The organism is Streptomyces sp. NPDC013187 (assembly GCF_042899705.1).
Classification (GTDB): domain Bacteria; phylum Actinomycetota; class Actinomycetes; order Streptomycetales; family Streptomycetaceae; genus Streptomyces; species Streptomyces hawaiiensis_A.
Genome location: NZ_JBIBAF010000004.1, coordinates 551,875 through 597,948, shown reverse-complemented (window position 1 = coordinate 597,948; position 46,074 = coordinate 551,875). Strand labels below are relative to the sequence as shown.

At 71.2% G+C, this 46,074-nt stretch carries 33 protein-coding genes and 2 pseudogenes (1 of these 35 only partly in view); 22 read left to right on the top strand and 13 right to left on the bottom strand.

Translation table 11 applies throughout. The features are described from left to right. Positions 1 to 252: pseudogene (locus ACFY5B_RS11190) on the top strand (hypothetical protein); the annotation flags it as partial. A gap of 92 nt (positions 253 to 344) precedes the next feature. Here the strand turns inward: ACFY5B_RS11190 and ACFY5B_RS11185 are convergent. Together ACFY5B_RS11185 and ACFY5B_RS11180 are read right to left on the bottom strand one after the other, a co-directional pair. Beyond that, positions 345 to 1,103, bottom strand: coding sequence for a hypothetical protein (locus ACFY5B_RS11185; protein ID WP_389967691.1), 759 nt, complete (start codon positions 1,101 to 1,103; stop codon positions 345 to 347). 436 nt (positions 1,104 to 1,539) lie between these two features. Further along, positions 1,540 to 2,057 (bottom strand): annotated as a pseudogene (locus ACFY5B_RS11180) (transposase). A gap of 199 nt (positions 2,058 to 2,256) precedes the next feature. On the opposite strand from ACFY5B_RS11180, the gene pcaC reads away from it, so the two are divergent. From pcaC to ACFY5B_RS11165, 3 genes are all read left to right on the top strand, one after another. Further along, positions 2,257 to 3,564, top strand: coding sequence for a 4-carboxymuconolactone decarboxylase (gene pcaC, locus ACFY5B_RS11175; protein WP_389967690.1), 1,308 nt, complete (start codon positions 2,257 to 2,259; stop codon positions 3,562 to 3,564). Between the two features lie 34 nt (positions 3,565 to 3,598). After that, on the top strand, positions 3,599 to 4,234 hold the full coding sequence (locus ACFY5B_RS11170; protein WP_389967688.1) for an MBL fold metallo-hydrolase: 636 nt from the start codon (positions 3,599 to 3,601) through the stop codon (positions 4,232 to 4,234). A 66-nt stretch (positions 4,235 to 4,300) separates the two neighbouring features. Further along, the gene (locus ACFY5B_RS11165; RefSeq protein ID WP_389967686.1) at positions 4,301 to 5,080 is read left to right on the top strand and encodes an exodeoxyribonuclease III; all 780 of its coding nucleotides are present in this window, start codon (positions 4,301 to 4,303) and stop codon (positions 5,078 to 5,080) included. Here ACFY5B_RS11165 and ACFY5B_RS11160 read toward each other — a convergent pair. Then, entirely contained in the window at positions 5,077 to 6,843 is a 1,767-nt protein-coding gene (locus ACFY5B_RS11160; protein ID WP_389967684.1) for an SGNH/GDSL hydrolase family protein, read from the bottom strand. The genes ACFY5B_RS11165 and ACFY5B_RS11160 overlap by 4 nt on opposite strands. Positions 6,844 to 7,062: 219 nt before the next feature. Here ACFY5B_RS11160 and ACFY5B_RS11155 point away from each other — a divergent pair, with 219 nt between their 5' ends. Next, complete coding sequence (locus tag ACFY5B_RS11155) at positions 7,063 to 7,470, top strand: DUF6278 family protein (protein ID WP_344466021.1); 408 nt, start codon at positions 7,063 to 7,065, stop codon at positions 7,468 to 7,470. Between the two features lie 140 nt (positions 7,471 to 7,610). After that, positions 7,611 to 8,354, top strand: a complete 744-nt coding sequence (locus ACFY5B_RS11150) for an amino acid ABC transporter ATP-binding protein (RefSeq protein WP_389967682.1) — start codon at positions 7,611 to 7,613, stop codon at positions 8,352 to 8,354. A gap of 222 nt (positions 8,355 to 8,576) precedes the next feature. Here the strand turns inward: ACFY5B_RS11150 and ACFY5B_RS11145 are convergent, their stop codons facing one another. Together ACFY5B_RS11145 and ACFY5B_RS11140 are read right to left on the bottom strand one after the other, a co-directional pair. After that, positions 8,577 to 10,145 carry an alpha/beta fold hydrolase gene (locus tag ACFY5B_RS11145; RefSeq protein WP_389967680.1) on the bottom strand — a complete coding sequence of 523 codons (1,569 nt, stop codon included), beginning with the start codon at positions 10,143 to 10,145 and terminating at the stop codon, positions 8,577 to 8,579. Between the two features lie 116 nt (positions 10,146 to 10,261). After that, positions 10,262 to 11,026, bottom strand: a complete 765-nt coding sequence (locus tag ACFY5B_RS11140; protein WP_389967678.1) for a hypothetical protein — start codon at positions 11,024 to 11,026, stop codon at positions 10,262 to 10,264. 104 nt (positions 11,027 to 11,130) lie between these two features. Between ACFY5B_RS11140 and ggt the strand changes: the two genes are divergently transcribed. Then, on the top strand, positions 11,131 to 12,939 hold the full coding sequence (ggt, locus tag ACFY5B_RS11135; protein WP_389967676.1) for a gamma-glutamyltransferase: 1,809 nt from the start codon (positions 11,131 to 11,133) through the stop codon (positions 12,937 to 12,939). A gap of 48 nt (positions 12,940 to 12,987) precedes the next feature. Here ggt and ACFY5B_RS11130 read toward each other — a convergent pair whose 3' ends face one another. Then, positions 12,988 to 15,522, bottom strand: a complete 2,535-nt coding sequence (locus ACFY5B_RS11130) for an ATP-dependent Clp protease ATP-binding subunit (RefSeq protein WP_389967675.1) — start codon at positions 15,520 to 15,522, stop codon at positions 12,988 to 12,990. A 186-nt stretch (positions 15,523 to 15,708) separates the two neighbouring features. Next, on the bottom strand, positions 15,709 to 16,476 hold the full coding sequence (gene map, locus ACFY5B_RS11125; protein ID WP_389967673.1) for a type I methionyl aminopeptidase: 768 nt from the start codon (positions 16,474 to 16,476) through the stop codon (positions 15,709 to 15,711). A gap of 32 nt (positions 16,477 to 16,508) precedes the next feature. Here map and ACFY5B_RS11120 point away from each other — a divergent pair, with 32 nt between their 5' ends. The 9 genes from ACFY5B_RS11120 (at position 16,509) to ACFY5B_RS11080 (ending at position 27,494) form a co-directional block, all read left to right on the top strand. After that, positions 16,509 to 16,760, top strand: a complete 252-nt coding sequence (locus tag ACFY5B_RS11120) for a helix-turn-helix domain-containing protein (protein WP_389967671.1) — start codon at positions 16,509 to 16,511, stop codon at positions 16,758 to 16,760. 98 nt (positions 16,761 to 16,858) lie between these two features. Next, on the top strand, positions 16,859 to 18,385 hold the full coding sequence (locus ACFY5B_RS11115) for a hypothetical protein (RefSeq protein ID WP_389967669.1): 1,527 nt from the start codon (positions 16,859 to 16,861) through the stop codon (positions 18,383 to 18,385). A gap of 170 nt (positions 18,386 to 18,555) precedes the next feature. Then, positions 18,556 to 19,398 carry a nitrilase-related carbon-nitrogen hydrolase gene (locus ACFY5B_RS11110; RefSeq protein WP_389967667.1) on the top strand — a complete coding sequence of 281 codons (843 nt, stop codon included), beginning with the start codon at positions 18,556 to 18,558 and terminating at the stop codon, positions 19,396 to 19,398. Continuing rightward, a complete protein-coding gene (locus ACFY5B_RS11105; protein ID WP_389967665.1) occupies positions 19,395 to 20,681 on the top strand; it encodes an aspartate aminotransferase family protein in 1,287 nt (428 codons plus the stop codon). Before ACFY5B_RS11110 ends, ACFY5B_RS11105 begins: the two co-directional genes overlap by 4 nt. 25 nt (positions 20,682 to 20,706) lie before the next feature. After that, entirely contained in the window at positions 20,707 to 22,305 is a 1,599-nt protein-coding gene (locus ACFY5B_RS11100; RefSeq protein WP_389967664.1) for a PucR family transcriptional regulator, read from the top strand. A gap of 155 nt (positions 22,306 to 22,460) precedes the next feature. Beyond that, positions 22,461 to 23,303 (top strand): nitrilase-related carbon-nitrogen hydrolase, encoded by an 843-nt coding sequence (locus ACFY5B_RS11095; protein ID WP_389967662.1) that lies wholly within the window; start codon positions 22,461 to 22,463, stop codon positions 23,301 to 23,303. 94 nt (positions 23,304 to 23,397) lie between these two features. Next, positions 23,398 to 24,801, top strand: coding sequence for a dihydropyrimidinase (hydA, locus tag ACFY5B_RS11090; RefSeq protein WP_389967661.1), 1,404 nt, complete (start codon positions 23,398 to 23,400; stop codon positions 24,799 to 24,801). An 11-nt stretch (positions 24,802 to 24,812) separates the two neighbouring features. Further along, a complete protein-coding gene (locus ACFY5B_RS11085; RefSeq protein WP_389967659.1) occupies positions 24,813 to 25,835 on the top strand; it encodes a TIGR03842 family LLM class F420-dependent oxidoreductase in 1,023 nt (340 codons plus the stop codon). 138 nt (positions 25,836 to 25,973) lie between these two features. Then, on the top strand, positions 25,974 to 27,494 hold the full coding sequence (locus ACFY5B_RS11080) for an NCS1 family nucleobase:cation symporter-1 (protein ID WP_389967657.1): 1,521 nt from the start codon (positions 25,974 to 25,976) through the stop codon (positions 27,492 to 27,494). Positions 27,495 to 27,520: 26 nt separating this feature from the next. Here ACFY5B_RS11080 and ACFY5B_RS11075 read toward each other — a convergent pair whose 3' ends face one another. From ACFY5B_RS11075 to ACFY5B_RS11055, 5 genes are all read right to left on the bottom strand, one after another. Further along, complete coding sequence (locus tag ACFY5B_RS11075) at positions 27,521 to 28,189, bottom strand: hypothetical protein (protein WP_389967655.1); 669 nt, start codon at positions 28,187 to 28,189, stop codon at positions 27,521 to 27,523. 219 nt (positions 28,190 to 28,408) lie between these two features. Next, positions 28,409 to 29,299: a LysR family transcriptional regulator gene (locus ACFY5B_RS11070; protein ID WP_389967653.1), complete on the bottom strand. Its 891-nt coding sequence runs from the start codon at positions 29,297 to 29,299 to the stop codon at positions 28,409 to 28,411. A 208-nt stretch (positions 29,300 to 29,507) separates the two neighbouring features. Next, positions 29,508 to 31,244, bottom strand: coding sequence for an FUSC family protein (locus ACFY5B_RS11065; RefSeq protein ID WP_389967651.1), 1,737 nt, complete (start codon positions 31,242 to 31,244; stop codon positions 29,508 to 29,510). 85 nt (positions 31,245 to 31,329) lie between these two features. Next, positions 31,330 to 32,388 (bottom strand): AEC family transporter, encoded by a 1,059-nt coding sequence (locus ACFY5B_RS11060; RefSeq protein WP_389967649.1) that lies wholly within the window; start codon positions 32,386 to 32,388, stop codon positions 31,330 to 31,332. Positions 32,389 to 32,517: 129 nt separating this feature from the next. Then, a complete protein-coding gene (locus tag ACFY5B_RS11055; protein ID WP_389967647.1) occupies positions 32,518 to 34,221 on the bottom strand; it encodes an NAD-dependent malic enzyme in 1,704 nt (567 codons plus the stop codon). A 1,246-nt stretch (positions 34,222 to 35,467) separates the two neighbouring features. On the opposite strand from ACFY5B_RS11055, the gene ACFY5B_RS11050 reads away from it, so the two are divergent. Beyond that, on the top strand, positions 35,468 to 36,004 hold the full coding sequence (locus tag ACFY5B_RS11050; RefSeq protein ID WP_389967645.1) for a hypothetical protein: 537 nt from the start codon (positions 35,468 to 35,470) through the stop codon (positions 36,002 to 36,004). An 82-nt stretch (positions 36,005 to 36,086) separates the two neighbouring features. Further along, positions 36,087 to 40,406: a Tat pathway signal protein gene (locus ACFY5B_RS11045; protein WP_389967643.1), complete on the top strand. Its 4,320-nt coding sequence runs from the start codon at positions 36,087 to 36,089 to the stop codon at positions 40,404 to 40,406. 9 nt (positions 40,407 to 40,415) lie between these two features. Here the strand turns inward: ACFY5B_RS11045 and ACFY5B_RS11040 are convergent, their stop codons facing one another. Further along, the gene (locus tag ACFY5B_RS11040; protein WP_389967641.1) at positions 40,416 to 41,027 is read right to left on the bottom strand and encodes an SMI1/KNR4 family protein; all 612 of its coding nucleotides are present in this window, start codon (positions 41,025 to 41,027) and stop codon (positions 40,416 to 40,418) included. 210 nt (positions 41,028 to 41,237) lie between these two features. Here ACFY5B_RS11040 and ACFY5B_RS11035 point away from each other — a divergent pair, with 210 nt between their 5' ends. The 4 genes from ACFY5B_RS11035 to ACFY5B_RS11020 all read left to right on the top strand — a co-directional run. Then, positions 41,238 to 43,067 (top strand): gamma-glutamyltransferase family protein, encoded by a 1,830-nt coding sequence (locus ACFY5B_RS11035; protein WP_389967639.1) that lies wholly within the window; start codon positions 41,238 to 41,240, stop codon positions 43,065 to 43,067. Positions 43,068 to 43,263: 196 nt separating this feature from the next. Next, a complete protein-coding gene (locus ACFY5B_RS11030; protein WP_389967637.1) occupies positions 43,264 to 44,109 on the top strand; it encodes an inositol monophosphatase family protein in 846 nt (281 codons plus the stop codon). Positions 44,110 to 44,289: 180 nt separating this feature from the next. Beyond that, positions 44,290 to 45,699, top strand: coding sequence for a phytoene desaturase family protein (locus tag ACFY5B_RS11025; protein ID WP_389967635.1), 1,410 nt, complete (start codon positions 44,290 to 44,292; stop codon positions 45,697 to 45,699). Continuing rightward, positions 45,696 to 46,074, top strand: partial view of an O-acetyl-ADP-ribose deacetylase gene (locus ACFY5B_RS11020; protein WP_389967633.1) — the 5' portion only. Its footprint extends 131 nt past the window's final position; 379 of the gene's 510 nt are visible here — the first part of the coding sequence; the start codon lies at positions 45,696 to 45,698; its stop codon lies off the right edge, out of view. Before ACFY5B_RS11025 ends, ACFY5B_RS11020 begins: the two co-directional genes overlap by 4 nt.

Sequence of the window (46,074 nt, the reverse complement as noted above, 5' to 3'; positions counted from 1 at the left end):
TCCTGGCTGAACCTCGTGGAGCGGTGGTTCGCCGAGCTCACGCAGAAGAAGCTCAAACGAGGCGTCCACCGCTCCGTCCAAGCCCTGGAACGGGACATCCGCAGCTGGCTCACCGACTGGAACGAACACCCCAAGCCGTTCGTCTGGACGAAGAGCGCGGACGAGATCCTCGACAAGGTAGCCGCTTACTGCCGACGAATCTCCGACTCAGGTCACGAGCCTGTCCGGTCGATCATGCGGACGGGTCTGTGACGGTGCTTGTGCGGGTAAGCGCCCTGCGGCCATCGCACCGCTCGATGTCCGCTGGGCCGCACAGGAGACACGTATCGATGGGTGTCAGCAGTTCAAGGGGCGAAACCGCCCTGGGGCTCATCGATCCACGGCTCGATCTCTCGACGGGTCGCGTACAGCGTGGTGCCGTAATGGTCATTTGCACTGTAGCCCTCAGGATTGGCCGACCATACGTCGACTCCTGCTTTTCCGCTGGTACGCAAGCACGAACTCCTCGACGGCACTGTAACGGTACGCAGATTGCCTGAAACAACGAAGTCGATTTCCAGATCCCAGGTCACCGTTGATCGGCTCGCTTCAGCGTAAAGATCGACTACCACAGTCTCGTCCGGGGCGATCGTAATGACTTGAGAGGAAAAGTACGCGGCATCCGGATGGTCGCAATCCAGGTCGATGTCGACTTGGATGGGGTCCAATCCGCCGCCGAGGCCAGCGGCTATGAAGGTGCCGTTCAGGACAGCTGATCGTGCCAGAATCCTGGCTCGCATCCCTGTGATCGTGGCAGCCTGGCCTGCACCTTGGATGACGATACGGCGGTGACTTCGACCTACGTCCCCTCCTTGGTTGGCGTACACCCATCGTGTGAGCTGAGCATCCGGAGAGATGGAAGCAGAATCGCTGAAATCGATATTCCGATTGAGTTTCTCAAGCGCCTGAGGCTCCAGTGGCAGCGGTAGCGCCCACCAGGCGCCACCACGCTGTGCGGCCCTAACGACCGGGTATACGACGTGCAGGTCCACTGGGCGACGGCGAAAGAGCTTCCGGATGAGTCCCGGAGCGGCAAGAAAACCCAACAATAGAGCTGCGGCCATTGCTGCTCCCGCCCACCACCAGCGGCCAGGAGACTCCTCGGACGCCCAGTTGGTGAATAAACCCAGCGCAACCGTTCCGCTTGCTGCCACTATCAGCTTCAGACCTGTCCCGCGCAACGTCCCCCCCATGGAATTCGGATGTCACCCTAATAGGTCGCAGTGCCGCTGTGCTGCCAAACGGACGAAGTCCGTCAACCTGGCCAGCTCAAGTCGCGGTCGCAGTGTGGCTGAGGACAGGGCAGGATGACAGCTCCGAGACCTGCCTGGCCGTTAGCTCATCGGTGCGGGACGGCAGTCGTCCCCCGATGAACGCCGTCCACGAACAGCACTGTCCGGCGCGTCCCGCAATTCAGTGCGACTGCGACGTTAGCCAGGGGGCGCGCCAGTTGAGAAGCGCCCCTGAGGAAAACTCAGGGTCGGCACCTAAGACGTCGTTTCAGGTGGTGAGTCGGTGGTAGCTGATGAGGGCTGCGGCGATGCCCCACGAAGGCGAGGAAGTGCTCGGCCTTGCGCTCGTAGCGGCGGTGCGGTCTTCGGCATCCGGCCAGCCAGGAGACCGTTCTCTCGACGACCCAGCGGTGTCGGCCGAGCCGCGTGGACGACTCGATGACCTTGCGGGCGATGCGGTGGCGGATGCGGTGCGCTGACGGAGTCGATCGCGCACCGCGACCAGTCCAGCTCGCCCCGAGCGCCGAGTTCGTCGAGGATCACCCGGTGCAGCTGGGCCCCCACCCGCTCCCCGCGCCACTGGGCGAAGCGCCGGCAGACGGTGGGCCAGGCCGGCCCGAGCACCGGTGGCAGATGCCGCCAGGTGCAGCCCGAGGTGGCCACGAAGATGATCGCCGCCAGGCACTCGCGGTCACCGGCCCTCCGTCTGCCGCCGTCCTGTGGGCGTATGACCTCCGTCGGCGGGACCACCCGCCGAAACACCGTCCACAATTCGTCCGGTACCAACCGCTGCGTGTCGACGTGAGGACCGGGCGGGACCGCGGCCAGCAGGCCACGCTGCGTCAGGGCGCGCGTACACGCTGAGAGGCTCAGACTCGAACGATGAGGACGTCGGCAGTGCCCGACGAGTCGAGCCACGAATGCATCGAGCCGTCGGCTTCCCCCGGCTGTGTGAGATTTTGTGAGACGTGAGAGGGTCTGGGGCGTGAGTGAGACACCGTCGAACACCCTGCAATACCGCTTTGACGGGCCAGAAGAGGCTCCCGTCCTGATCCTGGGTCCCTCACTGGGTACCACATGGCACATGTGGGACCGCCAGATTCCCGAGCTGACCAAGCAGTGGCGCGTCTTCCGGTTCGATCTGCCCGGCCACGGCGGAGCTCCCGCGTACCCGGCGGGCTCCGTGGGTGACATCACCACGCGGCTGCTGGCCACCCTAGAAGGGCTCGGCGTGCAGCGCTTCGGCTACGCGGGCTGCGCGCTCGGCGGGGCCGTCGGCATCGAACTGGCCCTGCGCCACCCCGAGCGCCTCGCCTCGCTCGCACTGATCGCCGCCTCCCCCCGCTTCGGCACGGCCGACGAGTTCCGGCAGCGGGGTGTGATCGTCCGCACGAACGGCCTCGACCCGATCGCCCGCACCGCCCCGGAGCGCTGGTTCACCGGCGGGTTCGCCGCCGCGCAGCCCGCGATCACCGAGTGGGCCGTGCAGATGGTGCGCACCACCGATCCCGGCTGCTACATCGCCTCCTGCGAAGCGCTCGCCTCCTTCGACGTCCGCCCCGAACTCGGGCGGGTCGGCGTTCCGACCCTGGTCCTGGTCGGCTCGGACGACCAGGTCACCGGCCCCGCCGAGGCCCGCACCCTGGTCGCCGGCATTCCGGACGCCCGCCTCGCCGTCGTCCCGGGCGCCTCCCACCTGGTCCCGGTGGAGCAGCCCGGGGCGGTCACCGACCTGCTGGTGCGGCACTTCTCCACCGCCTGGCAGCCCGCCTACGAGACCTCCACCGGCCAGACCGCCCTGCCCCAGGCCGCCCTCAAGCCGGTCCTGTCTCCCGCCCCGCCGCAGCCCCCGCAGACGGGGCCCGTCGCCGAGATCGCCCCGGCCGCCGTACCGCCACAGGTCCAGGGGCGGCCCGACCCGTACGACGCCGGGATCAAGGTCCGCCGCGAGGTGCTGGGCGACGCGCACGTCGACCGGGCTCTCGCCCAGGCCGACGAGTTCTCCGGCGACTTCCAGGAGCTCGTCACCCGGTACGCCTGGGGCGAGATCTGGGACCGCCCCGGCCTCGACCGGCGCACCCGCAGCTGCGTCACCCTGACCGCCCTGGTCGCGGGCGGTCATCTGGACGAGCTGGCCTTCCACACCAGAGCCGCCCTGCGCAACGGCCTCACCCCGGGGGAGATCAAGGAAGTGCTGCTCCAGGCGGCCGTCTACTGCGGCGTCCCGGCCGCGAACAGCGCCTTCAAGGTGGCACAGCAGGTGATCCGCGAGGAGACCACGCCCCAGGAGTGAGCCCGCGGCGGGAGCCCGGAGGCAGGATGGACCCATGAAGCTCACGAAGAAGTCGCACGCCTGCGTCCGGCTGGAGAAGGACGGCCGGACCCTCGTCCTCGACCCCGGCGCCTTCAGCGAGGAGGACGCCGCGCTCGGCGCGGACGCGATCCTCGTCACCCACGAGCACCCCGACCACTTCGACGAGTCCCGGCTGCGGGCCGCGATGGAGCGCAACCCGGCCGCCGAGATATGGACCCTGAAGGCGGTCGCGGGGAAGATCTCGTCCGCCTTCCCCGGCCGGGTCCACACCGTCGGCCACGGCGACACCTTCACCGCCGCCGGTTTCGACGTCCAGGTGCACGGGGAGCTCCACGCGGTGATCCACCCGGACATCCCGCGCATCACCAACGTCGGCTACCTCGTCGACGGCGGCAAGGTCTTCCACCCCGGCGACGCCCTCACCGTCCCCGACCAGCCGGTGGAGACGCTGATGCTCCCCGTCATGGCCCCCTGGAGCAAGATCTCGGAGGTCATCGACTACGTCCGCGAGGTGAAGCCGCAGCGCGCCTACGACATCCACGACGCCCTGCTCACCGACCTGGCCCGCCCGATCTACGACCGCCAGATCGGGCAGCTCGGCGGCTCGGAGCACCTGCGGCTGACACCGGGGGACTCCGCCGAGGTCTGAGGCCCGAGATCTGAGGCTCCAGGGGACCGGGCCGCGTTGTCAGACCCGCCGGGTAGGTTGTGGGGCATGCGCATCGCGACCTGGAACGTGAACTCGATCACCGCCCGCCTGCCGAGGCTCCTGGCCTGGCTGGAGAGCAGCGGTACGGACGTGCTGTGCCTCCAGGAGGCCAAGGTCGCCGAGGAGCAGTTTCCCTCGGAGCAACTGCGCGAGCTGGGTTACGAGTCGGCGGTCCACGCGACCGGCCGGTGGAACGGCGTGGCGGTGCTCTCCCGCGTCGGCATCGAGGACGTCGTCAAGGGCCTGCCCGGCGACCCCGGCTTCGACGGCTCGGTGGAGCCCCGCGCCATCTCGGCGACCTGTGGCCCGCTCCGCGTCTGGTCGGTCTACGTGCCGAACGGCCGTGAGGTGGACCACCCCCACTACGCCTACAAGCTCCAGTGGTTCGAGGCCCTCAAGGCCGCCGTCGCCGGTGACGCCGCGGGCAGCCGCCCCTTCGCGGTGATGGGCGACTACAACGTGGCGCCGACGGACGACGACGTCTTCGACCCCGCCTTCTTCGAAGGCTCCACCCACGTCACCGCCGCCGAGCGCGCCGCCCTGGCCTCCCTGCGCGAGGCCGGCCTGTCCGACGTGGTCCCGCGGCCCCTCAAGTACGACCAGCCGTTCACGTACTGGGACTACCGCCAGCTCTCCTTCCCGAAGAACCGCGGCATGCGCATCGACCTGGTGTACGGCAACGCGCCCTTCGCCAAGGCGGTCGGCGACGCGTACGTGGACCGCGAGGAGCGCAAGGGCAAGGGCGCGTCGGACCACGCGCCCGTGGTCGTGGACCTGGACGTCTAGGGCCGCAGCAGCCGCAGGTCGACCGAGTCCGCCAGGGCCGCCAGCCCCGTATCGCCCGGATGCAGGTGGTCCCCGCTGTCGTACGCCGGGAGCATCCGTGAAGGCCGCTGCGGATCACGCACCACCGCGTCGAAGTCGAGCACGCCGTCGAAGACCCCGCCGTCGCGGATCCACTCGTTCACCGCGACGCGCTCGGTGTCGACGGCGGCCGTGCACCGTGCCTCGCCCTCGCAGGGCAGGATCGTCGCCGCGAGCATCCTCAGCCCCCGGGCGTGCCCCCGCGCCGCGAGTTCGCGCAGCCCCGCCACCAGCTGCTCCGCCGAGGTCCCCCACCGCAGGTCGTTCACGCCCTCGAAGACGACGGCCGTACGCGCCGACGGCTGGGCGAGGACGTCCCGGTCGAAGCGGTGCAGGGCGCTCACACCGGCCGTGTCCGTGGAGACCCCGTCGCCGGGGTACCGGTCGGTGACCACGCGATTGCCCGAGACGCCCAGGTTCAGCACGCCGTAGCGCGGGACGGCGCTCTGCTTCAGGAGCCGGGCGGCCAGGACGTTGGGCCAGCGCCGGTTGGTGTCCGGCGTGGACTTGTCGCCGTCGGTGATCGAGTCGCCGAGCAGCACCACGGACCCGGGCCCGCCGCCCACGTCGACCCCGGCGAGCAGCGGCCAGCGGGAGATCACCGAGGTGTACGCCCCGGCGGAACCGTCCGCCGCGTGATCGCCCGGCTCGCTGACGTAGGAGCGCTGCTGCGCGAGCCCGTGCACGGGCGCCGCGGTCACCGTGCCGGGCAGATGGAAGCTCACCAGCAGGTCGGCGTCCGCCGGGACGGAGAAACCCAGCGGATCGCTGTACGCCTGGCCCCCGGCCGGGATCGAGACGCCCGCCGCACCGCCGAAGGCCAGCGCCACCGGGGTGCCCCGGGAGGCCGCACCCGACTCCCGCACCGCGACCGTGGCGCTCCCGATCCGTACCGGAGCCGACGCGAAGGTGTTGTCGAACCGCACCCGTACCCGGGGCCCGCCGGCCGATGTGTGCACGACCAGTCGCAGTGTCCGGTCCGTCCATGGCCCCACGGCGGCGTAGCCGCCCGTGGCCGTGGTCCAGCCGCCCGTCCAGCCCTGTGTGGCGGTCCGCACCGACACCGCGAAGACATGCAGCCCGGCCGCGCGCGGAAGCCGGACCGAGGTCACCGCGCGCCCCGGCACGAGCGGCACCGTCACGACGTACAGCCGGGCCCGCTCGGCGAGTTGGCCGCCGGGCGTGTTGATGTGCGGCAGGGCCACCGCCTTGCTCGCGAGCGGCCCGGTGCGCCAGTCCGGCGCGGTCAGCCGGTAGCCGGAGCGGGAGCCGTTCGCGTACGTGATCGTCCCCGGGCCGCCCGCCTCCGTGCCGCCGGTGCCCGCCACCAGGAAGGCTAGGGCGTCGCCCCGTCCCGTGACCCGGACGTCCTGCCCGGCGGCGCGCACGTTGTCCGGCTCGCCCGGCTGCCGCTTCGGCCAGGTCAGCCGGGCGCCCTGCACCGTGAGGGCGCGGCCGGGCGTCCAGCCCGCGGCGGTGAGGTCCCGCGCCGACAGGGAGGCGCCGGACCCGTCGAAGTCGGCCTCCGCGGGCCGGCTGTCGTCGCTGACGGCCGCGTTGTCGAACAGCCGCTCCAGCGGCACCGGCGCGGCCCGTCCTCGCTCGACGGCCTGGGCGGACACCGCCGGGACCAGCGACCCGCACAGGGCCAGGACCACCAGGATCCCCCGGACACATCGGCGCACGGCCGACTCCTCCCACTCAGCGACACATGACGCGGCAACACGGACACAGGGACGGAACCGAAGAGACAACGACGGCCGGGACGCACGACGCACGGTGAAGTTAGGGAGACAGGAGTGACCCGTCAACGCGCGTCGCGTGAACTCGGCCTGAACTCGACCCGGATCGGAGGGCCCGCGCGCCTGTGGTGCGTACGGCGGTACGAATGACACGCTGGGAGTATGAACATCCCTTTCCTGGGCCACCGGCGCCAGAAGGTCGGGTTCCCCGATCCGGCGGGCATCGCGGAACTCCTCGCCGAGTGTGAGCTGCTGCGCTCCCAGGCGTCCCGGGCGGGTGTCCGGCTGGACGACACGGCGGCCTCGCTGGAGGCACTGGACCAGCTCCTGCCCCGCTGGCGGGACGACGAGGAGACCCTGACCTGGCTGGGCAACGACGCCGGTCTCTACCTGGGCAGCGTCATCGTGCGCACCGTGCCGGGCGCCGCCTGGGAGATCCGTCCCGACGGTCAGCCCGTCGTACGACTGGACTCCGGCCGCGAGTTCGACGTCGTCGACTCCGGCCACGAATGGGCCGCGTACGGGGTGCCCGAGCTGTCGCAGCTGTACGCGGAGGTCGCCGAATCATGAGCCCCCCGGCCAGAACCTTTGGCCCAAAGTCCGACGTAAATACGGCTAATGATCGAAAAGTGCGTGTCGCCCGCCACGTTCGATCGTGCCTGGATACGTTGCGGCAACCACCACACAGCTGAGAGTGAGTAGGGCTGAGCATGGCCGTCGATCCGCTGATCGAGCTGCGTGACGTCAACAAGCACTTCGGGGAGCTGCATGTCCTGCAGGACATCAACCTCACCGTCGGCCGGGGGGAGGTGGTCGTGGTCATCGGCCCGTCGGGGTCGGGGAAGTCGACCCTGTGCCGGGCGATCAACCGGCTGGAGACCATCGAGTCCGGGCAGATCGTCCTCGACGGGCAGCCGCTGCCGGAGGAGGGCAAGCCCCTGGCCCGGCTGCGCGCCGACGTCGGCATGGTCTTCCAGTCGTTCAACCTCTTCGCCCACAAGACCGTGCTGCAGAACGTCTCCCTGGGGCAGATCAAGGTCCGCGGGCGCCGTAAGGAGGACGCCGACAAGCGCTCCCAGGAGCTTCTCGACCGGGTCGGCGTCGCCGACCAAGCGGACAAGTACCCGGCACAGCTCTCCGGCGGTCAGCAGCAGCGCGTGGCCATCGCCCGCGCCCTGGCCATGGAGCCCAAGGCGATGCTCTTCGACGAGCCGACCTCGGCCCTCGACCCGGAGATGATCAACGAGGTGCTGGAGGTCATGAAGCAACTGGCCCGCGACGGCATGACCATGATCGTCGTCACGCACGAGATGGGCTTCGCCCGCTCGGCCGCCAACCGGGTCGTCTTCATGTCCGACGGCCGGATCGTCGAGGACCGCAGCCCCGACGAGTTCTTCACCAACCCGAGCAGCGACCGCGCCAAGGACTTCCTCTCCAAGATCCTCAAGCACTGAACGGGCGGGCACCGGACGGCTCATCGCACCGGACCTCGACTACCATGTGCCCTTCATCCCTGTCGGAGAGGGGGACTTCGCCGAAGGCCGCCGATCCCGTCAGGGGGAGCAGACCGCCCGCCCGGTCCGCGGGGCATTCCCACCGGGTGCGGCCCCCACGGCCCGAAGGCCACGGGGGCAGGCGGTTCACATCGGCCAGGCCCGTCCGGCGGCAGCCGGAGATCACTGCTCGCGCAGCGGAACCGACACGTACGACGGGTCGTTCGCCGGCGAGGAGAAGGTCAGCTGCGCGCCGGACGGGTTGTGCTCGATGTAGAGCGGGTCGACCGTGTCGACGACCAGCGCCAGGCGATGCCCGGCCGGGACGTCGTAGGCCGTGGAGTACAACTCCAGGTCGACGCCGAACGGCTTTCCGGGGGTGCGCCCGTGGAAGGTGTACGGCGCGTGGGTGACCAGCTTGCCGAGGCCGAGCGGCCCCACGTCGTACAGGTAGGCGACGAGGGTGCCGCTCTCCTTGGTCGGGGTGAGGGTCGTGTGCAACTTCGCCGTGCCGCGCACCTGTTGAGTCGTGGCGGACTTCTCCGACTGCCAGACGGCGGCCCAGCGGCGGGGGAGCAGCGGGATCGAGGCCATCGGCGGCAGCTGCGCCACCTGGTCGAGGATGCTGGACAGGAAGACGACGCCGCCGTCCGCCCCGGAGTTCACGTTCGTGCGGATCGTCTTCGAGCCCCCGAGTGCGATCTTCCGGTCGGTCGCGCCGGCCGACTTCCAGTCCGGGTAACCCTCGTAGCCGCCTGTGGAGCGGGGCTTGAGCTGGACGGGCTGCTCACGGTCGATGCCGTTGTCCTCGCCCCTGAGGTAGTGGTCGAACCAGCGCTCGGTGTCCTTCCACACGTCGTTGGGCAGCCCGAACAGGCCGGTCAGTTCGGCCGTCGCGTGGTCGCCGGGCCGCATCTCCAGCCGCTTCGGGCCGGTCAGCTTCTCGTAGAAGTCGGCGTACTGGTTGGGCGGGAAGACGCTGTCGCCCCAGGCGTTGGCGAGCATGATCGCCGCGCCGTTGTCGTTGATCCGGTCGACGTAGGTCGCAGCGGAACGTTTCTTCCCCCAGGCGACGAGCTCCGGCTCCTTCGCCAGGTTCGAGCCGTAGAAGTCGTCGAACGTCTGCCGCAGTTCCGCACTCTGGCGGCCCGTCACCACGCTCGCGCCGTCCAGCAGGGCGGCGGCCTGGAGGTGCTGGGTGCGACCGGCGTAGATCGAGCCGATCAGGTCGGCCCAGCCGCTGAGCGAGGCGACCGCCTTGATCCGCTTGTCGTGCGCGGCGGTGAGCAGGCTGATGCCCGCGCCGTAGGAGACGCCCGCCATGCCGATGTGCCCGGCGTCCGCGGGGGTGTGGGCGAGCGCCCAGTCGATGACCTTCGAGGCGTCGGCGACGTCGGGTGGGCCCGCCACTTCTATCTCGCCGCCCGACTGCCAGAAGCCGCGCACGTTGTAGGTGACGACGACGTAACCGGAGTCGGCGAGCTTCTGCGCCTGGGCCAGGTACTCGACCTGGGGCAGACCCCAACTCGTGGGCATGACCAGCAGCGGATAGCGGTCGGTGCCCCGGGCTCCGGCCGGGGTGACGACGTTGGCCTTGAGGACGGTGCCGCCGTCGCCGGAGATGTCGACGAAGCGGACGGGGTGCGGGGCCGCCTGGGCGGTGGGGGCGAATCCGAGGGCGGTGCCGGCGACCAGGGTCGCCGAGACGGCCCCCACGGCGGTGGTGCGCAGGGCTTTGCGGTGCTGTCCCACGGGTCGCTCCTCACTCGTGTAAGTGCAAAGTGACCGAACGGTAACCGCGACCTCTTACCAGGGGTAACCCGTCGGTAAGTTACGTGCCAGTAACGATTGTTGAGCAGTGGAGGAGTCTAGGAGGCGCGGTGTGTGTTGCGTGGAACCGGCGTCGCCGCGGCGGGCGGTGCGGTCTGCGCCGCACGTGTCACGTCCTCCACCAGTTCGACGACGTCCGGACCGTACGCCTGCGAGTTGATCACCTTGAGCAGCAGGACGAACGAGCCGGTGCCGTACCGGCGGGTCAGCCGCTCGTGGTTGCGGGCGAGGTAGCGGGTGGTGGCCTGGTTGGTGATCGACGTCTGGCCGCAGAAGAGGAAGACGGGACGGGTGTTCCGGCTCCGGTCCGCGGTGAGCCGGGCGAGCAGCGCGTACTCCTCCTTGCCGTGCTCCACGCGGTAGCGCTCGGTCCCGACCTGGAACGCGCCCCGGTCCGGGCCCGGTTCGGAGTCGACGTTCACCCGCACGCCCGGCAGTAGCGAATCCAGATGGGCCGCCATCCGCCGGTTGGACGCGGGCCCGCCCACGCAGAACTCGGTGCGCTCCCCGAAACCCTGGCGTGCGGTGTCGTGCGGAAGTATCTGGGCGTGCGCTTTGCAGTCCTTGATCAGCGCGGCGAGTTCGAGCAGGGCGAACACGTCGTAGCGCATCACCGCGAACTCCGGTCCGGACGCGCCACGGTTCACCACCAGCAGGGACTCGGAGTTGTCCGGGAGCCCGAAGAACTGCTGCTTCCTGCGGAGCCTGCGCTTCCACAGGTAGGTGCGGGCCACCCAGCCGAGCGCGGCACTGATGCCCGCCGCGACCACACCCAGAACGATGTTGCGCACGTCGTCATTCATGGGCGCGCATGCTAGCGGGCCCGACGCACCGGTGTTCGACGCCTGCCTGACGCGACCATGGCGATGAATTAAGCTGCGCGGACGGCCTTTGACTGGAGGTGCGGATGCGTCGCCCTGTGGCACGGAATCTGACGGTCCTGGCGGTTTCGGCCGCCGTGGTGGTGTCGGTGGGAGCGGCGGCGCCGCCATCCTCCCCGCCGGGCACCGGCGGTGGGAAAACCCCGCTGGCCGTCGGCTACGGCGGTGCCGTCTCGAGCGTCGACCCGGACGCCTCCGCCGCCGGGATCGAGGTCCTGAGGAAGGGCGGCAACGCCGTCGACGCCGCCGTCGCCACGGCCGCCGCGCTCGGCGTCACCGAGCCCTACTCCGCCGGCATCGGCGGGGGCGGCTACTTCGTGTACTACGACGCCAAGTCCCGCACCGTACGCACCATCGACGGCCGTGAGACCGCCCCGCTGACCGCCGACAAGAACCTGTTCACCGAGAACGGCAAGCCCCTTGCCTTCGCCGAGGCCGTCAGCAGCGGCCTGAGCGTCGGCACCCCGGGCACGCCCGCCACCTGGCAGACCGCACTCGACCGGTGGGGCAGCAAGCGGCTCGCGAGTGTCCTGAAGCCGGCCGAGCGGCTGGCGCGCGACGGTTTCACCGTCGACGAGACCTTCCGCTCGCAGACGGCGTCCAACGAGACCCGCTTCCGCTACTTCCCGGACACCGCCGAGCTGTTCCTGCCGGGCGGGCAGCTCCCCGTCGTCGGCTCCACCTTCAAGAACCCCGACCTCGCCCGCACGTACGCGGAGTTGGGGCACAAGGGCGTCGACGCGATCTACCGCGGCCGCCTCGGCCGGGACATCGTCGACACCGTCAACAAGCCGCCGGTGGACCCCTCCTCAGGCTGGAACGCCCGGCCCGGCGACCTGTCCGCCAAGGACCTGGCCGCCTACCGCACCAAGGTCCAGGCGCCCACCCGGACCTCCTACCGGGGCCTCGGCGTCTACTCCATGGCGCCGTCCTCCTCCGGAGGCACGACGGTCGGGGAGGCGCTCAACATCCTGGAGCGGACGGATCTGTCGAAGGCGAGCAAGGCGAAGTACCTGCACCGCTTCATCGAGGCGAGCAGGATCGCGTTCGCGGACCGCGGGCGCTGGGTGGGCGACCCCGCCTTCGAGGACGTGCCGACGAAGGAGCTGCTGTCACAGCGGTTCGCCGACTCGCGCGAGTGCCTCATCAAGGACGACGCGGTGCTCACGAGTCCCGTGGCGCCGGGGGACCCGCGCAACCCCGCGCGCTGCGGCTCGGGCGGCAAGGCGGCTCCCACGACGTACGAGGGTGACAGCACCACGCATCTGACGGTGGCCGACAAGTGGGGCAACGTCGTCGCCTACACCCTCACCATCGAGCAGACCGGCGGCAGCGGGATCACCGTCCCCGGGCGGGGCTTCATCCTCAACAACGAGCTGACGGACTTCTCCTTCACCCCGGCGAACCCGGCCGTGCAAGACCCGAACCTGCCGGGACCCGGCAAGCGGCCGCGGTCGTCCATCTCGCCGACCATCGTGCTCGACCGGCACCACCGGCCCGTGGTGGCGCTCGGGTCGCCGGGTGGCGCGACGATCATCACGACCGTGCTGCAGACGCTCACCGGGTTCGTCGACCGGGGGCTGCCGCTGGTCGACGCGATCGCGGCACCCCGGGCGAGTCAGCGCAATGCCGCGCAGACCGAGCTGGAACCCGGGCTGTATGACAACGCCGAGTTGCGCAAGCAGCTCGAGGCGATCGGGCACTCCTTCAAGGTCAACCCCGAGATCGGTGCGGCTACGGGGGTGCAGCGGCTGCCGGGCGGCAAGTGGCTGGCAGCCGCTGAGACCGTGCGGCGGGGTGGGGGGTCGGCGATGGTGGTGCGGGCTGTGCGTTGAGTGCCGTCCGCGGGGGTGTGGGGGCTGAGCGCGCAGTTCCCCGCGCCCCTAACGGGGCGCTGCAGGACTCTGCGTCTGGAACATGAGCTTCCCGTCCTCCACGTCCACCGTCACCCCGCCGCCATCCTCCACCCTGCCGTCCAGCAGCAGACGTGACAGCTCGTTGTCCACCTCGCGCTGGATGGTGCGGCGGAGCGGGCGGGCGCCGTACTCCGGCTGGTAGCCGCGGTCGGCCAGCCATTCCACCGCGCGGTCGGTGAAGGTCACCGTGATGCCCTTGCCCTGTACCAGGGACCGGGTGCGGTCCAGCAGGAGGTTGGTGATCCGGCGCAGCTGCTCCGTGGTCAGCTGGCGGAAGACCACGATCTCGTCGATGCGGTTGAGGAACTCGGGCCGGAAGTGCTCGCGCAGCGGGCGCAGGATCTGCTCGCGCCGGGCCTCCTCGTCCGCGTCGGCGCCGCCCGCCGCGAAGCCCGTCGTGGCGCCCCGGCGGGTGATCGCCTCGGAGCCGAGGTTGCTCGTCATCACGATGACCGTGTTGCTGAAGTCCACCGTGCGGCCCTGGGAGTCGGTCAGCCGCCCGTCGTCGAGGACCTGGAGCAGGATGTTGAAGACGTCCGGGTGGGCCTTCTCCACCTCGTCCAGCAGGAGCAGCGAGTACGGGTGACGGCGCACGACCTCGGTCAGCTGGCCGGCCTCCTCGTGGCCCACGTAGCCGGGCGGGGCGCCGACCAGCCGACTGACGGTGTGACGCTCCTGGTACTCGCTCATGTCGAGCCGGACCATGCGGTCCTCGCTGCCGAAGAGGGCCTCGGCGAGCGCCCGGGCCAGTTCGGTCTTGCCCACACCCGTCGGGCCGAGGAACAGGAAGCTGCCGATGGGGCGGTCGGGGGCCGCGAGCCCGGCGCGTGAGCGCAGCACCGCGTCCGAGACGACCCGCACGGCCTCGTCCTGGCCGACCACCCGCTCGTGCAGGTGCTCCTCCAGCCCCAGCAGTCGGTCCTTCTCCTCCTGGGTGAGGCTGGAGACCGGGATGCCGGTCTGCCGGGACACCACCTCGGCGATCGACTCGGCCCCGACCACCAGGTCCTGGCCCTCGTCGACCTCGCTGTCGCCGCCGGCGTCGGTGATCCGCTGCTTCAGCTCCACGATCCGGTCGCGCAACCGGGTGGCCTGCTCGTACTGCTCATCGGCGACGGCCTGGTCCTTGTCCCGGGTCAGCTGCTCCAGCTCCCGCTCCAGGGCCCGGACGTCCGTGCCCTTGGTCCGGGCCCGCAGCCGCACCCGGGCACCGGCCTGGTCGATGAGGTCGATGGCCTTGTCGGGCAGGCGGCGGTCGGTGAGGTAGCGGTCCGACAGCTCCACGGCCGCGATCAGCGCCTCGTCGGTGTAGCGGACCTGGTGGTGGGCCTCGTAGCGGTCCTGGAGGCCGCGCAGGATCTCGATGGCGTCCGCGGCGGTCGGCTCGGGCACCATGATCGGCTGGAAGCGGCGGGCCAGCGCCGCGTCCTTCTCGATGCGGCGGTACTCCTCCAGCGTGGTGGCGCCCACGATGTGCAGCTCACCCCGGGCGAGGGCCGGCTTGAGGATGTTGCCGGCGTCCATCGAACTGCCGTCGCCGCCACCGGAACCGGCGCCCACGACCGTGTGCAGCTCGTCGATGAAGATGATCAGCTGGTCGGAGTGGGCGCGGATCTCGCCCACGATGTTGTTCATCCGTTCCTCGAAGTCGCCCCGGTAGCGGGTGCCCGCGACCACACCCGTGAGGTCCAGGGCGACCACGCGGCGCCCGATCAGCACGTCGGGCACGTCCGCCTCGGAGATGCGCTGCGCCAGCCCCTCCACGATGGCCGTCTTGCCGACTCCCGCGTCACCGATCAGCACCGGGTTGTTCTTGCCGCGCCGGGAGAGGACCTCGACGGTCTGCTCGATCTCCTGGTCCCGGCCGATGACCGGGTCGATCCGGCCCTGGCGGGCCAGCTCGGTGAGGTCACGGCCGTACTTGTCGAGGGTCGGCGTGTTCGTCGGGCGCGGGCGCTCGGACTGCGGGACCTCCGGCGCCTCGGGCGGTTCGGAGGGGGCGAAGCGGGCCGCGTTGAGGATGTGCCCGGCGGCAGAATCGGGATTCGAGGCCAGGGCGCTGAGCACGTGCTCCGGGCCGATGTAGCCGTAGCCGCGGGCCCGGGCCATGTCGTGCGCGTCCAGCAGGGCCCGCTTGGCGGCCGGGGTGAGGGACAGCGCGGTCGGCGGCGGGGCGTCGTCCGGGGTGTGCTGGGCCGGTCCCGAGCGGTCGTCGATCTGCGACGCCAGCGAGTCGGGATTCGCACCGGCCTTGCTGAGCAGGGTGCGGGTGGGCTCCGTGGCGAGCGCCGCCCGCAGCAGATGCTGGGTGTCGAGGTCCCGGCTGCCGTGCTCGGCGGCGTACTGGGCGGCGCCGCGGACGAGCTCCCGGGCCGGCTGGCTCAGCAGCCGGCCGAGATCGATCTGCCGGGGACCGGGACGCGGTCCGCCGAAGAAGCGTGCGAGGAATTCTCCGAAGGGATCCGAGCCGTAGCCCTCCGGGCTGGTGAAGCCGCTGCTCATGGGCCTTCCGTTCCCGGCGTCCCCGGCGCGCGGGCGGGGGACGCCCTCGCTTGTCGACGTGCCGGGGTCGGGTAACCCGGGTGGCAGCCGGTTACACCTGGGGCGCGCTCGTAGAACACCTTCGCACGATCGTCGACGAAGGGCACCTTCGCGGCATACCAGGATGAACAGGACGCCGGCTGGGGCTCAGCGGGCCGTGAGGATCCTCGGCCCTGCTTCCGTGATCGCCACGGTGTGCTCCGCGTGGGCCGCGCGGGAGCCGTCGTTCGTCCTCAGGGTCCAGCCGTCGGGCGCCGCATGGAAGTCGTCCGTGCCGCCCGCGATGACCATGGGCTCGATCGCCAGCACCATGCCGTGCCGCAGCCGCATGCCGCGCCCCGGGCGGCCCTCGTTCGGCACTCCGGGATCCTCGTGCATCCGGCGGCCGATGCCGTGGCCGCCGAAGCCGTCCGGGATGCCGTAACCGGCGCCCCGGCACACCGTGCCGATCGCGTGGGCGATGTCGCCGATGCGGTTGCCGACGACGGCCGCCTCGATGCCGGCCGCGAGGGCCCGCTCGGCGGTCTCGATCAGGCGGAGGTCCGCCGCGCGCGGGGTACCCACGACGAAGCTGAGCGCGGCGTCGCCGACCCAGCCGCCCAGTTCGGCGCCGAAGTCGATCGAGACGAGGTCGCCGTCGCGCAGGCGGTAGCGGCCCGGGACGCCGTGCACGATCGCGTCGTTGACCGAGACGCAGAGGACGGCGGGGAAGGGGGTCGGTGCGAAGGACGGGCGGTACCCCAGGAAGGGTGAGGTTGCGCCCGCCTCGCGCAGTACGGCGTGCGCCACCTCGTCCAGTTCCAGCAGGGACACGCCCACGGCGGCGGCCTTCCGGGCGGCCGTCAGGGCCCGGGCGACGACCTGGCCCGCCTCGTACATCGCGTCGATAGAAGTGTCTGTCTTCAGCTCCACCATGCCAATTACTATACCGGTATTAGAATGGGGTCATGGTGCGCACCCCTCTCACCCCCGAAGAGCGCGAACGCGGCGAGCGGCTCGGCCGGCTGCTGCGTGAGGCGCGTGGCAGCCGGAGCATGACGGAGATCGCGGCGAGCGCGGGCATCTCCGCGGAGACCCTGCGGAAGATCGAGACCGGGCGGGCCCCGACCCCGGCATTCTTCACGGTGGCCGCGCTGGCCGGGGTCCTCGGGCTGTCCATGGACGACCTGGCCGGACAGTGCACACCGGTGCCCTTCTGAGGCTCTTGCGCCACGCGTGAAAACTCCCCGTAGCACCCCCGTAACACGACTGGTGTTGCCTACGGGCAAAAGTGCTCCGGTCTCACGGGAGTTGAGCGATGGCGGCGGATCAACTCCCAGCTGAAGTCGGGGAGTTCGCGACCTACCTGGACGGTCTGCTGGCACGCCTCGACCCGTCCGGCGGCTGGTGCGCCGTGTTCTGGCGGCGCGACCCCGAGGGCATGCGGGCCTGCCTCGACGGGCGCGAGATGCCGCCCTGGGACGTGGTCGAGGCACTGCTGCAGGACCTCGCCGCTCAGTACGGCCCGGGGGGAGCCGGCCCGGAGACGGACCGCGCCCGCGCCCTGCACGCCACCGCGCTCGCCGCGTACGACACCCTCCCCGGGGGCCGCGACGCGCTCGGCGACCGCCTCGACGTCATGCTCCGCGAGCAGAAGTACGCCGCCGAACGCCAGGCCGCCCTCGCCCGCCGCCTGGCCTCGGCCACGACCCGCGAACAGGCGGACGCCCTGCGCCTGGACCTGGCCTGGGCCCGGGACGACCACGAACGGGCCGGCGCGCGGTGTGCGGAACTCCGGGCCCGGATGGCCTATGTGGACCGGCGTGAGCGGGGGGTGTCCCCGGTGGCGTGGGGTGCTGCCGAGAGGGCGTACGGAAGCGGGGCGGCAACGTCGTCCGCCGGTGATCCGTCCGGCCCCGGGGGGTCCTCGGCCGCGACCGATGCCGCCGGTCGGCACGACACCCGGCATGACATCCGAAGCGACACCCGAAGCGACACCGGGCGCGACACCCGAAGTGACACCGGGCGCGACACCCGGTACGGCGCTGCCACCCCCGAACCCCAGCCCCCTCGGCCCGTGACCGTCCCCAAGCAGCGCAAACGCCGTCGGGGCAGCGCCCGCTTCGCCGGGATGGCGGATGAGGAAGCCGCAGCCGCACCCGTCGTCGTGCCGCCCTCTGCCGTGCCCACCCTGCCCACCCTGCCCGCACCCGCCCCCACGACCACCGGCCGCACCCTCCGCGGCGCGCGCTTCGCCGGGGTCGCGGAGGAGGCGACGGCGGAGCGCCCGGCGCGGGAGGGCGACGCGGTCGGGGCGGACGCCCGCGCCGAGGTCGGAAGGACCGTGGAGGCGCTGGCCCGGCTGCGCAGCGAGGGACGCAGCGGGGAGGCTCACGCACTGCTGGCCGAGCTCGCCTCATGGGAGCCCGGCAGGTTTCCGCTGCTCGCGGAGCGGCTGCACCTCGCCGGGCTCGACGCCGACTGGCAGACGCTGCTGTGGGAGGCCTCCTCGCTGCCCGCCGGACGGCTGGTCGCCGCCGCCGACGCGCTGGTCGAGGCCGGGCGGCCGGGTGACGGCCGGCAGATGCTGCGGCAGGGGGTCGCACGGCCGCCGGTCGAGGTCGGCCGGGCGGTCCTCGGCCTGATCGCCGAGGGGCGTCACCGCGAGGTGCGCGTGCTGCTCGACGCGTATGTCAGGGCCCGCACCCCCGAGGAGGCGGCGCGCAGCGCCGAACCCGAACCGGGGCGCCTCGTGCCGCTCCTGCTGGAGGCGGCCCGGGATGTTTCACAGGAGCGCCACTGGGACCTGGTGCACGCCCTGCGGGTCGCCGGATTCGCCGCCTGACCGGCGACGTCGCCCCCAGGGCGACTCACCCACAGGAGTGCGAATCGCGCAATGCCCCGCGGGTTGGCGACGATGGTCTTGGCAACCCCGTGCCAGAGGCTTACGTTCGTGGCTCTACGGCCCGCTTCTACGGGCGTAGAGGCGCAGACGTCGCGTCGAAGGAGCAGCTCATGGCCAACGTCGTACGTGCCGCCCTGGTCCAGGCCACCTGGACCGGCGACACCGAGTCCATGGTGGCGAAACACGAGGAGCACGCCCGCGAGGCGGCCCGCCGGGGCGCGAAGATCATCGGTTTCCAGGAAGTCTTCAACAGCCCCTACTTCTGTCAGGTCGAGGAGCCGGAGCACTACCGCTGGGCCGAGCCCGTCCCCGACGGGCCGACCGTAGAACGCATGCGGGCGCTCGCGCGCGAGACCGGCATGGTGATCGTCGCGCCGGTGTTCGAGGCGGAGCAGCCCGGCTTCTACTACAACACCGCGGCCGTGATCGACGCCGACGGCACCTACCTCGGCAAATACCGCAAGCACCACATCCCCCAGCTCAAGGGCTTCCGCGAGAAGTTCTACTTCAAGCCCGGGAACCTCGGCTGGCCCGTCTTCGACACCGTGGTCGGCAGGGTCGGCGTGTACATCTGCTACGACCGCCACTTCCCGGAGGGCTGGCGGCAGCTCGGCCTCGCCGGGGCCCAGCTGGTCTACAACCCCTCCGCGACCCACCGGAGCCTGTCGTCCCACCTGTGGCGGCTGGAGCAGCCCGCGGCGGCCGTCGCCAACGGGTACTACATCGCCGCGATCAACCGCGTCGGCCAGGAGGAGTACGGCGACAACGACTTCTACGGCACGAGCTACTTCGTGGACCCGCGCGGGCAGTTCGTCGGGGACGTCGCCAGCGACAGCGAGGAGGAGCTGGTGGTCCGGGACATCGACCTCGACCTCATCGAAGAGGTGCGGCAGACGTGGGCCTTCTACCGCGACCGCCGCCCCGACGCCTACGAAGGGCTGGTGCAGCCGTGACCCACGACCTCCTGGGCCGCCACCGGGCCGTGCTCCCCGACTGGCTCGCCCTCTACTACGAGGAGCCCCTCGAGATCACCCACGGCGAGGGCCGCCACGTCTGGGACGCCCAGGGCAACCGGTACCTCGACTTCTTCGGCGGCATCCTCACCACCATGACGGCGCACGCGCTGCCCGAGGTCACCAAGGCGGTGAGCGAGCAGGCCGGGCGGATCATCCACTCCTCGACCCTCTACCTCAACCGCCCGATGGTGGAACTCGCCGAGCGCATCGCCCAGTTGAGCGGCATCCCGGACGCCCGCGTCTTCTTCACCACCTCCGGGACCGAGGCCAACGACACCGCCCTGCTGCTGGCCACCGCCTACCGGCGCAGCAACACGATCCTGGCCATGCGCAACAGCTACCACGGGCGTTCCTTCAGCGCCGTCGGCATCACCGGCAACAGCGGCTGGTCCCCGACCTCGCTCTCCCCGCTCCAGACGCTGTACGTGCACGGCGGCGTCCGCACCCGCGGCCCGTTCGCCTCCCTCAGCGACGAGGCCTACATCGCCGCCTGCGTCGAGGACCTGAAGGACCTGCTCGGCCACACCCGCCCGCCGGCCGCGCTGATCGCCGAACCCGTCCAGGGCGTCGGCGGCTTCACCGCACCGCCGGACGGGCTCTACGCCGCCTTCCGCGAGGTGCTGCACGAGCGCGGCATCCTGTGGATCGCCGACGAGGTGCAGACCGGCTGGGGCCGCACCGGCGAGCACTTCTGGGGCTGGCAGGCGCACGGCCGCAACGGGCCGCCCGACATCATGACCTTCGCCAAGGGCATCGGCAACGGCATGTCCATCGGCGGGGTCGTCGCCCGCGCCGAGATCATGAACTGCCTGGACTCCAACAGCATCTCCACCTTCGGCGGCACCCAGATCACCATGGCCGCGGGCCTCGCCAACCTCACCTACCTGCTGGAACACGACCTCCAGGGCAACGCCCGGCGCGTCGGCGGACTGCTCATCGAACGGCTGCGGGCCGTCGCCGCGCACGTACCGGCCGTACGCGAGGTACGCGGCCGCGGCCTGATGATCGGCATCGAGATCACGAAACCGGGGACCGACGAGGCCGATCCGCGGACCGCGGCGGCCGTGCTGGAGGCGGCCCGCGAGGGCGGCCTGCTGATCGGCAAGGGGGGCGGGCACAACACCAGTTCGCTGCGCGTCGCCCCGCCGCTGTCCCTCAACGTCGCGGAGGCCGAGGAGGGCGCCGCGATCCTCGAGAACGCTCTGAGGAGCATCCAGTAGCAGTGCACTGAGCAAGGGACTCGCCATGACCATCACCCTGGATTCCCTGGAGCCCGCCCTGTCGGTGCGGCAGGTCCTCACCCTGGAGCGGGTACTCGCCGGGGAACCGGAGGTGGTGGCCGGCGCGGGCCATCTCGACCGGCTCGTGCGCTGGGTGCACGTCGCCGAGGCCGCCGACGTCGGGGTGATGCTCAGCGGCGGCGAGATGGTCCTCACCACCGGCGTGCTGCTCGCCGGCGACGAGGACAAACAGGCCGAGTACGTCCGCTCCCTGCACCGCGCCGAGGCCGCCGCCGTCGTCCTCGGACTCGGCCGCGCCTTCCCCGCGGCGCCGGACGTGATGCGCCGGGCGGCCGAGCGGTGCGGACTGCCGATGGTCGTCCTGCACCGGCCCTTCCCCTTCGCCGAACTGACCGAGGAGGTCCAGTCGCGGCTGGTGCGGCGCAAGTTCGCCGCCGTCAGCCTCTCCGAGGCGGTCCGCACCGAACTCACCGCCCTCATCACCGCCGGCGCCCCCCTGCAACGCCTGCTCGACGAGATCGCCCGGCACAGCGGCTGCCCGGTCGTCGTCACCAACCTCGCCCACCGTGTCCTCGGCACGGCGGGGGAGCGGCCCGCGGTGGACGACGTGCTGCGCGACTGGGAGCGCATCGCCCGGCAGGCGTGGGGGCACCACCCAGGCCGTTCAGGCGCTGGGGGAGGCGTCGAGGGCGACGGCTGGATCCGGGCCGAACTGGGCGGGCGCGGGGAGCGCTGGGGCCGGATCGTGCTGTGCGGCTACCGGGGCGACACCGCCACCGGACGGCTGCTGGCCGACCGCGCCGCCGAGGCCCTCGTCCTGCACCGCATGCTCGCCGGCGGCGCCGCCTGCTCCTGGGAGGAGCAGTCCGCGCAGAGCCTGCTGACCGACCTGGTCAGCGGCGTCGTACCGGCACGGCAACTGCTGCCCCGGGCCCGTGCGGCCGGACTGCCGGTCAACCGGCGCACCTTCGTACCGCTGGTCGTCCGCGACGGTGACCCCTCCCGCCTCGAACGCCTCCTGCGGCTGCTGGGCATGCCCGGGCTGGTCGCCGAACTGGCCGACGGGGCGACCGCCGTGCTGCTCAGCCTGCCCCGGGACCAGGACGCGGGCGCCCTCGCCGCGCACTTCGCGGCCCGGCTGCGGACCGAGACGGGCCCGGACCACACCGTCGTGGCCGCGGCCGAGGCCCGCGCCGCCTGGGACGACGTACCCACCGGACTGCGCGAGGCCCAGCACGTCGCGGACGCCGTGGCCGACTCCTCCGCCGTCCTCGACCTCCCGCCGGTGGTACGCCTGAAGGACGTCCACCTGCGGGGCCTGATCCGGCTGCTGCGCGACGATCCGCACGTGCAGTCCTTCGCGGAACGGGAGCTGGACGGGCTGCTGCGCGAGAGCGACGAGGACCTGCTGTCCGTCCTGCGCACCTACCTCGCCACCGGCCGCAACAAGTCCCGCACCGCTCAGCTCCACCACGTCTCCCGGCCGGCCCTCTACCGCCGCCTGGAGGCGATACAGGTCCGCCTAGGGGTGGACCTCGATGACTTCGAGCAGGCCGCCTCGGTGCACATCGCACTCCTCGCGCACGACGCGCAACAGCAGTGAAACACGCGACCACCTGGGAAAACGGCGGTGAAACATGGGTCCACGAAAGAGTGACACGGTGGCACGCCGCACGCCCTTTGACGTGACACGCTGCAACTCAAAGACGCCCTTCGCCCTCCCTAGGCTCACGGCACACCGAGCTACCGGAGGTCCCGATGAGCCGAGTGATCCGTGCCGCCGTCTTCCAGACCGCCTGGACGGGCGACAAGGAATCGATGATCCAGGTCCACGAGCAGGCGGCCCGCGACGCGGCCGCGCAGGGTGCTCAGGTCCTGTGCTTCCAGGAGCTGTTCTACGGCCCGTACTTCTGCCAGGTCCAGGACCCGGCGTTCTACGAGTACGCCGAGCAGATCCCCGAGGGCCCCATCGTCCGCCGCTTCCAGGCCCTCGCGAAGGAACTGGGCATCGTCCTGGTGCTGCCGATGTACGAGGAGGAGCAACCCGGCGTCCTCTACAACACCGCCGCCGTGATCGACGCGGACGGCTCCTACCTCGGCAAGTACCGCAAGACGCACATCCCCCAGGTCAGGGGCTTCTGGGAGAAGTTCTACTTCCGTCCGGGCAACTCCGGCTGGCCCATTTTCGACACCAAGGCCGGCCGCATCGGCGTCTACATCTGCTACGACCGCCACTTCCCGGAGGGCTGGCGCGCCCTCGGCCTCGCGGGTGCCGAGATCGTCTTCAACCCCTCGGCCACCTCCCGCGGCCTGTCCGGCTACCTCTGGCAGCTGGAGCAGCCTGCGGCGGCCGTGGCCAACGAGTACTTCGTGGGCGCGATCAACCGGGTCGGGGTCGAGGAGTACGGCGACAACGACTTCTACGGCACCTCGTACTTCGTGGACCCGGAGGCCCAGTTCGTCGGCGAGGTGGCGAGCGACAAGGAGCCCGAACTGGTCGTCCGCGACCTGGACTTGGCCAAACTCCGCGAGGTCCGCGACCGCTGGCAGTTCTACCGGGACCGGGCGCCGGGGGCGTACGGGCCACTGACAGCACCCTAGGACGCGCGCAGGGAGACGTCCCTCAGGGGCGCGGGGAACTGCGCGAGCAACCACCTACAACCGGCACGCATCCACTGCGAGGAGCGACCACGACATGAGCAGCCGTACAGTCATCCGCGGCGGCCTCGTCATCACCGCATCCGACGAGATCCACGCCGACGTCCTGATCGAGGACGGCCGAATCGCCGCCCTCGCAACCTCCCACACTCCCGCAGCAGAAGCCTTCACGGCCGACCGCACCATCGACGCCACCGGAAAGTACGTCATCCCCGGCGGCGTCGACGCCCACACCCACATGGAGCTGCCCTTCGGCGGCACCTTCGCCTCCGACACCTTCGAGACCGGCACCCGCGCCGCCGCCTGGGGCGGCACCACGACGATCATCGACTTCGCCGTGCAGAGCGTCGGACACAGCCTGCGCGAGGGACTCGACGCCTGGCACGCCAAAGCCGACGGCAACTGCGCCGTCGACTACGGCTTCCACATGATCGTCTCCGACGTCAACGAGCACACCCTCAAGGAGATGGACCACCTGGTCGAGGAGGGCGTCACCTCCTTCAAGCAGTTCATGGCCTATCCGGGCGTCTTCTACAGCGACGACGGCCAGATCCTGCGCGCCATGCAGCGCTCCGCCGAGAACGGCGGCCTGATCATGATGCACGCCGAGAACGGCATCGCGATCGACGTGCTGGTGGAGCAGGCGCTGGCGCGCGGGGAGACCGACCCCCGCTACCACGGGGAGGTCCGCAAGGCCCTCCTCGAAGCGGAGGCCACCCACCGCGCCATCAAACTCGCGCAGGTGGCCGGCGCACCCCTGTACGTCGTGCACGTCTCGGCGACGGAGGCGGTCGCCGAGCTGGCCCGGGCCCGCGACGAGGGACTGAACGTCTTCGGCGAGACCTGCCCGCAGTACCTGTTCCTGTCCACCGACAACCTCGCCGAGCCGGACTTCGAGGGCGCGAAGTACGTGTGCAGCACCCCGCTCAGGCCGAAGGAACACCAGGCCGCACTGTGGCGGGGCCTGCGCACGAACGACCTCCAGGTCGTCTCCACCGACCACTGCCCCTTCTGCTTCGTGGGCCAGAAGGAGCTCGGCCGGGGCGACTTCTCCAAGATCCCCAACGGCCTGCCGGGTGTGGAGAACCGTATGGACCTCCTCCACCAGGCGGTCGTCGACGGGCACATCTCGCGCCGCCGCTGGATCGAGATCGCCTGCGCGACCCCGGCCCGGATGTTCGGCCTCTACCCGAAGAAGGGCACCATCGCGCCGGGCGCCGACGCCGACGTCGTCATCTACGACCCGCACGCCGAGCAGGTCATGTCCGCCGAGACGCACCACATGAACGTCGACTACTCGGCCTACGAGGGCAAACGCACCACCGGCCGGGTCGAGACGGTGCTTTCGCGCGGCGAACCCGTCATCACCGAGCGGGAGTACACCGGGCGTGCCGGGCACGGCGTGTTCACCCCGCGTTCCACCTGTCAGTACCTCAACTAGGAGTGGCGCAGATGGACTTCGGACTCGTCCTGCAGACCGACCCGCCGGCTTCGCGGGTGATCAGCCTGATGAAACGCGCGGAACGCAACGGCTTCACATACGGCTGGACCTTCGACTCCGCCGTGCTGTGGCAGGAACCGTTCGTGATCTACAGCCAGATCCTCGCCAACACCACGACCCTGAAGGTCGGGCCGATGGTGACCAACCCCGGCACCCGCACCTGGGAGGTCACCGCCTCCACCTTCGCCACCCTCAACGACATGTTCGGCAACCGCACGGTCTGCGGCATCGGCCGCGGTGACTCCGCGATGCGGGTGGCCGGCCGCAAGCCCAACACCCTGGCCCGGATCAGCGAGGCCATGAAGGTCATCCGGGACCTCGGCAGCGGACGGGAGGCCGACCTCGGCGGCGGCACCGTCGTCCACTTCCCGTGGATCAAGCCGGGTGCCGAACTGCCGGTGTGGATGGCCGCGTACGGCCCCAAGGCCCTGAAGATGACCGGCGAGGAGGCGGACGGGTTCATCCTCCAGCTGGCCGACCTCTATCTCACCGAGTACATGGTCAAGGCCGTGAAGGACGCGGCCGTCTCAGCCGGACGGGACCCCGCCGAGGTGACCGTCTGCGTGGCCGCACCGGCGTACGTCACCGAGGACGACTCGCCCGAAGCACTCGCCCACGCCCGCGAGCAGTGCCGCTGGTTCGGCGGCATGGTCGGCAACCACGTCGCCGACCTGGTCTCCAAGTACGGCGAGCACTCGGCCGCCGTCCCCGAGGAACTCACCGACTACATCAAGGCCCGCGAGGGCTACGACTACTCCCACCACGGCCGTGCCGGCAACCCGGACACCCAGTTCGTGCCCGACGAGATCGTCGACCGGTTCTGCCTCATCGGCCCCGTCGAGAAGCACATCGAGAAGCTGGAGGCGCTGCGCGCGCTCGGCGTGGACCAGTTCGCCGTCTACGACATGCACGACGCGCAGGAGGCCGTGATCGAGGCCTACGGATCCCAGGTGATCCCGGCCGTCAACGGCTGACCTCCTCCGCCGCACCACCCCCTGTGAACTCCCCCTTCCCAGCGGCTCGGGAAGGGGGCCCAGGACGCTCCCGAGCGCACCCCCCATCGGCTCACCGCACGGCCTTTCCCGTCCCACCTCCCCTGATTGGCCCGGCCCATGACCGATACCGCTCCCACGGCCCCACCGCCGCCCACCCAAGTCACCCTCACCGACGGCCGGGTGGAGATCGCCCCGGGCGCCCCCGCACCGACCGGCCCCTACGCCAACGAGGACCTGCTGCCGGTCCCGGTCGAGAAGCGCACCTGGACCACCTACAACTTCTCCGCGCTGTGGGTCGGCATGGCCCACAACACCGCCTCCTGGACCCTCGCCTCCGGGCTCATCGCCGTCGGCATGGACTGGAAGCAGGCGGTGCTCACCATCGCCCTGGCCAACGTCATCGTGCTGATACCGATGCTGCTCACCGGCCACGCCGGACCCAAGTACGGCATACCCTTCCCGGTCTTCGCCCGCGCCTCCTTCGGCATCCGCGGCGCCAACCTCCCCGCCGTCGTACGGGCGTTGGTGGCGTGCGGCTGGTTCGGCATCCAGACCTGGATCGGCGGCGAGGCCATCTACTTCCTGGCCGGCAAGCTCATCGGCACCGGCTGGACCGACGCGTCGAAGGTCGGCGGCTACGCCTGGACGATGTGGCTGTCGTTCGCGATCTTCTGGGCGCTCCAGGTCGTCATCATCTACCGGGGCATGGAGACCATCCGCCGCTTCGAGAACTGGGCGGCGCCCTTCGTGCTCGTCGGCGCGTTCGTGATGCTGTGGTGGATGAGCGACAAGGCGGGCGGCTTCGGCCCGCTGTTCGACCAGCCCTCCAAGCTCGGCTGGGGCGCCGACTTCTGGAAGCTGTTCGCCCCCGCCCTCATGGGCATGATCGGCTTCTGGTCCACCCTGTCGCTGAACATCCCCGACTTCACCCGCTACGGCAGGAGCCAGAAGGCACAGACCCGGGGCCAGGCCCTCGGCCTGCCGACCACGATGACCCTCTTCGCGTTCCTGTCCGTCATGGTCACCTCGGGTTCGCAGGCGGTCTACGGCGAGGCGATCTGGGACCCGGTGCAGCTCGCCGCCAAGACCGACAACACGGTGGGCCTGCTCTTCGCGCTGGTCACCGTGCTGGTGGCGACGCTCTCTGTCAACGTGGCGGCCAACCTGGTCTCGCCGGCGTTCGACTTCTCCAACATCGCGCCCCGGCGCATCAGTTTCCGGGCCGGCGCCCTCGCCACCTGCGTCCTCGGTGTGCTGATCTTCCCGTGGAAGCTGTACTCCGACCCGCAGGGCTACATCTTCACCTGGCTCGGCCTGGTCGGCGGCCTGCTCGGCACCGTCGCCGGCATCCTCATCGCCGACTACTGGATCCTGCGCCGCTCCCGGCTCGACCTCGCCGACCTGTACCGGCCCGGCGGCCGCTACTGGTACGAGGGCGGCTGGAACTGGCGGGCCGTCGTCGCCTTCGCGGTCGGCGGTGTCCTCGCCGTGGGCGGCGCGAACTTCAAGCCGCTGATCGACGGCCGTCCCATCCCGGCGCTGGCCGATCTGGCCGACTACGGCTGGGCGGTGGGCCTGGGCACGTCGATGGTCCTGTACCTGGCGCTGATGGCCACGCGGGGCCGCAGCACCGTCTGAGGAAGACCGGCGCGCTGGAGGGCGTTTCAGCCCTTGTCGCTCTCCAGCGCGGCCACGGCTTCCTTCGCGGCCTTGATCGCGCCCTTGTTGATCGTGTCCGTGCTGGGCGCCTTCTTCGACTCGAAGTCACTGCCGTTGTAGGTGATCGTCACCAGCGCGTTGGAGGCGCGGGCGAACACGACGCCCTCGCGGGTCTCCTGCTTGTCCTCGGCCGTGAGGTTCACGACGGAGTACGCGCGGTCCCCCAGACCGGGTACCGCCCCGCCGCCGCTCTGCTTCTCGGTATGCGCCTCGTACGACTTCTGCGCGGCCTCGTCCGACTCCATGATCTCGTAGGACACGTCGAGCCAGCGGTAGTCGTAGCCCTTGAGCGCGTTCCAGGAGCAGGTGCGGCGCAGCTCCGAGTCCGTGGACGGGATCTCCTTGCCGGCCGTTTTGGCGCCCGGCACCAGCGCCTCGATGGTCTTCTTCGCGACGGCCTCGCACGGAGCCGGCGCGGCCGAGTACGCCTTCGGCACCGTCGACGTCGACGGGGCGGACTCCGAGCGGGTCTCGGTCTTCTCTTCGGCCGGCTTGTGCTCGGCGGCCTGCGGCGCGGCGAGCGGACCGGACGACAGCGCCCAGCCCACCGCGGCGAGCACCACCACCGGTGACAGACGGGCGGTCAGGGCCAGAGGCAGAGGTAGGGAACGCACGGCGCCCTTCAGGTGGGGACGGACGGTGCGGAACGGGTCCGCACGGCGGACGGGACGACAGTGTCACATGCGTCCCTGTGCTGCGGAAGTGCGGCCTCCCCCACATGTTCTGTGCAACACCGTGCGTGTCGGCGCCGTCGCGCTGCGCCCGGCGTGACCTGCCGAAGTCGCCCGGACAAGGCCGGACATGCCCGAACTTCCCGCGACAGGAAGGGACATTCATTCCACGGTCGACGCCCGCAGCGCGTGGTCGAGGAAGCGCCGGGTGATCGGCGGCACGGCGCGGGAGCTCAGCCAGGCGATGCCGATGTCCCGGGCGCCCCGTACGTCGGTGATCTCCAGGTAACGGATGGGGGACTCGGAGGCCGTCGTGACGTCCGGCGACGACGGGATCAGGGACACCCCGAGACCCGCGGCGACCAGACCTCGCAGGGTCTCCACTTCCTCGCCCTCGAAGGCGATGACCGGCGCGAAGCCGGCCTCGCGGCACAGCCCCGCGGTGATGTCACGCAGCCCGTATCCCTGTTTGAGCAGGATGAACCGCTCCTCGGCCACCTCGGCCAGGCGGATCCGGCGGCGCTTGGCCAGCCGGTGCCGGGACGGGACGGCCAGCCGCAGCGGCTCCACCAGCAGGCGCCGCCACGTGATGAGGGGGTGGCCGGGATCGCTGCTGGTGATGACCAGATCCGCGGTCGTGTCGAGGAGGTGCCGGGTCAGGCCGATCTCGCCGTCCTGGTGCAGCTCGAACTGCGCCTGCGGGAAGGTCCGCCGGAAGTCGGTGACGAGCTGGGGGACCAGCCAGGTGCCCAGGGTGTGCAGGAAGGCGAGCGACACCACGCCCGAGTCGGGGTGGACCATCTCGGCCACGGCCCTGCGGCCCCGGTCGTAGTTGTCGAGCACCCCGTCGACGTACTCCTTGAACACCCGGCCCGCCGGGGTGAGGCGCAGCACGCGCCCGACGCGCTGCAGGAGTTCGGCGCCGACCTCGTCCTCCAGCCGGGCCAGGGCCCGGGACAGGGCGGGCTGGGTGACACCGGCGTCCGTCGCGGCGTCGGTCACCGTCGTCCCCTCCGCGACGGACTGGAACGAACGCAGCACCTGTAGATCCATGGTGCCATTCTCCCCCGTCATGGGTCGCCGATGACCCAGGCGACGGCTGCATGGGTCACACCCACGCGCCGGGCCGGGAAACGACAACCGGGCGGAGCCGGCAACCCGGCGGAAACGACAACCGGGCGGGAGCCGACAACCGGGCCGGGGCATGCTGCCGGACCGGGATCCGGTGATGGGCCGGGATCGGCTGCCGGGCCGGTGCCCGCTACCGGACCGGGCTCGCCGCACCCGCGACCACGTGTCCCGTCACCTGGTCGCAGAGCTGTTCGGCCGCCGTGATCGCGCTCTCCCAGTCGGGCAGCGGACGCCCGCGGCGGGCCGGTTCCCGCCGGGCGTGAGCGACCGTGCGGCGCGCCTCGGCCAGCTGGTGGTAGGCGGCACGGCGCAGCGACTGCCGCTGGACCGGGCCCGCTTCCGGCGCGGCGTCGCGGTAGCGCCGGGCGGCGGCGACGGCGGCCTCGGTCTGTGCCTCGGCGCGGTGGGCTGCGGAGTCCGGCCACACCGCGAAGTGCGCGACGAGCACCAGCACGGACGCCAGCGCCGTGTCCACCACCCGCGTGCCGTACAACGGGCGATGGTCGCCCAGCAGGTCGAGCAGCACGAACACGACGGCGGTCAGGCCCAGCGTGGCGAGCGCGTAGTGGTGCCGCACGCCGATGGCCATGAGCGCGCCGAACACGGCCACGACACCCACCACGGCGTACGTGCCGGTGGCCGCCGCGGACACCGCCCCGATGGCGGCCACCCCGACGATCGTGCCGACGCACCGGTGCAGGGCCCGCGGGAACAGCGGCCCGAAGTCGGGCTTGTAGACGAAGGCCACCGTCATGGGCAGCCAGTAACCGCGAGGGCGGTGCAGCACTTCCGCGAGCACATGGGCGGCGAGCACGCACCCGGCCAGCAGCAGGGCGTACCGCACCCGCGCCGCCCGTCCGGGCCCGTCGTCTGCCGGGAGGCGCAACTCCAGGTCGAAGCCCTCCGGTTCGGCGTCGACGGCGGTGACCAGTTCGGCCAGGGCGCGCCCGCCCGGTGAGTCGGACACCGGGGCCGGCAGCGCAGGGCGGTCCTCCGGGGTCGCGAGGTGCCCCGGCAGCAGGCGTCCGGCCAGGTGCCGCGGTACGCGGGCCAGGCCGGACGGCAGCGCACGGCCCTCCCACACCACGGCCGTCACGGCCTCGCCCAGGCGCACGGCGTAGTGGAACGCCCGGACCAGGTCCCCGGTTCCGGCCTGCCGCCGCCCGCGCGGGGCGAGATGGGCGGCCATCACCTCGTGGGCGTGGTTCAGGGCCAGTGTCATCCGCAGGCGGGCCTCCTCGGCGGCCTCGGTCCCCGCCGCGGCCAGGGCCTCGCCCGCGCTTTGGTACACGGCCAGCACGGCGGCCCGTTCGACGTGGTGCCGGCGCCACAGCCACGGCGCCGCGGACAGCACGAGGACGAGGGCGACACCGGCGAGCAGCGCCAGCGGCGGCTGCCACCACGGCCCCGGCACCGGGATGCCACTACCGATCGTGACGCCGAGCAGCAGATGCATGCCCGACACGGACGCGATCCGCCCGCGCAGTCCGACACCCCCCGCCACGAGCGCGGCCGCCACCAGGCACCCCGCCACCGCCGCGGCCTCCCCGCTGCGCAGGGCGACTTCACCGGCGAGCAGGCCGAGCGCACTGGACAGCCCGGTCCAGCCCAGCCGCAGCACCCGGACCCGGTACGGGTCGGAACCGTCCTGGCTCACCCCCCACAGAGCGCCGATGGCGGCGATCGCCGAGAGCACGAGCCACCCGGTGGCGAGCCCGACGAGCAGGGGCAGCGCGAGCGCGACGGCCCCCCGTGCCGCCGCGGCGTACGGCAGGGATCCGGGCAGGCGGCCGAGAACGGAGCGCGGCCACCACGACCGCGACGGGCGGCGCGGGCGGTCCGGTCGCGTGTCTGCGGCTGATGTCATGAGGCCGTGTCCTTTCGGGACGGTCGAGCGGAAGGCGGGTGCGGAGCGCGCGAGGCGTGGCCAGGCAGCGCTGCCCCGGCCGAGGTCAGCCGACCAGCTCGATGAGCAGGGGCAGGGTGACGAAGGAGAGGAGCAGGCTCAGGACGACGGCGGAGCCGATGGTCCGCACGTCCTCGGCCGAGCCGTGCCGGGCGGCGAACATCAGGGGGACGGGCGAGACGGGGAACGCGAGAATCAGCGCGGCCTGGGCGGCGACCGCCGCGGAGGTCAGCAGCAGCCCCGTCCCGTAGACGAGCAGGGGCAGGACGACCACGCTGGTGAGCGAGACCGCCCACACGGCGGGGGACAGCGCGGGCCGGCCGATGCGGGCGACGGAGACGCCGACGTAGACCAGGGCCGTCGCCGAGGCGGCGCCCGCGAGCAGGCTCAGCGCGGAATCGGCGATCTCCGGCACACCGACCCCCGCGACCGACAGCACCAGGCCCAGGACGGGCCCCCAGCAGAACGGCTCGCGCAGCGCGTGCCCGACGGTGCGCAGCACCGAGGGGCGAGGGCCGGGCGATCCGGTCTCGGTGGAGGCCGGCTCGGTGGCCGCCTCGGGCGCGCCCCCGCCCACGGTGGCCAGGGCGGGCCGCCGTGCGGGGGCCGCCGCCCCGGCGGTGACCGTCCGGCGCTCCGGATGTTCCGGCATGCCGAGGAGGATCAGGACGACCGGGTCGAGAACGACGTTGACGATGATGCCCGCGACGGCGATCGGCACGGCGGCCTCCGCGGTCCCGAACAGGCCCCCCAGGATCGACGTGCCCATGAAGGCGTACTGCGGCTGGACGCAGGCCAGCGCGAAGAGGGCCGCCCGCCTCAGCGGCCGGCGGGCCGCGAGGCGCAGCACGCCCAGCAGGACGGCGTACACGGCGAGAAACCCGAACGCCAGCAGGCCCACCAGGGGCAGTTGTTCGACCAGCACGTGCCGAGGCGTCTGCCAGATGCTCAGCAACAGGGCCGCGGGGAGGGCGAGTTGCATGGTCAACTCACGCAGCGCCTGGGCGCCGCCCGCGTCGAAGAGCGCCCGGCGGCCGGTGCCGTAGCCGACCAGGATGAGGAGGAAGACCGGCACCACGACGGTGAAGATCTCGGCGAAAGACATGACTGCGTCAATCCTTTGAAGCAAGGCGGGGGCGCGACCGTGCGGGCCGGTGACGGTAGGTCAGAGAGCCGAGAGCCTCCGGTCGGCGCCCCCTTGGGGGGTGGGGGAGCGATACCCGGGCGATGCCCGTCAGACGGCCTCGATCGGCGGGTACACCGGATGCCACATGGCCGCGCGGACGCGCTCCTCGATCGTGTCGTCGGCGCTCTCCCGGGCGACGCCTTCGGCGACCGCCGCGCGGGCCACGGCCACGGCCACCGCCACGGAGGTGTCGCGCAGCCGGTCGATCGGGGGCAGGATCGGCGCGCCCGGCGCCGCGGGGTCGGTCTGGTCGGCGATGGCGCGGGCCGCGGCCACCAGCATGCCGTCGGTGATCCGCTCGGCACGGGCGACGGCCGTGCCGAGACCCAGCCCGGGGAAGACCAGCGCGTTGTTGGCCTGCCCGATGTAGTGGGTGACGCCCTCCGTCTCCACCGGCTCGAAGGGACTGCCGGTGGCGATCAGGGCCCGGCCGCCGGTCCAGGCGAGCAGGTCGGCGGGGACGGCCTCGGCCAGCCGCGTGGGGTTGGACAGGGGCAGGATGACCGGACGGTCGGTGTGCGCGGCCATGGCGCGGACGATGTCCTCGGTGAAGGCGCCGCCCTGCCCCGAGGCGCCGATCAGGACGCTCGGGCGCACCCGCTCGACGACCTCGGCCAGCGGCACGCCGCCGAGGTTCTCGTCGTGCCGCCAGCCGGCGACCTCGGCGCGGCCCCGGGCGAAGGGCAGCTGGAAGTCCCGCAGCCCCTGCTGGCCCTCGGTCAGCAGTCCGTGGCGGTCCACGGCCCAGATGCGCTCCGCGGCCTCCCGCGGCGTCAGTCCGTCGGCGATCATCGCGTCGCGGAGCTGCTCGGCGATCCCGATGCCGGCGGTTCCGGCGCCGAAGAGCACCACCCGGTGGTCGCGCAGTGCGGCACCGCCGGCGCGCACGCCGGAGAGCACGGCGGCCAGATTGACGGCACCGGTGCCCTGGATGTCGTCGTTGAACGTGAGCGTCTTCTCGCGGTAGCGGTCCAGGATCCGGCGGGCGTTGGACGAGCCGAAGTCCTCCCAGTGCAGCAGGGCGTCGGGGAACAGCTTCGTGGCCGCGGCGACGTAGGCGTCGACGAACGCGTCGTAGCGGTCCCGGTCCACGCGCGGGTGCCGGTTGCCCAGGTACAGCGGGTCGTCCAGCAGCTCCTGCCGGTCGGTGCCGACGTCCAGCATCACCGCCAGGGTGCGGGCCGGGTCGACGCCCGCGGCGGCCGTGTAGACGGCGAGCTTTCCGACCGCGATGTCGATGCCGCCCACACCCCAGTCACCGATACCGAGGATCGCCTCGCCGTCCGTCGCCACGATCAGGTCGACGTCGTCGGCGCCCAGCCCGGAGGCGCGCAGGGAGCTCTCGATGGACTCGGGGTCGTCGACCGAGAGGTACACGCCGCGCGGGCGGCGGTACTCATAGCTGTAGCGCTCGATCGCCGTACCCACGGTCGGGGTGTAGACGATCGGCAGCATCTCGGCGAGATGGTCACCGAGGAGCCGGTGGAAGAGCACCTCGTTGCGGTCGCGCAGCGCCGTCAGGTAGACGTTCTTGGCGAGGTCGTCGGGCTGGGACCGGAACTGGGCATAGGCGCGGGCGGCCTGCTGGTCCTGTGTCAGGACCTGCGGCGGCACCAGACCGGTCAGCCCGAGCTCCTGCCGCTCCCGCCGGGTGAAGGCCGTACCCCGGTTCAGACGCGGACTGTTCAGGACGGCGTGTCCGCGCGCGCTCGTCCGGATGACACCGTCGACGGTGCTCCTCTCGGTGCCCATGATGACTCCTCACAAGGTCGGTACGGGGGGCTCGTTCCAGACTGTGACGCTGCGTGTCATGCGTCCAATGCCTGACATGACGGAGATCCATAACCTCAGGACATTCGAGCTTTGACCTGCGGTTTTTCAGGGCCGGGGAGCTGGCCGGGCCGCCGACTGTGATTGACGTCGCCCGGTGGGCAGCGAAGAAGAGGGAGTTCCGTACCCGACGGCTCCGGCCCCGGTCCGAGCCCCGAGGTCCCGGTGAGAGGTCAGATGTTCACCACCCACCCACCCTCCAGGCACCTTCGGCATGGAGGCCCCGGGGCCGGGTCGTTGACCTGGGCTTTTGTTGCCCATTGAGTCCCTGACCAGCCGCTCCCCATGCGGAGCAGTGGGGAGCGCCGGCGGAAGGCCACTCATCTGAGTCTCGGAGTTGGCCGGGGACAGCATCATTCATAGCTTCGTGCCCTGGGAAAACGAAGGCGCTGGGCTCACTGTGAGCGGGGTGTCGGCCCGTGCATGGTCCGGATCTTGGTCTTCAGCGAGTTGGTGGGCGGCACCCGGAGGGAGGTACCACGCGCGAGACGTCGATATGGGCGGTACGGCGCTGGAGGGGCTGTCACGCTCGGCGCGGGCGTTCGCGGAAACCGTGGCGGACTCCTGCCGGGCTCATCGTGCGCTTCCTCACGATTGATCCGCTTTTTCTGCAATACCTTGGAAAAATCATTAAGTGGGTTACGGAACCCGCGCACCGGCTCCATCGTCACGCACATGCAGGCGGACGGAGACAAAGGGGCCATTCGGGCCCCGCCGGAACGATGCTTGGCGCAGAGGGCTTTGATCTCTCTTGGTCATTCCGCGAATGCGTCTTGGCGGTTGCCGGAATCCGTCATGAGCACGGTCCGCCCCCCTGTTACGTTCTGCGTCGCCCGCGATCACAGCGCTTCCACAGGTGGCGCACGTCGGGCTGGGGGAGGGGATGCACTTGGCCCGAATTCAACCCGGTCGGAAGGTAGGTCTGCGATGACCGTCCGCAGGACAGCCGCGGCGACAGCCGTCGCTGCCGCCACCGCAGCCCTGGTCACTTCCTGCTCCGCCGGGAAACCCCGTCCCACGGCCGATGAGCCGCAGACGAGACCGGTCGCCAACCCCCTCTTCCGGCGTGGACAAGGGCACCTGGCCCGAGGCCTCACCCACCGCCGGTCCCGCCAAGGGGCTCCCCCTGCCCGTGAATTCCGCCCACAAGACTCTGAACGGCTGAGTGATGAGACACCCGCGCCCCCTCCTGGCCGGAGCCGCCGTAGCCGCGGCCATCATCGGCGCCATGGTCTACGGCGGCGTACGCGCCACACACGCCTCCGGTACCGAATCGCATGGCTCCGCCGCCGAATCGCAGGCATCGGACCACGGACCGCTGCCCACCACGCTTGTCACACCGCAGCCCGCCGGAACACGGGCGCCGAGTTCGTACGGCTACGGCAAGCCGGTGGCCCGCGCCGAACACGGCGAGGTCCTCGCCTACACCCCGCACCGGCTTCCGTACAAGCTGCTCCAAGTCCCGTTCACCATCACCAACAACGGCCCTGAAGCCGCCCTGTACAGCGTCTACTTCACCGTGGAGATCGGCGACGGCGCCGACATGGCGTCCTACCGGCAGGTCGTCACCAGCGGCGGCCTCGCGGCCCACCGCACCATGGCGACCCAGGCCACGATCGGGAACGTCGACAAGATGCCCGCAGGCGCGATCCGCGTCACGATCACCGACATACAGAAGAGGAGTCACAGTGACCTCCCTTCGTAGGGGTTCTCCCTGCGCGCGATCACAGCGAGTGAGAGCCCGACAAAGACGAAGAGTACTGACGCTTGTCGCCGCCACCGCCGCTGTGGCGGGGCTGATACAGGTCCAGCCCGCCGCCGCGAACCCCACCACCCCCCACGCCACGCCCACGTCGAAACCGGCGCCGACCCCTCCGAAGGGGGCCGTCAAGGCCCCGGACACCACCTTGGGCAAGGGCTGGAAAACCTCCGCCGATCGCGCGGTGACCACCGCCGCCGACAGCGACGGGCTGCACCTGCTCGTCGCGGACAGCAAGAACGCCTATGCCTGGAAGACCGTCACGGTACTGAGTGAGCCGCAGCTTCCGGCTGACACCTGGATCGGCAACAGCTGTGTCTTGGACGACCACCACGCGGCCGTCGTCTACGCTCCCCGCACCTTCACCAACAAGCCGGACCTGATGATGGGCGGCGCGTTCACGGCGATCGTGAACCTCGACGACGGCAGCGTCACCAAACTGCCGTTCACCGCGTCCCTCGCCTACTTCGACCCGACCTGCAACCCGGCCACGCACACCGCCGCCTTCACCGCCCTCCGCGACACCGAGACGCGCCTGGTCACGGTGGACACCAAGGGCGCCACCGTCGCCGACACCACGGCGAAGGGCGAGATCACCTCCGCCGTGCCCACCGGGGACGGGGTGATCGCGGCCGCCGGAAACCGGCTGGTCCACGTCGACCGCAAGGGCAGGACCTCCCGACTCGCCGCCACCGAGCACGCCCCGTACGGCATCCGGGTGGCCGCCGACGGCACGGTCACCTACATCGACCGCACCGGCGACACCGACGCCGACGTGCGGACCTACGCCCATGGCAGGAAGACGACCGTCGCGAGCGGCGAACTCACCGCGCTGAACCTGCGCCAGGGCACGGACGGCACGGTCTACCTCATCGGAAAGGCCGGCCACGGCAAGGACTTCGCGGCCAGCGGCATCAAACCCCTGAACGTCTCACCCGACGCGGAGGTCTCCACCCGCGGACGCCTGGCCGTCGACCCCGTCGTCTCCCCGGCGGTGCTCGCGGGCGTCGCCCACATCGAGGGCGCCGGCCGCGGCTTCGGCAAGACCACGACCAGGGAGCCCGCGGCCCGGACGACACCGGGCCGCGTCAGCCACGCCCTGACCATCACCGGCACCGTCCCGCGCACGGGCAGGCGCACGACACAGACGGCCGCCGCGCCCGGCACCACCGCGGGCAGCAGTACGTCGCCGGCGCTGACCGGCTCCTCGAAGCCGCAGATGTCGACGATGAGCATGCTGACCACCGCCGCCGACGACCCCAGGGCCAACGACCCGGTCGACACCGACGCCTGGTGTTCCGTGCCCCGCAACGACACCGCCACCCAGGCGCTTCAGCCCACCCCCAACCAGGTCGAGTGGGCCGTGGACATGGCCGTCCGCGGCGACCTGCGCTCCAACTACCTCACCCAGGGCGGCTGGCGCTCCCAGACCGGGCTCTCCACCATCGACCCGCAGGGCATGTTCCCCGCCCCCACGCTGAACACCAGCAGCGGCAACGGCCGTATCCCCGCACAGGTCGAACTGGGCATCCTCGCCCAGGAGTCCAACCTGTGGCAGGCCGAGTCCGGCGCCATCCCCGGCCAGATGGGCAGCCCGCTCGCGGCCGTCGACGGGTTCTACGGACACCAGACAGGCGGCACCCTCGCCGACTACTGGACGATCCACTGGGACAAGTCCGACTGCGGCTACGGCGTCGGCCAGGTCACCGACGGCATGCGCAAAGCCGCGTACGCGAAGACGGGCGAGACGTCCCTCCCGGCCGGCACGCAGCGCGCGATCGCCATCGACTACGCCACCAACATCGCCGCCTCGCTGTACATCCTCGCCGACAAGTGGAACGAGGTGCACGAGTCCGGCCAGACGATCACCGTGAACAACGACGACCCGGCCAGGCCCGAGAACTGGTTCGCCGCCGTGTGGAACTACAACCTCGGCTTCAACAAGAAGGCGGACGAGGGCACCAACGGCAACTGGGGACTCGGCTGGTACAACAACCCCGCCAACCCCGTCTATCCCGCCTCGCGGCTGAGCTTCATGAACACCGACGTGGACCCGCTCGCCGCCAAGGACGCCGCCCAGCCCCAGAAGTGGCCGTACGAGGAAAAGGTGATGGGCTGGGCCGCGTGGTCCATCGACACCGGCCACTCCTACGCCACCTCCGGCCGCCAGGACTGGCCCGGCGAGTCCGGCTTCTCCTCCGCCGGCTTCCGGCCCGCCTACTGGAACGGCGCCACCGGCCCCTACACGCTGCCGGGCAACGCGACGTACAACCGGGCGCACGTCTCGCCGCCGCTGGACACGTTCTGCAACGCGCAGAACAACTGCGACTCGGCCAACCCGCCCAACTGCTCCGACGCCGCCTGCTACACCCCGTACTGGTGGAACGCCTCCAACGCCACCTGGAAGTCCGACTGCGCCACGACCTGTGGCTTCGAGAACCTCAAGTACCAGACCCTGGTCAGCGAGCCCGGGCGCGGTTACCGCCTCCAGTACGGCACACCCGTCTGCTCCGGCGCGCCGTCCGGTGCGAAGGTGGTCGACTCCGACCCCGCGGGCGTCAACACCTGGAGCGCCTGCGGCTCCACCACGACAGACGGCTCGTTCCAGTTCACCTTCTACCCCGATCCGAACGCCACCGGCCCAGGCCTGGGCCAGTACGACGCCAAGGCGGACCTGCACCAGATCGGCGGCGGCTACCAGGGCCACTTCTGGTACACGCACGCCCGCGACACCGACCACCTGGGCGGCGCCGGGGGACGCATGACCATCCTCGGCGACTGGAAACTGAACTCGGCCATCTCCGGCAGCCAGGCCAAGGTCTACGTGCACGTCCCGGACACCGGCGCACAGGTCACCAACGCCTCCTACCAGGTCGTCACACCGTTCGGCACGGTGACCAAGACCGTCGACCAGAACGCCAACGAGTCCAACAAATGGGTCTCCCTGGGCGCCTACAACTTCAAGGACCAGGCGCCGGAGGTGCGACTGTCCAACTCCACACCGGACGGAGCCGCCGACAAGGACGTGGCCTACGACGCCGTCGCGTTCGTGCCCGGCGACTACAGCGGTATCCCCTCCGACCTGACCTTCCACGACCCCGACGTCAACGCCGCACAGCCCGCGGACATCACCACCCCCACCGACGTCGGCATGAGCGTCATCGCCGGAGGCGGGCCGGCCGGCCCGTCCGCCACCTCCGCCGCCTCCGTCAGCGCGGTCGTCGCGGAGCGGCCGGACAGCTTCGTCCCCTGGTGCAACGTCGAGCCCTTCAACCTCAATCAGCAGTGGGTCAACCGCACCGAGGCCTGCATCAAGAACCACGTCACCGTCGTCATCGTCGACGAGGACCAGAACATCCTCGGGACCATGGAGTTCGACGAGCAGGCGGAACTGAAGGCCTACGCGAACGAGGCGACCTCCAACGCCCTGCTGAAACTCGTCCCCACCGCCGCGACCGGTGTGGGGGCGACAGCGCCCGTCACCATCACCTCGGCCGCCGTCTGCTCCATCGACTGCACCACCACCAACCAGATCTGGAACACCTCAGCCACCTGGGACTGGGCGACCGGAGACCGGCACGTCGGGGAAGTGCAGACGGCCATGATCTGGGGGCAGTCCCTCTCGGAGGACCTCCTCGGCATGCAGTGGAAACTCGGAGCCATCGTCGCGGACGTCCCGTCGGAGACCCAAGCCGCCATCGGCACCGACCGGTACTCCGAACTGCGCTGCGACACCACCGTCACCACGACACCCGGCTGCGTCTTCGACTACTACAAGCCGACCTACTCCATGAACTCCCAGAAGTTCCCGGCCGCGGCGGCCCACGCCTGGCTGGTTCAACACCAACTGCCCGCCCACCTCGGGCTCAAGGGCCAGGGCCGGCCGCTGACCTACCTCGGCGACAGCGTGATGTCCCCGAGCGATCCGACGAAGAAGCAGAGCGACGTCAACAGGGCCCTCATGTGCCCGACCAACTGGGAGCGCAACCAGAGCGTCACGCTGTCACCGGAACTGTCCTCGCAGGGAACGGACACACCCAGCTGTGACGAGCTGGCCTTCGCCAAGAGCTACCAGAGTGGCGGCACGCCGACCTCGCTGGGCGGCACCAATCCCGTCGGCTCCGGTGACGACTGCCTTCAGACCTACGCGACGAAGGACGCCGACGGCCTGTGGCGGCTCCACGCCGACCTGCGCTACCCCCTTCCGACCTGGAACGAGGTCTGCGGACGCTCCAGCATGTCCAACAACCAGAACACCCAGTCCATGGCGCTGTTCCCGACGTTCCGCCGGAACTACCGGGTGATGGACAAGGACGACTACTGGCTCGACGTGGCCAAGCCGAACTGAGACACCCCGTCATTCCCTCCAGCGGAGTCTTCCCTCAGCGACGGTGAACCTCTCGTGGGCCATGACCGACCCCGGCGCCTGTCCGGTCTCCAGCAGATCGGACAGGGGCCGGAGGAAGTCGCCGAGGGACGGCAGGAAGGAGGTCGGACAGTCACCCTCGCTGAACCTCAGCAGAGGCGGCGGGCCGGATGGGTCCTGGGCGTCCAGAATGATCCCGTACGGCGCGTCGCTCTGCGCCATGACCGGAATCCACGGCGACTTCCAGTACTCGTCGTCCCCGATGTCGCGGGCGATGTACAGATACTCCGCGTGCCAGTGGGCGATTTCCTTGCAGCCGAGGAATCTCATACCGCCCGGGAAGACGACCGAGTCCCGGTGCGGCAGGAGGGCGGTCCCGCCGCCCGGAACGGGCTTCTCGGAATCCTTCGCGGTACTCCCGTTGTTCAAGCGGAGCCAGACCTCGAGAACGTCCGGGATGTCGAATCCCAGCGCCGCGTCGAGGCGCGCGATCTCCTCGTCCGAGGCTCCCGGACGAAGCGCCTCCGCGCTGGCCGGGGCGTTCCTTCGTAGCCAACCGACGATGCGCTCCCACGCGGAGGCGACTTCATCGACCTGCGACATATGGATGTCCTCTCTGTCCCTCGTCCAGCAGGAAGACTCTCACGGTCATCTGAGTCCGATCCCGGCCCAGCAGTATCGAGCCTCAACAGCCTGGCAAGGAAAGAGGGGGGAATGGGTCAACCTGGAGGAGAGGCCTCGCGCTCATTCTCCCCAGATTCTCCCCACGGTCCGTTCTGGGTCGACCGACACGCGTAAACACCGAGGTCAGATATGCAATTCACCACTCGCCCCACCCTGAGCGGCACCTTCGGCATGGTGTCCTCCACCCACTGGCTCGCCTCCCAGTCGGCGATGGCCGTCCTGGAGAGCGGCGGCAACGCCTACGACGCGGCCGTGGCGGGCGCGTTCGTGCTGCACGTCGTCGAGCCGCACCTCAACGGCCCGGCCGGCGAGGTGCCCATCCTGCTCGCCCCGGCCGGTGGCGAGGTGCGGGTGCTGTGCGGGCAGGGTGTCGCACCGGCGGGCGCGACCGTCGCGCACTACCAGGGCCTCGGCCTGGACCTCGTCCCCGGCACCGGGCCGCTCGCCGCCGCCGTGCCGGGCGCCTTCGACGCCTGGATGCTGCTGCTGCGCGACCACGGCACCAAGTCCCTCGACGACGTCCTGGCGTACGCCATCGGCTACGCCGAGCACGGACACGCGCCTGTCGAGCGGGTCGGCGAGACCGTCGAGACCGTGCGCGAGCTGTTCGAGACGAAGTGGGCCTCCTCGGCGGAGGTCTACCTCCCCGGCGGCAGAGCGCCGCGCCCCGGCGAGCTCTTCGCCAACCCCGCACTCGCCGCCACCTGGAAGCGCCTGCTCGCCGAGACCGCCGGCGCGGGCGACCGGGAGGCACGGATCGAGGCCGCCCGGCGGGTGTGGCGCACCGGCTTCATCGCCGACGCCCTCGTCCGCCAGGCCGGGCGCCCCACCAGGGACACCAGCGGCGAACGCCACACCGGCACCCTCACGGACGCAGACCTCGCCGCCTGGTCCGCGACCTACGAGAGGCCGGCCACGTACGACTGGAACGGCTGGACCGTGTGCAAACCGGGCCCCTGGAGCCAGGGCCCGGTCCTCCTTCAGCAGCTCGCCCTGCTTCCGCCCGACCTGCCCCCGTACGGCTCTGCCGACTACGTCCATCTCCTGGTGGAGAACTGCAAGCTCGCCATGGCCGACCGGGAGGCCTGGTACGGGGACGCCGCCGACGTGCCCCTCGACGACCTGCTGTCCGACGCGTACAACACCGCCCGCCGCGCCCTCGTCGGCGAGCGGGCCGAGAACGACCTGCGGCCCGGCAGCCCCGGCGGACGCACCCCGCGGCTGTGCGCGCACGCGCGCGTGGCGGCCGCCGCACAGGAAGGCTTCGACGCCTTGGGCGTCGGCGAACCGACCGTCGCCAAGAGCCCGGCGTCCCCCGTGCCGGGCGAGCCGGAGATCCTGGCCGACGGGACCACCCGTGGCGACACCTGCCACCTCGACGTCGTCGACCGCTGGGGCAACATGGTCTCGGCCACGCCGAGCGGCGGCTGGCTCCAGTCCAACCCCGTCGTACCCGAACTCGGCTTCCCGCTCGGCACCCGGCTCCAGATGACCTGGCTGGAGGAGGGGCTGCCCAACACCCTCACCCCCGGACGCCGCCCCCGCACCACCCTGACGCCCTCGATCGCCCTGCGCGACGGTGTGCCCGTCATGGCCTTCGGGACCCCTGGCGGGGACCAGCAGGACCAGTGGCAGCTGCACTTCTTCCTCGCGGTCGCGCTGCGCCCGCCCGTGCGCGGCGGCCTCGACCTCCAGGGCGCGATCGACGCCCCGAACTGGCACAACGACAGCTTCCCCGGCTCCTTCTACCCGCGCGGCATGCGCCCGGGCAGCGTGACCGTGGAGGCTCGCACCGACCCCGCCGTCGTCGAGGAGCTGCGGCGCCGCGGCCATGACGTGACCGTGGGTGGCCCCTGGTCGGAAGGCCGGCTGTGCGCGGTCGCGCGGGACCCGGAGACCGGCGTGCTGTCGGCGGCGGCGAACCCGCGCGGGATGCAGGGGTACGCGGTGGGCCGGTGATCCGGCCGGGATCCGCACCCGCGCGGGATGCAGGGGTGAGCGTGGGCCGGTGATCCGGCCGGGATCCGCGCCCGCGCGAGCCCGTGGCACGCATCGGCGTCCGTCCGCGCCCGGCCGCCCCCGCTGTTCATCGCGATGCCACCCCGAGTGCACCCGGCGGGCAGGGCTTGTCAGTGGCCCGTGTTGTCATGGAGGGGTGATCGACAGCAACGAAACCATCGAAGAGTTTCTCGCAGAGCACGCCTCCGACGTCGAAGAGGCGATCCGCAAGGCCGCCGCGGCCGAGATCCTGCCGCGCTGGCGCCGGCTCGCCGCGCACGAGGTCGACCAGAAGAGCGGCCCGCACGACCTGGTGACCGACGCCGACCGCAGGGCCGAGCTGCACCTGACCGAGGCCCTGCTCGCCCTGCTGCCCGGCTCGGTCGTGGTCGGCGAGGAGGCGGTGCACGCCAACCCCGCGTCGTACGAGGCGATACGCGACGACGTCCCGGTCTGGATCGTCGACCCGGTCGACGGCACACGCCAGTTCGTGCGCGGCGAGGCCGGGTTCTGCACCCTGGTCGCGCTCGCCCACCGCGGCACCCTGCTCGCGTCCTGGACGTACGCGCCCGTCCACGACCGGCTCGCCGTCGCCCAGCGGGGCAAGGGCGCCCACCTCGACGGGGAGCGGCTGTTCGCCGGAGTGCCGGAGCCCGGCCGGGACCTGCGCGTGGCCACCTCCCACCCCGACTACACGACGGACGAGCAGAAGGACGCCCTGCTCGGCCTGCGCGCCGACGGTGTGGCACCGCGCCCGTGCGGCTCCGCCGGACTGGAGTATCTCGCCATCGCGCGCGGCGAGTTGGACGCGGTGGCGTTCTCCTGGGAAGCGGCCTGGGACCACGCGGCCGGTCTGCTCCTGGTCGAGGAGGCGGGTGGGGCTCACCTCACCCTCGCGGCCGACCCGTTCCGCATCCAGGGCGGCAACGCCCTGCCCTTCACCGCCGCCCGCGACGCGGCCACGGCCCGCAGGGTGGTGGGCCTGCTGTCGGGAGAGGCCTGAGGACGGAAATCGTTGCGTGCCGCACACGGAGGGTTACGCACTGTGCGCATGTGAGGGCTTCCGCCGCCGTGAAGTGCCCTTCCGCAGCGGAAATCACCTGCGGCCGGTGACTGTCAGTCTCCGGGCATATCCTGATGCTCAGTGGCCGTCGGCTGACGAAGGGGTCCGAAGGTGCCGTCGATGCTCGATGTCGTCGTAGTGGGTGCGGGGCCGAACGGGCTGACCGCGGCCGTGGAGCTGGCCCGCCGCGGTTTCTCCGTCGCCGTCTTCGAGGCCCGGAGCACCGTGGGCGGCGGAGCCCGCACCGAGGAGCTCACCCTCCCCGGCTTCCGTCACGACCCGTGCTCGGCGGCCCACCCGCTCGCCATCAACTCACCGGCGTTCCGCGCCCTGCCGCTCGAGCGGTACGGCCTGGAGTGGCTGCACGCCGAACTGCCCATGGCGCATCCCTTCCCGGACGGCTCGGCGGCCGTCCTGGCCCGGACCGTCGGCGAGACGGCCGCCTCCTTCGGCCCGCGCGACGCCGGCGCGTACCGCAGGCTCGTCGAGCCCTTCCTGCCCAAATGGGACACCCTCGCCCGGGACTTCATGTCACTGCCGCTGACCGCCCTGCCCCGCGACCCGGTGACCCTCGCCCGCTTCGGCCTGGCCGGGCTGCCCCCGTCGACGCTGCTGATGCGCCGCTTCCGCGACGAGCCGGCCAAGGCTCTGTTCTCCGGGCTCGTCGCCCACGTCATGGCCCCGCTCGGCGGCTTCGCCACCGGCGCCATCGGCCTGGTCTTCGCCCTCGCGGCGCACGCCCGCGGCTGGCCCGTCGCCCGCGGCGGCTCCCAGTCCCTCTCCGACGCACTCGCCGCCTACCTGCGCGACCTCGGCGGCAGCGTCCACACGGACTACGAGGTCAAGCGTCTCGACGACCTGCCACCGGCCCGGGCGTACGTCTTCGACACCTCGCCCACCGCCCTGGCCCGCATCGCCGGCTTCGGCAACCACTACGGCGGATACCGCTACGGGCCGGGCGTCTTCAAGGTCGACTACGCGCTGGACGGCCCCGTGCCCTGGACCGCGAAGGAGGCCCGTGCCGCCGGCACGGTGCAGGTCGGCGCGAACAGCGCGGAGATCGGCGCGGCCCTGAACGCGGCCTCCCGGGAGGGCCGGGCACCCGACAAGCCGTTCCTGATCACGGTCCAGCCGAGTGTCGTCGATCCCACCCGGGCCCCGGCGGGCAAGCACGTCTTCTGGGCCTACGGTCACGTCCCGCACGGCTGGACCGGCGACCTCACCGATGCCATCGAGCGTCAACTGGAGCGCTTCGCGCCGGGATTCCGCGACCGCGTCCTGGCCCGTGCCACGGCGGGGCCGCCCGAACTCGCCGCCCGCAACGCCAACTACATCGGCGGGGACATCGCCTCCGGCGCGGTCTCCGGCCTCCAGCTCCTGCTGCGCCCGAGGCCCACGCTGTTCCCGTACCGCACCCCGCATCCGGCCGTCTTCATCTGCTCGTCGGCGACCCCGCCCGGCCCCGGCGTGCACGGCATGTCGGGGCACAACGCGGCGAAGGCCGTCTGGAAGCGACTGAGGCAGATATGACGGCCATCGAACTGGTCCAGGGCGACATCACCCGCGAGAGCGCCGACGCGATCGTCAACGCGGCCAACTCCTCCCTGCTGGGCGGGGGAGGGGTCGACGGGGCGATCCACCGTCGCGGCGGCCCCGCGATCCTTCAGGACTGCCGCAGGCTCCGCGCGGCGCACCTCGGCAAGGGCCTGCCCACCGGCCAGGCGGTCGCCACCACGGCAGGTGACCTGGACGCCCGCTGGGTCGTCCACACCGTCGGCCCGGTGTTCAGCACGACCGAGGACCGCTCCGGCCTGCTCGCCTCCTGCTACCGCGAGTCGCTCCGCGTCGCCGGTGAACTCGGCGCCCGCACGGTGGCGTTCCCCGCGATCTCCACCGGTGTCTACG

Coding starts and splice junctions, on each gene's coding strand:
- ACFY5B_RS11185 (WP_389967691.1), bottom strand. CDS start 1,103: ATGGCCGCAGCTCTATTGTTGGGTTTTCTTGCCGCTCCGGGACTCATC.
- ACFY5B_RS11170 (WP_389967688.1), top strand. CDS start 3,599: ATGAAGCTCACGAAGAAGTCGCACGCCTGCGTCCGGCTGGAGAAGGAC.
- ACFY5B_RS11165 (WP_389967686.1), top strand. CDS start 4,301: ATGCGCATCGCGACCTGGAACGTGAACTCGATCACCGCCCGCCTGCCG.
- ACFY5B_RS11155 (WP_344466021.1), top strand. CDS start 7,063: ATGAACATCCCTTTCCTGGGCCACCGGCGCCAGAAGGTCGGGTTCCCC.
- ACFY5B_RS11150 (WP_389967682.1), top strand. CDS start 7,611: ATGGCCGTCGATCCGCTGATCGAGCTGCGTGACGTCAACAAGCACTTC.
- ACFY5B_RS11140 (WP_389967678.1), bottom strand. CDS start 11,026: ATGAATGACGACGTGCGCAACATCGTTCTGGGTGTGGTCGCGGCGGGC.
- ggt (WP_389967676.1), top strand. CDS start 11,131: ATGCGTCGCCCTGTGGCACGGAATCTGACGGTCCTGGCGGTTTCGGCC.
- ACFY5B_RS11130 (WP_389967675.1), bottom strand. CDS start 15,522: ATGAGCAGCGGCTTCACCAGCCCGGAGGGCTACGGCTCGGATCCCTTC.
- map (WP_389967673.1), bottom strand. CDS start 16,476: ATGGTGGAGCTGAAGACAGACACTTCTATCGACGCGATGTACGAGGCG.
- ACFY5B_RS11120 (WP_389967671.1), top strand. CDS start 16,509: ATGGTGCGCACCCCTCTCACCCCCGAAGAGCGCGAACGCGGCGAGCGG.
- ACFY5B_RS11115 (WP_389967669.1), top strand. CDS start 16,859: ATGGCGGCGGATCAACTCCCAGCTGAAGTCGGGGAGTTCGCGACCTAC.
- ACFY5B_RS11110 (WP_389967667.1), top strand. CDS start 18,556: ATGGCCAACGTCGTACGTGCCGCCCTGGTCCAGGCCACCTGGACCGGC.
- ACFY5B_RS11100 (WP_389967664.1), top strand. CDS start 20,707: ATGACCATCACCCTGGATTCCCTGGAGCCCGCCCTGTCGGTGCGGCAG.
- ACFY5B_RS11095 (WP_389967662.1), top strand. CDS start 22,461: ATGAGCCGAGTGATCCGTGCCGCCGTCTTCCAGACCGCCTGGACGGGC.
- hydA (WP_389967661.1), top strand. CDS start 23,398: ATGAGCAGCCGTACAGTCATCCGCGGCGGCCTCGTCATCACCGCATCC.
- ACFY5B_RS11085 (WP_389967659.1), top strand. CDS start 24,813: ATGGACTTCGGACTCGTCCTGCAGACCGACCCGCCGGCTTCGCGGGTG.
- ACFY5B_RS11080 (WP_389967657.1), top strand. CDS start 25,974: ATGACCGATACCGCTCCCACGGCCCCACCGCCGCCCACCCAAGTCACC.
- ACFY5B_RS11070 (WP_389967653.1), bottom strand. CDS start 29,299: ATGGATCTACAGGTGCTGCGTTCGTTCCAGTCCGTCGCGGAGGGGACG.
- ACFY5B_RS11065 (WP_389967651.1), bottom strand. CDS start 31,244: ATGACATCAGCCGCAGACACGCGACCGGACCGCCCGCGCCGCCCGTCG.
- ACFY5B_RS11060 (WP_389967649.1), bottom strand. CDS start 32,388: ATGTCTTTCGCCGAGATCTTCACCGTCGTGGTGCCGGTCTTCCTCCTC.
- ACFY5B_RS11055 (WP_389967647.1), bottom strand. CDS start 34,221: ATGGGCACCGAGAGGAGCACCGTCGACGGTGTCATCCGGACGAGCGCG.
- ACFY5B_RS11050 (WP_389967645.1), top strand. CDS start 35,468: ATGAGACACCCGCGCCCCCTCCTGGCCGGAGCCGCCGTAGCCGCGGCC.
- ACFY5B_RS11040 (WP_389967641.1), bottom strand. CDS start 41,027: ATGTCGCAGGTCGATGAAGTCGCCTCCGCGTGGGAGCGCATCGTCGGT.
- ACFY5B_RS11035 (WP_389967639.1), top strand. CDS start 41,238: ATGCAATTCACCACTCGCCCCACCCTGAGCGGCACCTTCGGCATGGTG.
- ACFY5B_RS11025 (WP_389967635.1), top strand. CDS start 44,290: ATGCTCGATGTCGTCGTAGTGGGTGCGGGGCCGAACGGGCTGACCGCG.